Origin of the sequence: Pseudomonas sp. PA-6-3C, from assembly GCF_021605825.1 — a bacterium.
In the GTDB taxonomy this organism is placed as follows: Bacteria; Pseudomonadota; Gammaproteobacteria; order Pseudomonadales; family Pseudomonadaceae; genus Aquipseudomonas; species Aquipseudomonas edaphica.
The window spans coordinates 56,431-112,458 of record NZ_WKDV01000015.1 but is presented as its reverse complement, the minus strand read 5'-3'; the positions used below and the strand labels follow the sequence as shown (position 1 = coordinate 112,458).

Genomic DNA, 56,028 nt, shown 5'->3' with positions numbered 1-56,028 from the left:
GGGCATTTGATCCTGGCACTGGTGGCCGTGACCCTGGCCAGTGTGTCGCTGACCCTGCTCGGCGTGCTGGCGCTGCGGGTGTATGCCGAACACAACCTGCACCTGATCGCGCGCTCCATCAACTACACCGTGGAAGCTGCGGTGGTGTTCGATGACAGTGCCGCCGCCACCGAAGCGTTGAGCCTGATTGCATCGACTGAAGAAGTGGCCCAGGCCGAAGTCTTCGACGCCAACGGCAAGCTGCTGGCGCAATGGGTACGGCCCGAAACCGGCATGCTCTCCAAGGTCGAGCTGGCGGTGGCGCACACCCTGCTCGAACAGCCCATCAGCCAGCCGGTCCTGCATCAGGGCCAGCCCGTCGGCAGCATTCACTTGGTCGGCCATGGCGGCAGCCTGCTGCGCTTTTTGCTCAGTGGTCTGGCCGGGATTCTGATTTGTACCGCGCTCAGCGCCTGGGTTGCGTTGTACCTGGCGCGGCGTCTGTTGCAAGGCATCACCCAACCGCTGCAAAGCCTTGCCGCCGTGGCCCACGCCGCCCGCAGCGAGCGCGATTTCGACCGCCGCGTGCCACCGGCGCAGATCGCCGAACTCGACAGCCTCGGCAGCGACTTCAACGCCTTGCTCGGTGAGATGGAAGCCTGGCAAAGCCACCTGCAAAGTGAAAATGAAACCCTCGCCCACCAAGCCAGCCACGACAGCCTCACCGGCTTGCCCAACCGCGCGTTCTTCGAAGGCCGCCTGATTCGCGCACTGCGCAGCGCCGCCAAGATCAATGAGAAAGTGGCGGTGTTGTTCCTCGACAGCGACCGCTTCAAAGACATCAACGACAACTTTGGCCACGCCGCCGGCGATGCCGTGCTGGTCGCCGTCGCCGAACGCGTGCGTGCGCAGCTGCGTGAGGATGACCTGGTGGCGCGCCTGGGCGGTGATGAATTCGCGATCCTGCTGGCGCCGCTGCACAAGGCCGAGGATGCCCAGCGCATCGCCGACAAGATCATTGCCAGCATGGACAAACCAATCCCGTTGCCCGGCAATACCCAGGTGCTGACCTCCCTCAGTATCGGCATCGCCATCTACCCCGATCATGGCGCCACTCCCGGCACCCTGCTTAATGCCGCCGACGCGGCCATGTACCAAGCCAAGCGGCTGTCCCAGGGCGGCCAGCAAACGGCGGAGGCGGAGCCTACCGCTGCCAACGTTCAACACAGGAGTTGATCCCTTGTTCTCGAAAACGCGTGTTCTGTTTATCACTTTACTGGTTGCCTTCCTGGCCCTCGGCGGCTGCCAGACGCCGCCGCCCAAAGGCCTGACCCCGGCGCAAGTCGCGGTCCTCAAACAACAAGGCTTTGAACTCACCGACGAAGGCTGGGCCTTCGGGTTATCCGGCAAAGTGCTGTTCGGCAGCGACGTCGAAAGCCTCAACAAAGCCAGCACCGACATCGTCGAACGCATCGGCAAAGCCCTGACGGGCGCCGGTATCGACCGCGTGCGCGTAGACGGCCACACCGACGCCTCGGGCAAAGAAACCTACAACCAGCAACTGTCCCTGCGCCGCGCCAAAAGCGTGGGCAAGGTGCTGACCAGCGTGGGCATGAAAGAAGAAAACATCCAACTGCGCGGCCTGGGCAGCAGCGAACCGGTGGCGTCAAACACCACCGTGGCAGGCCGCACCGAGAACCGGCGCGTGTCGATCGTCGTGATTGCCGACTAAGCACCACACTCAGTTCCAAAGTGGCAATGCGGTCAACTGTGGGAGCTGGCTTGCCTGCGATGGCGGTATATCAGCAGTAGATAAGCTGCCTGACCCACCGCCATCGCAGGCAAGCCAGCTCCCACACTTTTTTGTCCGATCGTTCCCACGCTCCGCGTGGGAATGCATCCTGTGACGCTCCGCGTCACGACTCAAGAGCAGACGCAGAGCGTCCAAGGCGGCATTCGATCTGCGATCTAGCGTTTAGCCCGTTGGCGTCATTGCTTGTGTCAGGTCATCCACCACGGCTTTGCCCATCTCACACAGGTAATGCGCGGCCCATGCGTATTGCTCTACACCCACACTCATGACGAATCTTGATGGCTAAGCTGATGAGGTTTCGCTTTTTCGCAAGTGGTGGGCTTAGTTAAATGGGCGCTCTAACTAACCACCTTAAAGAATCTCGATGATCATAAAAGGCAGTAATTTCAGCCAAGAGGTGTGCAGCCATGCAACAGCCTTGGTTGATGAACTACAAGGCACACCCACTCAACTTCCGGACAAGAAGCCGATGTCTATCAGTAATGCTGAGGTACTCGCTCTGATTTATTCCGGGGCGGATGTAACAGTTGATTCGTCTATGTTCTCGGCGTTGCAGCGCGACAGTCAGGCAATAGCGGCTCGAGATTCGAAGCGCCGCGTAACGTTCTGGAATGCAGCGATGATTGATCAGTCAGAACGGTTAGCGCTGTCGAAAAATGCACCCATGGCTGTGCATTTCGATTTTTCTTGAGTGTTGTCTCGATACCTAGAATGAGCAAGTTATCAGACATGGCCTGCTAGACATTTGAAGTGTTTTTATCTCAAAAAGAAAAAGCCGAGCCCCATGGACAACTCCGATATCGCGATCACGCTGGTCTTGATCTCTGCCTTCATGCACGCCACCTGGAATGCTGTAGTCCGCGCCGGTAGCAGTCGTTTCATGACCTTGGCCATGGTTGATGGTACCGCTCTGGTGATCTGTCTGCTGGCCTTGCCATTTGTCAGAGTGCCGAGCCTGGAGGTTGGGGGCTATATCCTCGTCTCCGTGATGCTCAATACGGTCTATCGGCTATTCCTTATCAAGGCGTATGAAACGGGTGACTTTGGCCAGGTTTATCCCGTGATGCGTGGGGTACCGCCCGTATTGGTCGCGCTGTTTTCCTTCTTTCTGCTGCATGAGCAGTTGTCACTCCAGGCTTTGACCGGAGTGTTGCTGATTTGTGTGGGGATTATCAGCCTGACCTTTGTGCGCAGGATGACGGCGCAGATGTTCAAACCGATCCTGATGGCGGTGTGCGCCGGCGTGTTTATTGCGTCTTACACGGTGGTGGATGCCAAAGGTGTAAGAGCGAGTGAGACGGTAATGCAGTACATCATCTACCTGACAGTGTTCCAGAGTATTCCGATCCCTGTGCTGGCGTATTCCAAAGAGCGTTCAGCCTTGGCTCAAGCAATACGTGGGCATTGGCGAGTAGGCCTGTTAGGCGGTGTTTTTTACCTGGCGTCTTACGGATTGGTGTTGTTTGCGTTATCGCTGGATGCGGTCGCCAAGGTCTCAGCGCTGCGGGAAACCAGTGTTATTATCGGCGCCATTATTGCCGCGCTGTTCTTTCATGAACGGTTCGGTTGGCGACGGATGCTGTCGGCATTCGTCATTGTTTGCGGGATCATCTTGATCAAAGTGAGCACCTGATGGCCCAGCGTCCGCCTCCCACACCCATGCTTCAGGCGTTCGTCAGCGCAGCGCAAACGGGTAGTTTTGCGCGTGCTGCCTCTGAGCTCAACCTCACCGCCAGTGCCATCAGTCATCAAATTGCGGGCCTTGAGGAGTGGTGGGGCGTGCTGTTGTTTGAGCGGCACTCGCGCGGTGTGAAGCTGACGGCAGCGGGGCAGGCCTTATTGCCGGTAACCGACGGATTTTTCAAGGCGCTGGACGGGGTGCTGCATTCGCTCAACCCCGGTAAATCCCAGCCGTTGTACCTCTCATGCACCTCTTCCCTCTGTTCGACGTGGCTGATTCCCAGAATGCACGGCTCTCACACTGAGGCCTCGTTCAACATTGACCTGGTGTTGACCAGCGCTGACATGAGCGGCGCCAGCCTGGAGGCTCATCAATACGATGTCGCGGTGGTGATGGGGTACGGCGACTACCCGGATCATCATGTTGAACTGCTGATGCGCGACGCGGTGTTCCCCGTTTGTTCGCCGGAGTTTCTGCGGTTGAAGGGTGATATTGCACAGGAAGATGTCGCCCGGTACCCGCTGATCCATCGGGTGGACGATCAGGTGTGTCCGGGGTGGGAAAGCTGGTTTGCATTTCAGGGGCTGGCGGCGCCGCCTTATCACCATGGGCCGCGATTTCCGGATTCGAGCCAGGCGATCAGTCTGGCGGTGAAGGGCACAGGGATTGCGCTGGGCAGAACTGCGTTGGTGTACGACCAATTGGAAGGCGGCACATTGGTTGCGCTGAATAGCCCAGTGATGATGTCGCCAGCGGCCTATTACATAATTTGCCGAAACGGACGACAGTCGGAGCCCGATATCGCTCGGTTAATTGTTTGGCTCAAGAGCACCGCGGGTGAGTTTTTGCGGGAAGTGCGGGCTCGGCATCCGCAAATAGCTGGGGCTGGTGCGGTTTAGAAGTGGAAGGAGCAAGCTTCCTCCCACATTCCGATCGTTCCCACGCTCCGCGTGGGAATGCATCCTGTGACGCTCCGCGTCACGACTTCAAGAGCAGACGCAGAGCGTCCAGGGCGGCATTCCCACGCAGAGCGTGGGAACGATCTGCGATCTAGCCTTTAGCTCGTAGGCGTCATCGCTTGCGTCAGGTCATCCACCACGGCTTTGCCCATCTCACACAGGTAGTGTGCGGCCCAGGCGTATTGTTCGCCGCGTACATCCATGGCGGCTTCCATGGCGAGTTTCTTGGAGTAAAACAGCAGGGTGGAGGCGTGTTCCAGGGCTTGCTCGATGGGCATGCCGGAGTTGACGCGGAACAGCGGTTTTTGGTTTTCGCCGTAGTCGCCGAAGGTGACGACGCCAAGGGTGGTGATGGATGAAAGGGGTGGATCGGGGACGATTTTGCTCATGATGATTGCTCTCTGCTGAAGTAGAGCCGCCACATCACATCGCTAAACATGAAGAGGGTGGCAGCTGTGTGCAGGTTAGCGATCCGGGCCAGAGCGCATCCCGGGTAGACTCGAAAGTCTCCCGCACACAGCCGCCATAAAACGCTAAAAGCTGACGAGAGCCAGCTGATACTGTTGGGGGCAGTGTCACGCCTGAAACCCGGATCGCTAAACCCGATCGCTGATGAGCAGCGAAGTCAGGAGGCTAGTGACCCAAACGGTAAGGCGCAATAGGGTAGAGAGTCTCTAGGAAACGTCCTGCAAATTAAAGCGAATCGTCGCTGATGGCCCTTTAATCCGCGAACCTCATCTCCCGCGTTTCCCCCATCAACAACCCCGCGTTCTGCTCCGTCACTTCCCTGATGTAATCCCACAACAGCGTAATCCGCTTCAGCTTCCGCAAATCCTCCCGGCAATACATCCAAAACTGCCGCGTTATCGCAATCTGCTCGCCCAGCACCGGCAACAACCGTGGATCCTGCGCCGCCAGAAAGCACGGCAAAATAGCCATCGACCGGCCCTGCTGCGCCGCCACGTACTGCGCGATCACGCTGGTACTGCGCAAACTCGCGCTGGCGCCGGGCACCACGTTTGCCAGGTACAACAGCTCCGAACTGAACGCCAGATCATCCACATAGCTGATAAATGGATGCTCGGCCAAATCTGCCGGTTTGCGGATCGGCGGGTGTTGGTCGAGGTAGTCCTGGGTCGCGTACAGCTGCAGCTTGTAGTCGCACAGTTTGCAGCACACATACGGCCCGTGTTCCGGGCGTTCCAGGGCGATCACTATGTCGGCTTCGCGCTTGGACAGGCTGATGAAGTGGGGCAGGGGCAAAATATCCACCGAGATTGCCGGGTAAGTGTCGACAAAGTGGCTGAGCTGCGGCGTGACAAAAAAGCTGCCGAAACCTTCGGTGCAGCCCATGCGCACATGCCCGGACAGCGCCACGCCAGAGCCGGACACCTGCTCGCAGGCCATGTGCAGCGTGCTTTCGATGGACTCCGCATACCCCAGCAAACGCTGGCCTTCGGTGGTGAGCACGAAGCCGTTGGTCCGGGATTTTTCGAACAGCAATGTGCCGAGCGACACTTCCAACGAACTGATGCGCCGCGACACGGTGGTGTAGTCCACCGCCAGGCGCTTGGCGGCGACGCTGGCCTTGCGGGTGCGGGCCACTTCGAGGAAAAACTTCAGGTCATCCCAGTTCAGGGAGCCTAGCGACGTGATGTTTTTTTGCATATTGGACCGGCTTTTATGTGCGTTCTTATTAGAGATTTGCACATCTATACTCCAAAAACAGTCCGAACGCCTCATTCTTCAAGGCGATAGGGGTGTGCTCTCAATAGATGGCGGATCGCGTTGGAGCTGTGATTGTGTCAGGCAAGGCGCGGGACGAAGAGGATGCTTCTGCCTCTTCAAGTCCCGCAACGCAGACTGGCGCGATCACAGCTCCAACCCGCAGGGCCAAGTCCCAAATGAAAGTGTTAGGGATGAACCGGATTTACGCTGGGACGCAGGCGCGACCGTCAGCTATTGAGAGCACACCCCAGGCCTTGGTTCTCTGCACAAATATAAGATTTGGAGACCACATGAACGCTTCTGCCGATATTTCCGTGCAACAGGTCAAGTTGCTGATCAAGGGTGAATGGGTCGAATCCAAGACCACCCACTGGCAAGACATCGTCAACCCGGCCACTCAAGAGGTGCTGGCCAAAGTCCCTTTCGCCACCGCCGATGAAGTCAACGCCGCCATCGACGCCGCGCATCAAGCTTTTCAAACCTGGAAGCTCACGCCGATCGGCGCACGCATGCGCATCATGCTCAAGCTGCAAGCCTTGATCCGCGAACATTCCAAGCGCATCGCCGTAGTCCTGAGCGCCGAGCAGGGTAAGACCATTGCCGACGCCGAAGGCGATATTTTCCGTGGCCTGGAAGTGGTTGAACACGCGTGCTCCATCGGCACCTTGCAGATGGGCGAATTCGCTGAAAACGTCGCCGGTGGCGTCGACACCTACACCCTGCGTCAGCCCATCGGCGTATGCGCAGGCATCACTCCGTTCAACTTCCCGGCGATGATTCCACTGTGGATGTTCCCGATGGCGATTGCCTGCGGTAACACTTTCGTGCTCAAACCGTCCGAACAAGACCCTCTGTCGACGATGCTGCTGGTAGAACTGGCGCTGGAAGCCGGTGTGCCGGCCGGCGTGCTCAACGTGGTGCACGGCGGCAAGGATGTGGTGGATGCGCTGTGCACCCATAAAGATATCAAGGCAGTTTCTTTCGTCGGTTCGACCGCCGTTGGTACCCACGTGTACGACCTGGCCGGCAAACACGGTAAGCGCGTGCAGTCGATGATGGGCGCCAAGAACCACGCCGTGGTGCTGCCGGACGCCAACCGCGAACACACCTTGAATGCGCTGGTCGGTGCCGGTTTCGGCGCGGCAGGCCAGCGTTGCATGGCCACCTCGGTGGTGGTGCTGGTGGGCGCGGCCAAGCAGTGGCTGCCGGATTTGAAAGCGCTGGCGCAAAAACTCAAGGTTAACGCTGGCAGTGAAGCGGGCACGGATGTCGGCCCGGTGATCTCCAAACGCGCCAAGGCGCGCATTCTGGAACTGATCGAAAGCGGCGTGAAAGAAGGCGCCAAGCTGGAGCTGGACGGCCGCGACATCAAGGTGCCGGGCTTCGAACACGGCAACTTCGTCGGCCCGACCCTGTTCTCGGGCGTGACCACTGACATGCAGATCTACACCCAGGAAATCTTCGGCCCGGTGCTGGTGGTGCTGGAAGTCGCCACGCTGGATGAGGCCATCGCGCTGGTCAACGCCAACCCGTTCGGCAACGGCACTGGCCTGTTCACCCAAAGCGGTGCGGCCGCGCGTAAGTTCCAGAGCGAAATCGATGTAGGCCAGGTCGGTATCAACATCCCGATTCCGGTGCCAGTGCCGTTCTTCAGCTTCACCGGTTCGCGCGGTTCCAAGCTCGGCGACCTCGGCCCGTACGGCAAGCAAGTGGTGCAGTTCTACACCCAGACCAAAACCGTCACCAGCCGCTGGTTCGACGACGACACGGTCAACGATGGCGTCAACACCACCATCAACCTGCGCTGATTTGGGGAGACGACCATGAAGATTGCATTTATCGGCTTGGGCAACATGGGCGCGCCCATGGCCCGCAACCTGATCAAGGCTGGCCATGCGCTGAACCTGTTTGATTTGAACCAGACAGTGCTCAAGGAGTTGGCCGAACTGGGCGGCACCATCAGCGACTCGCCGCGTGATGCGGCCAGCGGCGCGGAGCTGGTGATTACCATGCTGCCGGCCGCTGCCCATGTGCGTAGCGTGTGGCTGAATGACGATGGCGTGCTTGCTGGCATCGGCAAAGGCGTGCCGGCGGTGGATTGCAGCACCATCGACCCGCAAACCATTCGCGATGTGTCTGCCGCGGCGGCAAAACAAGGCGTGGTGGTGGCCGACGCACCCGTCTCCGGCGGCACGGGTGGCGCGCAAGCCGGGACGCTGACCTTCATGGTCGGCGCTACCCCGGAACTGTTCGCCACCCTGCAACCGGTGCTGGCGCAGATGGGCCGCAATATCGTGCATTGTGGCGATGTCGGCACCGGCCAGATCGCCAAGATCTGCAACAACCTGTTGCTCGGCATCAGCATGGTCGGCGTCAGCGAGGCCATGGCCCTGGGCGATGCGCTGGGCATCGACACGCAAGTGCTGGCCGGGATTATCAACAGCTCCACCGGGCGCTGCTGGAGTTCTGACACCTACAACCCGTGGCCGGGTGTGATTGAAACTGCGCCGTCGTCCCGTGGCTATACCGGTGGTTTCGGCGCCGACCTGATGCTCAAGGACCTGGGGCTGGCTACCGAAGCCGCACGCCAGGCCAAGCAACCGGTGATCCTCGGCGCCGTGGCCCAGCAGTTGTATCAATCAATGAGTCAGCGTGGGGAAGGGGGTAAAGACTTCTCGGCGATCATCAACAGCTATCGCAAACCCAAGTAGGGGCGTTTCCGAGAGCCCGCGTCGGGCGGGCTCTCGGGTTTTTGCCGGTTACCACAGTGGCTTTTCGTAGCTGACGATCAAGCGTGTTTCGTCTATATCGCTTTCAAAGTTGGAGCGCATCATTGCGTTGCGTAAGCGGACTTTGACGTTTTTCAGGGTCGGATTCTGGAAGGCATAGCTCACATCGATATCCCGTTCCCACTCACGCCCGTCCGAACGGCCCGGCCCTCGGTCGACGTTGCTGCCCGATGCATAGCGCGTGAACATGGAAAGGCCGGGAACGCCCAGCGCGGTGAAGTCGTAGTCGTAGCGTACTTGCCAGGATTTTTCATCCTTATTGGCGAAGTCGCTGTACTGCAGAAAATTCACCAGTGTGGGATAGCTTCCTCTTACAGCTGCGTGGCCTGTGTTGCCTGACATGGTTTGGTAGGCCCCACCCAATTTATGCGCCCCCCATGCGTAGGTCAGCATCGCACCCACTGCGGTGTTGTCGATGTTGGTTTGGCCGTTATCGAGAGAGCGCGTGTAACGCAATTCACTTTTCAGGCTTTGGTCCTCGGCAACTGCATAGGTATGTTGAAGGCTGCCCGCGTGCTGGGTGTAGAGGTTGTCCAGCGTGCTGTAGTAGTAGCTGGCGGTGAGTTGTTTGTTGACGGCGTAACTACCGCCTGCAAAGTCGAATGCATTCGATTGATTCTTCCCACGAACCACGATATTCCTGCGTGCGCCGGTGGCGACCGCCAACGCTTCATAGTTGGTTGAGTCGACCTGGTTGACGTGGGTAATTCTGCCCACGTCCAGCGTCAGGTCTTTGAGTTCCTGGGAGCGCAGGTGCGCGCCCTTGAAAAGCTGCGGCTGCAAGCGGCCGACGTTTTTTTCCAGTATCGGTAGCGCTGGTGGGGCCAGCGCACCGATTTTCAGCGTCGTTTGGGAAGCCCTGAATTTTGCCGTAAAAGCGGCTTCGCCATAGCTGTCTTCGGCTTTGCCGGATTGACGCACCGGCAATAAGCCGGAGCGGGTTCGGTCTGCACTTGAATCAAGCTTGAAGCCCGCCATGGCGAGGACATCGACGCCAACACCCACGGTGCCTTCGGTGTACCCGGACTCAATTTGCAACGCGAAACCTTGTGCCCATTCTTCGCGCTTGGACTGCGTGGCATTGGGCTCACGGTAGTCACGGTTGAAGTAAAAGTTCTTCAGCTCAAGCTTGCCGGTGCTGTCACTGATGAAGTCAGCGAGGGCAGAGGGTGCGAGAAAAACACAGATGTTTAACACACATACTTTGGTCAGGACGTTCAATTGGGCAGCCTGCGTGAGTGGGAAGACTCATCGCAGGGTGCTTTAAAGGGGCCGGACTCACGCTAGGGAAAAACTGAAGCAGGCCAAGGATTTATCTGATGCTGCTTATGCAAACACAAAATACTTACGCACGGTCTCGACCACTTCCCACGTGCCCTTCATACCGGGTTCCACCACAAAGATATCCCCAGCCCGCAAGTGAATCGGCTCCAGGCCTTCTGGTGTGATCACGCAGTAGCCTTCCTGGAAGTGGCAATATTCCCACTTTACGTATTCCACGTACCACTTGCCCGGCGTGCAGATCCAGGTGCCCATGATCTTGCTGCCGTCTTCGCTGGTGTAGGCGTTGAGGTTGACGGTGTGCGGGTCGCCCTCGAGCTTTTCCCATTTGCAGGCATCCAGGACAGGTAGCGGGTGGGTGTCACGCAGTACGGTGATGGGCTTGGACATGATGGCTCCGAGGCAGGGAAGGGAAAGATGAACCCTAAGGCCTTGGGCGTTGTGTCAGTGGTCTGAACTCGACATCGGGATGCCCAGAAGCGCAGCCGAATGCGATCTCTCAGACACTGTGCAGTCCATGTGGGAGCGGGCTTGCCCGCGATAGCGGAGTGTCAGGTACTGGAGATGCAGCTGTGCCGCCGTCATCGCGGGCAAGCCCGGCTCCCACAGGGAAAGGAGGCGCTCTTGAGTGATAGGTTTGTGCGGTAAAGCGCTATTCCCCCGCAGTAACTGCGAAAAATTTCCCGTGTTGCGCAGGAATTAGCAAGAAAATGCACGGCTGGCCCTCGTATCATTCACCCAAGAACGAGTGAGAGCCTTGCAATGAACCCTATAAAAACGTGGTGGGATATCAGCCCACCCTTGAGCACGGCGACGCCGACCTGGCCGGGCGATACGCCGTTCCAGGAAGAGCGCGTGTGGCAGTTTGGCCCGGAGTGCCCGGTGAATGTGGGGCGCGTGACGTTTTCGCCGCACACCGGTGCCCATGTGGACGCGCCGCTGCATTACAGCGCCGACGGTGCGCCGATCGGCGAGGTGTCGCTGGATGTGTACATGGGCCCGTGCCGGGTGTTGCATTGCCTGGGCAGCGGCGCGCTGGTGCAGCCGCATCAGTTGCAAGGGCGTGTGGATAACTTGCCTGAGCGTGTGCTACTGCGCACTTATCCACAAGCACCGCTGACCGAGTGGGACTCGAACTTCACCGCCATCGCACCACAAACCATTGAGCTGCTCGCCAGCCTGGGCGTGCGTCTGATCGGTATCGACACACCGTCCCTGGACCCGCAACAGTCCAAGACCATGGATTCGCACAACGCCGTGGCCCGCCATGGCATGGCGATTCTCGAAGGCATCGTGCTTGATGATGTACCGGAGGGCGACTATGAGTTGATCGCGCTGCCGTTGCGTTTTGCCAACCTGGACGCCAGCCCCGTCCGTGCCATTCTCCGCCCGCTCAAGGAGCCCACGCGATGAGCCAGTGTCCCTTTTCACCTGATTACCAGCCGCCGGAAGAATGGCATAACGCCGAACTGAATTTTTCCGAGTCCATGAGCTACGGCGACTACCTGGACCTGGGCAAAGTCCTCAGCGCCCAGCACCCGCTGTCGCCCGATCACAACGAAATGCTCTTTATCATCCAGCACCAGACTTCAGAGCTGTGGATGAAACTGATGCTCCACGAACTCAAGGCCGCCCGCGAGCACGTGCGCCTGGGCGAGTTGCCGCCGGCATTCAAGATGCTGGCGCGAGTGTCACGGATCTTCGATCAACTGGTGCATGCCTGGGCCGTGCTGGCGACCATGACGCCGTCGGAGTACAAGGCGATTCGCCCGTTTCTGGGGCAGTCGTCGGGGTTCCAGTCGTTCCAGTACCGTGAGATCGAATTTATCCTTGGCAATAAAAGCGCAGCGCTGTTGCGGCCGCACGCGCATCGGCCAGAATTGTTGAACGAGTTGAAAGTGGCGATTGCCACGCCGTCGCTGTACGACGAGGCGATTAATCTGATGGTTAAAGCCGGGTTGGCGATTGACCCCAAGCGCGCCGAACGCGACCCGACGGCGGCCACGGTTCACGATGAGTCCGTGGAGGCGGCGTGGCGCGAGGTGTATCGCGACCCGAGTCGGTATTGGGATTTGTATCAGTTGGCCGAGAAGTTTATCGACCTGGAAGACTCATTCCGCCAGTGGCGCTTTCGGCATGTGACCACGGTGGAGCGCATCATTGGCTTCCAGCCCGGCACCGGTGGCACGGAAGGCGTGGGTTATTTGCGCAAGATGCTCGACACCGTGCTGTTCCCCGAACTGTGGCGAGTGCGTTCCACGCTCTAAACAAAAAGCCCCGGAATCCCGGGGCTGATCGTTCCCACGCTCTGCGTGGGAATGCCGCTTTGGACGCTCTGCGTCCGCTTCATGTGGGAGCTGGCTTGCCTGCGATAGCGGTCTGTCAGCCAGCTCATCCACTGACTGACCCACCGCCATCGCGGGCAAGCCCGGCTCCCACAGGGATCACCGTGCGTTCACTACCGCGTTGCTTTTTCTAATCCGCAACCGATAAGCAATGTAGATAATCCCCACCCAAACCGGCATCGCATACACCGAGTTGTTAATCCCCGGAATCGCCAGCATCACGCTGATGATCATCACCATGAACGCCAGGCACAGGTAGTTGCTGAACGGGAACCAGAAGGTCTTGAACGACGGCGTCACGCCTTGCTCGCCCATGGCCTTGCGGAACTTGATGTGGGTGAGGCTGATCAGTGCCCAGTTGATCATCAGCGAGGCAACCACCAGCGCAAACAGCAGTTCCAGCGCACTGTGCGGCGCGACGTAGTTGACCACCACGCACAGCATCGTCACCAGCGCCGAAATGGCCAGGGCGCGAATCGGCACGCCTTGTTTGTTGAGTTTCATCAGCGCTTTGGGCGCATCGCCTTGCTCGGCCAGGCCGAACAGCATGCGGCTGTTGCAGTACACGCCGCTGTTGTACACCGACAGCGCCGCGGTCAGCACCACGAAGTTGAGGATGTGTGCGGCGGTGTCGTTACCGATCAGCGAGAAGATCTGTACAAACGGGCTGCCGCTGTAGGCATCGCCCGACGCGCCGAGTGTTTGCAGCAGTTGGTCCCACGGGTACAGCGACAGCAGCACGGTCAGCGCGCCGACGTAGAAAATCAGGATGCGGTAGACCACCTGGTTGATCGCCTTGGGGATCACTTTGCGCGGCTCGCTGGCCTCGGCTGCGGTGATACCCACCAGCTCCAGGCCGCCGAACGAGAACATGATGAACGCCATCGACATCAACAGCCCCATGCCGCCATTGGGGAAGAACCCGCCGTGGCTCCACAGGTTGCTCACCGAGGCTTGCGGGCCACCGGTGCCGCTGAACAGCAGGTAACAACCGAGCACGATCATGCCGACAATCGCCACCACCTTGATGATCGCGAACCAGAACTCGGCTTCACCGAAGAACTTCACGTTGAGGGTGTTGATCAGGTTGACCGCGACAAAGAACACCAGCGCGCTGACCCAGGTCGGAATCTCCGGCCACCAGAACTGGATGTATTTGCCCACGGCTGTCAGTTCGGCCATGCCCACCAGCACGTAGAGCACCCAGTAGTTCCAGCCCGCGAGGAAACCTGCGTAACCGCCCCAGTATTTGTGGGCGAAGTGGCTGAAGGAGCCGGCCACCGGCTCTTCGACGATCATCTCGCCAAGCTGGCGCATGATCAGGAACGCGATGAAACCGGCAATCGCGTAGCCCAGGATCATGGACGGCCCCGCCGACTTGAGCACCCCGGCCGAGCCAAGGAACAACCCTGTGCCAATCGCCCCTCCCAAGGCGATCAGCTGAATGTGCCGGTTCTTCAGGCCACGCTTGAGGCCCACCGGGTTAACCATGTCATCCGCCATTAACATTCCCTTCTACTTGTTTTTCTTGAGGGTGAGTGCACGCCGCATCAGCCCCTCAGAACTGCTGAGGGTCAGATATTACTCTGCGTAAACTTTTCGTAATACAGCTGAACGCCATCAAGTGTCTGATCCGCCAGCCATTGTTGGATGGATTCGACCATTGGAGGGGGGCCGCATACGTACATATCGGCCGAACTGTCCCGCAATTCGGCCAGGTCGAAATGTTCGGTGAGGTAACCGCGTTTGCCAGGCCACTCGGGTGACGGGTCGCTGAGCACTTCGGTGTAGCGAAAGCCGGGGATTGTCGAGGTGTAGGCTTCGATGCGTTGTGCTTCGCACAAGTCCTCGGCCCCGCGCACGCCGTAATACAAGTGGACCGGCTGGTTGCAGCCGTTGGCAGCCAGCTCATCGAGCATACCCAGCAAGGCCGACAAGCCAGTGCCGCCGGCCACCAGTATCAGCGGCCGGGTGACATGCCTGAGGTAGAAGGCACCCAATGGCGCCTCCATCAGCACTTGATCACCGACCTGGCAGCGCTCGCGCAGGTAGTTGCTCATGACACCATCGGGCAGCAGGCGCACCAGAAACTGCAGTTGATTACCCGGCCGGTTGGCGAAGGAGTACGAACGCCAACTGTCGGTGCCGGGCACCGCCAGGCGGGCGTATTGGCCGGGCAGGAAGTCCAGCGGGTTGTCCAGGGTCACCTGCAAAATCGCGGTGCTGGCCGACACCTGCTGCACTTCGCTGACCTTGCCGCGCACGTGTACCGGCCCCGGCGCGTTGCACAGGCTTGAATCAAAATCGAAGTAGAACGTAGCGTCGGACTGCACCCGCGTCTGGCAACTGAGCATCTTGCGTTGCTTGAGGTCGAGGCTGGAGAGGGCTTCGTCGTCGACATAATCCTGGGTGTAATCGCCGGACTCGCAACGACCCTGGCAGGTGCCGCACACGCCTTCGCGGCAATCGAGCGGGATCTTGATGCCGTTGCGCAATGCCGCATCCAGCAGGATTTCATTCGCGCCTACCGGGAAAAACAGGGTCTTGCCGTCGGCAAAACTGAAGGCCACTTTGTGATTCATCCGCATAACTCCGCGTATCTGATTTTTGTGGCTGACCCGTGAGCTTTTGTGGCGACCGGGCTTGTTGTGGCGAGCGGGCTTGCCCCGCGTTGGGCTGCGAAGCAGCCCCAATAAAGTCACCGCATTTATCCAGTCAAACCGCAGTGCCTGAATTAGGGCCGCTTCGCGCCCCAACGCGGGGCAAGCCCGCTCGCCACAGGACGGTGCTTGTCACAAAAGTTCTCTGCTACAAGTGATAGAAATCCAGCACCGAGTTGATGGTGTCGTTGAGCAACAGTGCGTGCTTGCGGGTGATCAGCCAGCTGTCGCCATCCGGCTTGAGGTGGTAAGTGGCAGGCCCGTAAAACTGCTCTGAGGTGGCCAGGCGATAGAACAGCGTGTGCCAGTTCAGCTTCACCTCCAGCGTGCCGTCTGCCTGCTCGGCGATCCGCACGTTATTGATCAAGTGCAAGGTGCGCGGCATCGGCGTGGCCGACGCGGCCTTGCCGGTGCGCAAACGGAACACGCGGTCTTCCAGGCCCGAACGGTTGGCGTAGTAGATCAGCGACATTTCGCGTTTGGGGTCGCGGGTGTACACGTGCTCCGAGTCCCATTGCGGCAAGTGAAACTCGCTCTGCGGGTCGAACAGCTGCACATAGGCGTCCCAGTCCTGGGCGTCGCACAGTTCGGATTTGCGATAGAAAAATTGCTCGATCCGGTACTGCAATTGGGCATCCATCACTTCACCTCCCGCAGTGTCAGCGCTTGCTGGTCCAGGCCTTTGAGCAGAAATTGCTGCCAGTTACGGTGCTGGTTCACATACAGGCCTTCGTGGGTGAATTCGGTGCCGGTCATGGCCGGTTGAATGCCGATGGCTTTGCTGTTCGGCGTAGGGCCGGTTTCCCAGCGATGGCTGCCCCGTGAGATATCGCTCCAGCGCTCCAGGCGGCCCTGGAAACCGCGCTGGGCTTCGCGAAACTCCACCAGATCATCCGGCGTGCCCATGCCCGATACGTTGAAGAAATCCTCAAACTGGCGAATGCGGTTTTCGCGGTCGGCATCCGACTCGTTTTTCACGCCCAGGCACTGGCTGATGATCTCCGTCTTGTTCCACGCCACCGGGCGGATGATGCGCAGCTGCGAGCTGATCTGGTCGAGAAAGAACAGGCTCGGGTAGATGTTCAGGTTGCGCAGGCGGTGCATCATCCACTCGGCTTTCTGCTGGCCGTGTTCTTCCACCAGGCGCGGCATGATGGTGGCGTAGCCCGAGCGCACGCTGGGGTTGGGCATGTCGCTGAACAGCACGCTGTGGCCGTTGTTGAAGGCGAACCAGCCGTCATCGGTATTCGCGTCGCCGGCGCCGAGTTTGCTGTAGTCCAGTGTGCTGGCGGACGCGCTGCCGTTTTCGGTATTCACCTGCTGACGATGCTGCACCGTGGCCACGTAGTTGTAGTGCACGGTGCTGACGTGATAACCGTCCAGGCCGTTTTCGTTTTGCAGTTTCCAGTTGCCGTCGTAGGTGTAGGCGGATTTGCCCGGCAACACTTCCAGCTCACCGGTGGCCGACTGCGCGACCATCATGTCGAAGAACACTTTGGCGTCACCGAGGAAGTCTTCCAGGCTGTCGGTGCCTTGCACGTTGAGGCTGATGAACACAAAGCCCTTGTAGCTTTCGATACGGGCTTTTTTCAGGCCGCGTGTGGCTTTGTCGAAACCTTCCGGGTACTCGCCCGGCGCCTTGACCTTCACCAGCCGGCCGTCGCTCTTGTAGCACCAGGCGTGGAACGGGCAGGTAAAGGTCGATTGGTTGCCCTTGCCGACGCGGGTCAGTGTGGTGCCACGATGCTGGCAGGCGTTGATCAGCGCATTGAGTTGGCCTTCGCCGTCGCGGGTGATGATCATCGGCTGGCGCCCGGCGCGCATGGTCACGAAGTCGTGGTTATTGGCCAGTTCGCTTTCGTGGCAGGCGTAGATCCAGTTTTTTTCGAAGATCAGTTCCATCTCCAGGTCGAACAGTTCGGGCTCGGTGAACATGTCGCGGGCGATGCGAAACACTTCATCCACCGGCCGAAAGTCCAGGCAACCTTCGATAAACGTTTTCCACTGCTCGACGCTTCTTGCACCACTCATGGGAGGCACCTTTTTAGATAGGGGCTAATCGGTGGGGTATTAGAGGCAGTGGGGCAGGGCGCGGGCTATCCGCTTAATGGGTGAAGGCAGGCCGCAAAATTGGGCAGCAAATACCCAGTTCAGTGCGCCCAGGTGACGCCATGCGCTACTGTCATACCAAGGGAAGGTCGCAAATGCCTGCGGCTTATCCACATAGTCGACGCTTGCTATCCACCCGGTTGCATTCAGGCGGGCGTGGCGTAGAACTTGCTGTCGATTGCCAACGACGCGCCGCCAGAGCGCGCAACCGCCTAACCGCCGTGGGTGCCCCTGATGAGTAGCCATACACGCGAAATCCATATTCAACGCTTCGACCTGGAGGGCGCCTGCAGCTGGATGTCCGGCATCTGCGGGCCGCACCGCCTGGCGACAAGCACGCCCGAGCGCCTGCGTTTTCACCACAGCGCCAATGTGTTCAAGTCCCGCGCCACCACCTTGGGCGTGATCGAGTACGGCACCGATGTGACCATTGATATCGAAGACGCCGAGCACTTCAGCAGCTACAGCCTGAGCCTGCCGTTGGTGGGCGAGCAGGAATTGAGCAAGAACGGCGAGCGCCTGAGTTCCAACCGTGACCAAGGCGTGATTTTGTCGCCTAACGAGCATCAGGTGCTGGCGATTTCCGGTGATTGTCGCAAGTTGCAGGTGGTGATTACGCGGGCGGCGATGAGTGAGTCGCTGGAAGGGTTGCTGCAACGGCCGATTGAAGCGCCACTGCGGTTTGAGTCGGTGATGGATGCGGTGGACGGTGCTTCGGCATCGTGGTGGCGCATGGCGCGCTACTTTATTGCGGAGCTTGAGTGCAGCAGCGAGTTGTATGAGCAGGCGGCGTTTACGCGGGATCTGGAAAGCTCGTTGATCAAGGGTTTGATCCTGGCCCAGCCGAACAACTATTCAGAAGAATTGCGCGACGTGCTCGGCGTGAAGCTGCCGCATTACCTGATTCGGGCGCGGCAATACATCCACGACAACGCCCGCGAGGCGATCCATTTGGAAGACCTGGAAGCGGCTGCGGGTGTGTCGCGGTTCAAGCTGTTCGATGCGTTTCGTAAATACTTTGCGCTGTCGCCGATGGCGTATTTGAAGAAGTACCGACTGGGTGTCGTGCGCCAGGAAATCCTCGAGCATGGTTCAATTCGCACCATCTCCGAGATCGCGCTGGGCTGGGGCTTTACCCACTTGGGTCGGTTTTCGGCGGAGTACCGCAAACTCTTCGATGAATCCCCCAGCCAAACCCTGCAGCGCAAACGCCTGCGCAGTCTCTGAACTGTATGAAGATCAAACTGTGGGAGCAGGCAAGCCAGCTCCCACAGGGGAATTGCGGTGTTTGGAGGGTTTCAGATCAACTCTTCAACCAACTGCAAACAATGACTCAGCCCTGGCGACTGATCATTCACTCGCCTGCTCAGGATAATCGGCGAGGTCGCAGTGGCTTCCACAATCGGCGTGTAGCCGATATCCGCCCGGTGCAACACCTGCACCGAGGCCGGCACCAGCGTCACGCCCATTCCCGCGCCCACCAGCCCGATGGCCGTCTGCAACTCGTTGGTCCACTGCACCACCTTGAGGCTCAAGCCATGGGCGTCGAACAGCGCGATCACATGGTCGGCATAGCTGGGGCGCGGGTTGCCGGGGTAGAGCACAAACGGCTCTGCGGCCAATTGCGCGAGGGTGGCGGGCGCGCCCAGCAGCGAGTGGCCGGCGGGCAATACGGCCACCAGTCGATCTTCCACCAGCACGCGCTGGACGATGGCCGGGTCGTCGATGCGAATGCGCCCGAAACCCACATCAATGCGCCCGGCCTTGAGCGCCTCGACTTGCTGCAGGGTGGTCATCTCCGACAAGCCCAATTCCAGCTCCAGCGCCTCATGGTTGCGCAGCCGCCGTATCAACTCCGGCAGCACGCCATACAGGGTCGATGGCGCAAAGCCGATGCCCAGCCAGGTCTTTTCGCCCTGGCCGATGCGCCGCGTGGTATCGCAAACCTTGGCCAGTTGTTCCAGCAGCACATTGGCGTGCTCATAGAAAAATCGCCCGGCTTCGGTCAGCCGCAACGGGCGGCCGCGTTCCAGCAACATCACGCCCAGTTCATCTTCCAGTTGCTGGATCTGCCGGCTCAATGGCGGCTGGGCGATGTGCAGGCGTTCGGCTGCGCGGGTGAAGTTGAGGGTTTCACCCAGCACCTGGAAATAGCGAAGATGACGCAGTTCCATGACGGTTCCTTTTATACCTTGAGGGTATCGTGCGAGACCCATTCTATATTGGAAGCCTTTAAAGATACGGCACAGAATCGGCTCAAATCTATAAAGAACCCAACGGGTATAGCCATGCCGATTTGCGCCATCGAGTCGATCGAGACCATCATCGTCGACCTTCCCACCATTCGCCCGCACAAGTTGGCGATGCACACCATGCAAAACCAGACGTTGGTGATCATCCGCCTGCGCTGCGCCGACGGCATTGAAGGCATCGGTGAGTCCACCACCATCGGCGGTTTGAGCTACGGCAACGAAAGCCCGGACAGCATCAAGGTCAACATCGACCGTCACTTCGCGCCGCTGCTGATTGGCCAGGACGCGAGCAATATCAACGCGGCCATGTTGCGCCTGGAGCGCAGCATTCGCGGTAATACCTTTGCCAAATCCGGCATCGAAAGCGCCTTGCTCGATGCACTGGGCAAACGCCTGAACCTGCCGGTGAGCGAACTGCTCGGCGGGCGTGTACGTGACGCCTTGCCGGTGGCCTGGACCTTGGCCAGCGGCAACACCGAACAGGACATCGCCGAGGCCGAAAAGATGCTCGACCTGCGCCGTCATCGCCTCTTCAAGTTGAAGATCGGCGCTGGAGAGGTCAATCGCGACCTGGCCCATGTGATCGCGATCAAAAAAGCCCTGGGCGAGCGTGCCAGTGTGCGTGTCGACGTCAACCAGGCCTGGGACGAAGCCGTGGCCCTGCGCGCCTGCAAGGTGCTGGGCGATAACGGCATTGACCTGATCGAGCAGCCGATTTCGCGCAATAACCGTGGCGGCATGGCCCGGCTCAACCTGTCGAGCCCGGCGCCGATCATGGCCGATGAATCCATTGAATGTGTCGAAGACGCCTTCAACCTGGCCCGCGAAGGCGCGGCTTCGGTGTTCGCGCTCAAGATAGCCAAAAACGGCGGCCCACGGGCGGTGTTGCGCACCGCCGCGATTGCCGAGGCGGCGGGCATCGGCTTGTACGGCGGCACCATGCTCGAAGGCGGCATCGGCACAATGGCGTCGGCGCATGCCTTTCTCACGCTGAACACGCTGGCGTGGGGCACCGAACTGTTCGGCCCACTGCTGCTCACCGAAGACATCCTCACCGAGCCGCCGGTGTACCGCGATTTCGAGCTGCATGTCTCCACCGCACCGGGCCTGGGCCTGGCCATTGATGAAGAACGCTTGGCGTTCTTGCGTCGTGACAAACACTAAGAGGCGCCTGCCATGTTGTTCCACGTAAAAATGACCGTGAACCTGCCGCTGGACATGAACCCCGAGCGCGCCGCCACCCTCAAGGCCGAGGAGAAAGCCCTGGCGCAGCGCCTGCAACAGGAGGGCAAATGGCGCCACTTGTGGCGAATCGCCGGGCATTACGCCAACTACAGCGTATTCGACGTCGACAGCGTGCAAGACCTGCACGACCTGCTGATGCAACTGCCGCTTTTCCCCTACATGGCCATCGAAGTGAACGCCCTGTGCCGCCACCCTTCGTCGATCCATGAGGACGACCGTTGAGCCTGCTTTGCACCCAATAATTACAAGATGAGGATTGCACCATGTCCATCCGACTGTCCCAGACTGCCCATGCCCAGGCGTTTCTCGAAGAAGCCAGCGGCAACCATAACGACGGCGGCAACCCGCGCACCAAGGCGCTGATCTACCGGATCCTGCGCGATACGGTAAACATCATCGAAGACCTGGAAGTGACCCCGGAAGAGTTCTGGAAGGCGGTCAATTACCTCAATGAATTGGGTAAAAATCAGGAGGCGGGTTTGCTGGCTGCCGGCTTGGGCCTGGAGCATTACCTGGACTTGCTGATGGACGCTGCGGACGAAGAGGCCGGCAAATCCGGCGGTACGCCACGCACCATCGAAGGCCCGCTGTACGTGGCCGGCGCGCCGCTGAGCCAATACGAAGCGCGGCTGGACGATGGCAAGGACGACGCAGTGCCGCTGTTTATGCGCGGGCAAGTGCGCGACACCGACGGCAAGCCGTTGGCGGGTGCGATTGTGGATGTGTGGCAGGCCAACACGGGTGGCACCTATTCGTGGTTTGACCCAACGCAATCGGAGTTCAACCTGCGTCGGCGCATTGAGACCGATGCCCAGGGCAACTACCGGTTCCGCAGCATCGTGCCGTCGGGCTACGGTTGCCCGCCGACCGGGCCGACTCAGCAGTTGCTCGACCAGTTGGGTCGCCACGGGCAGCGGCCGGCGCATATTCACTTCTTCATCTCGGCACCGGGGCATCGGCACCTGACCACGCAGATCAACCTGTCGGACGACCCGTACCTGCATGATGATTTTGCCTACGCGACGCGCGATGAGTTGATCGCCGAGATTCGCTTTAGTGACGATCAGCAATTGGCGCGCGAGTTTGGGGTGCAAGGGCGGTTTGCGCAGATTGATTTTGACTTTGAGTTGCAACTGGCAGACGCGCCGGTAGAGCAAAAACGCATGCAGCGCGTTCGCGCCCTCGAAGACTGATTAACCGCGGTCAAAAAAATGTGGGAGCTGGCTTGTTGTGGCGAGCAAGCTTGCTTGCGCTGGGGTGCGAAGCGCCCCCAAAAAGCCGGCTCCAGCTGCGCTGTCGTACGGGAGCAAGCTCCCTCGCCACAACAAGCCAGCTCCCACAGGTTTTGTAGTGTTGCGGTTATTTGCGCACCACCAGATCCAACACCTCATCCCGGTCCTTGATCTTCTGCAACACAATCTCCGAACGAATATCCATCACCCCGGCCGTGCGGTTCAGGTGGTTCACGATAAAGTCGGAAAAGTGCTTGAGGTTGCGCGCCTGCACACGCAACACATAGTTGCTTGCACCCGTAATCACATAGGCACTGGCCACCTCCGGCCACCCCTGCACCTTCTTGATAAACGTCTCGTGCCAGTCCTCCACATCCTGGCGCAACGACAGGTGCACGATGGCCTCAAGCTCAATCCCCAGCTGCTCGGCATTCAACACGGCGCGGTAGCCGCTGATGATTCCTTCGCTCTCCAGCAGGCGCAAACGGCGCAGGCAGGCGGAGGGCGACAGGGCGACTTTTTCCGCCAGTTCCTGGTTGCTGATGCGGCCATCCTGTTGCAAAAAATGCAGGAGGCGCAGGTCGGTGGCGTCGAGAATCATGGTTAGAATAAATCCGCGTATTTGGGGGTTAAATTCGAATTTCCTACAGCTTAATTAGCCTGTTACCCACCACTTTGCACGAAAATTCTCTAAAACTTCGTTCATTATTTGGTCCATCTTCACTTATAAAAAATCAGGACAACCCATGACCAACCGAAGCCACTGCCAAGCCCTCGATGCCCAGGACCCGCTGGCGCCACTGCGTCAGCAGTTTGCCTTGCCTGCGGGCGTGATCTACCTCGATGGCAACTCTCTGGGCGCCCGCCCGGTGGCGGCGATGGCGCGCGCCCAGCAGGTGATTGCCGAGGAGTGGGGCAATGGCTTGATTCGCAGCTGGAACAGCGCCGGTTGGGCGGATTTGTCCCAACGCCTGGGCAACCGCCTGGCGCCGCTGATCGGCGCGCGTGACGGTGAAGTGGTGATTACCGATACCACCTCGATCAACCTGTTCAAGGTGCTCAGCGCTGCCTTGAGCGTGCAGCGCCAACGCGAGCCTGCGCGCAAGGTGATTGTCAGCGAAGCGAGTAACTTTCCCACCGATTTGTACATCGCCGAAGGCCTGACCGAGTTGTTGCAACAGGGCTATTCCCTGCGGTTGGTCAACAGCCCGGACGAGCTGCCCCAAGCCATCGACCATGACGTGGCGGTGGTGATGCTTACCCACGTCAATTACAAGACCGGCTACATGTACGACATGCAGGCGCTCACCGCCTTGAGCCACGAATGTGGCGCGCTGAGCATCTGGGACCTGGCGCATTCGGCGGGCGCGGTGCCCATCGACCTGAACAAGGCCGGTGCCGATTATGCGATTGGCTGCACCTACAAATACCTGAATGGCGGGCCGGGCTCGCAGGCGTTTGTGTGGGTCAACCCGGCCTTGGTGGATGTGGTGCGCCAGCCGCTATCGGGTTGGTTTGGCCACACGCGTCAGTTCGCCATGGAAGCTCAGTACGCGCCAAGCGCCGGTATCGCGCGCTACCTGTGCGGCACACAACCGATCACGTCGTTGGCAATGGTCGAATGCGGCCTGGAGATTTTTGCCCAGACCGACATGGCCAGCCTGCGCAGCAAATCCCTGGCCTTGACCGACCTGTTTATCGCGCTGGTCGAAGCCCGTTGCGCCGCCCACGGCCTGGAGCTGATTACGCCGCGTGAGCATGCCCGGCGCGGAAGCCACGTGAGTTTCGAACACCCTGAAGGTTATGCGGTGATCCAGGCCTTGATCGCCCGTGGCGTGATCGGCGATTACCGCGAGCCGCGCATCATGCGCTTTGGGTTTACGCCGTTGTACACAAGCTTTACCGAGGTATTTGATGCTGTAGAGATTCTGGGCGAAATCCTCGATAACTCCACTTGGGACCAGCCGCAATTCAAAGTGCGCAACAGCGTCACTTAAGTACAACACGAATCAAAATGTGGGAGCTGGCTTGTTGTGGCGAGCAAGCTTGCTTGCGCTGGGGTGCGAAGCGCCCCCAAAAAGCCGGCTCCAGCTGCGCTGTCGAACGGGAGCAAGCTCCCTCGCCACAGCAAGCCAGCTCCCACAAGGTTCAGCGCCAGCCATAACAATCACAATAATAAAGGGGCACACCACGTGACCACGCCAGACAACGGCTTTGCAGAGATCACCCATCGCGAACTGGGCCTGAGGCGCCAGCTCACTTCCGGCCAGATGAGCATGATCGCCATCGGTGGCGCCATCGGCACGGGGCTGTTCATGGGCAGCGCCTACGCCATCGGTTATGCCGGGCCGAGTGTGCTGGTGAGTTACGCCATCGGTGCGTTGATCACCTTGCTGTTGATGGGCTGCCTGGCGGAGATGACCGTGGCGCACTCCACCTCGGGCTCGTTCGGTGCCTACGCCGAGTTCTACATCAGCCCGCTGGCCGGCTTTCTGGTGCGTTATGCCTACTGGGCGGCGATTGTGCTGGCAGTGGGCGCCGAGGTCACGGCGGTGGCGATGTACATGAAGTACTGGTTCGCCAACGTGCCGGAGTGGGTGTGGATCGTGTCGTTTTCCAGTGTGCTGATCCTGCTCAATGCCATCAGCGTAAAGACCTTCGGCAACTTCGAATACTGGTTCTCGACCATCAAGATCACCGCAATCGTCGGCTTCATCATCCTCGCGGTGTACGTGGTGTTCGGCTCCGGTAATCCTGATTATGGCGTGCAGAACTACACGGCCCACGACGGGTTTTTCCCCCATGGGCTGAGCGGCATGTGGATCGCAGTGATCGTGTCGATCTTCAGCTATCTGAGCGTAGAGATGATCGCCGTGGCCGCCGGTGAAGCCGCCGACCCGGAGCAAGCGGTGAAGAAGGCCTTTCGCGCCACCATCGTGCGGTTGGTGGTGTTCTACCTGCTGACCCTGGCATTGATGCTCGCCATCGTGCCGTGGAACCAGGCCGGCCAGACCCAGAGCCCGTTTGTTACGGTAATGCAGACCATTGGTATTCCCGGTGCCACCGGGGTGATGAATTTCGTGATCCTGATCGCCGCGTTGTCGGCGATGAACAGCCAGCTCTACATCACCACACGCATGATGTTCAGCCTGTCGCGTGCAGGTTTTGCGCCCAAGTCCATGGGCGCCTTGAGCAAGAGCGGCATTCCGCTGAACGCGTTGCTGCTGTCCAGCTCCGGCATTGCCCTGGCGACCTTGTTGAACGTGGTGTACCCGGAAAGCTCGTTCACCTTGATGATGGCGATTTCGATGTTTGGCGCGATCTTCACCTGGTTCATGATCTTCCTCACGCACCTGTTTTTTCGCCGTTATCGCAAGCGTCATGGCGGGCCGAAGCTGTCGTTCCAGCTGCGCCTGTTTCCCTACAGCACACTGCTGGGCCTGGTGCTGATGGGGGCGGTGATGATCACCACGTACTTCACCGAGGCCTTCAAGATGACGCTGGTGTTTGGCGTGCCATTCCTGATGATCCTGTCAGCGGTGTATTACGGGTTTTTCCGCAAGGGCAGGGCCAGGGCGTCGAACAAGGCTTTGGCGTAACCGGGCAATTGCTCGAAGGAGCGGGCGCATAACAGTAGTTTGCGACAGGCCCAGTCTTCGCTTAATGGCTGGGCTTTAATGCGCTTTTCTGTCGGCCAACGTTCCAATGCGGCCTGAGGCACGATGCCCAGGCCGGCGCCGCCGGCGACCATGCGGATCAACCCATCAAAACCCTCGGCGCGAATGCGTGTTTGCAGGCGAAAGCCTGCGTGCAATGCCTGTTCTTCCAGGTATACCGAAAGCGCGCTGTTGGCGGTCAGGCCTACATAATCGTATTGCAGGCTGTCGATGAAGTTCGCCGTCGCCAACGGATGATCGAGGGGCATGATCAGCACCAGCGGGTCATCGCGAAACGGCAGGGTCTGCAAGCCGTGGGTGTCCACCGCATCGGAGATAATCCCCAGGTCTGCTGTGCCCTGGCGCAAGGCTTGGGTAATGCGCAGGCTGGGCAACTCCTGCAAGTCGATATCGAGGTTGGGGTGTTGGCGCAAAAAGTCCGCCAGCAGTTCCGGCAGGTATTCGCTCAGGGCGGTGGTGTTGCACAGCAGGCGCACCTGGCCTTTGATGCCCTGGGCGTATTCGGCCAGGTCCTGTTGCAGGTGCTCGGCCTGTTGCAACAGCAGGCGGGCGTGGCGGGCCAGGGCTTTGCCTGCGGGTGTTGGCGTGACGCCACGGCGGCCGCGTTCAAGAAACTCGATGCCCAATGACGCTTCCATCGCACGGATACGCGCGCTGGCCGCCGCCAGGGATAAATGGCTGCGCGCCGCGCCGGCAGTGATGTTGCCGGTGTCGAGGGTGTGCAGGTAGAGGCGCAGGTCGATCAGGTCAAAGTGCATGGCTGAGGTTTCTCGAGTGACTTCACTGGCCTTATCGCAGACAAGCCAGCTCCCACATTTTGCTTTGTGAACACAGTCCAATGTGGGAGCTGGCTTGCCTGCGATAGCTATTTAAGCCTCACGCAAAACAAGAGGCTACCTCAGTATATGGCGAATTTTCGACCTCAACGAAATCCTGCAAAATCGCCTCATGACTACCTTCCTCGCGTTCTACCAAAACCTCGGCCCGGCCTTGACCCTGCTGGTGATCGGAACCTTCCTGCTGGCCGGCACCGTCAAGGGCGTGATCGGCCTGGGCCTGCCCACCGTCGCCATGGGTATGCTCGGCCTGGCTATGCTCCCGGCGCAGGCTGCGGCATTGCTGATCATCCCTTCAACAGTCACCAACCTTTGGCAACTGGCGTTCGGTGGCCACTTGAGCGCCTTGCTCAAGCGCCTGTGGCCAATGCTGCTGCTGATTTTTCTCGGCACCGGGCTTGGCACGTTGTGGCTGGGCACGGACGGCGGGCATTGGGTGGTTCGCGCGCTGGGTGGCGCCTTGCTGGTGTATGCGTTAAGTGGCTTGTTTTTGCCGACCTTCAAGGTGAAACCTAAAACCGAGCGCTGGCTTGGCCCGTTGTGCGGTCTGGTCACCGGCCTTATCACTTCGGCGACGGGCGTGTTCGTGATTCCGGCCGTGCCCTATCTGCAAGCCCTGGGTTTGAACCGCGATCAATTGGTGCAGGCGCTGGGGCTGGCGTTCACCGCTTCCACGTTGGCGTTGGCCGCAGCGCTGACCTGGCGTGGCACCCTGGGCGGTGGCGAAGTCAGCGCCTCGCTGTTGGCGCTGATACCCGCGTTGTTGGGGATGTGGCTGGGCCAGGTGTTGCGCCAGCGCATCAGCGCGGTGCTGTTCAAACGGGTGTTTTTCGTCGGCATGGCGCTGTTGGGGGGCCATCTACTGATCAGCGGCTGAGTGGCTGTTCACGGTGTAAGCTGTCGCGAACCGATTGAGAGGACACCCCGTGAAAGCCCGATCCGATGAGCTACAGATCTTCGTCAGCGTGATTGAGTGCGGCTCGATTTCGGCAGCCGCGGAGCAGGTCGGGCAGACGCCGTCGGCCGTCAGCCGCACCTTGTCGCGCCTGGAAGCCAAGCTCGACACCACGCTGATCAACCGCACCACGCGGCGCATGGACCTGACCGAGGAGGGCAAGTACTTTTTCGAGCAGGCCAAGCTGATCCTGGCGCAGATGGACGAGCTGGAAGAGCGCCTGTCGTCGCGCCAGAAGAACCCCGCCGGGCGTCTGCGCATCAATGCGGCCGTGCCGTTCATGCTGCATGGGATCGTGCCCTACATTGCCGAGTTTCGCAGCCTCTACCCGGATATCCAGCTGGAGCTGAACAGTGACGACCTGATCATCGACCTGCTGGAGCAGAGCACCGACATTGCCATCCGCATCGGTGCCCTGGCCGACTCGACCCTGCATGCGCGCTCGTTGGGTTGTACGCCGCTGCATATCCTCGCCAGCCCCGACTACCTCAAGCAGTTCGGCACGCCGAAGACGGTGGCCGAGTTGGTCGACCATACGCTGCTGGGCTTCACCCAGACCGAAACCCTCAACCACTGGCCGCTGCGCCACGTGGAAGGCGACCGCTGGCTGATCCAGCCAAGCATTGCCGCCTCCAGCGGCGAAACCGTGCGCCAACTGGCGCTGGAAGGCCAGGGCATTTGCTGCCTGTCGAACTTCATGACCAACGCCGACATCGATGCCGGGCGCCTGGTACCGGTGCTGGAAGCCTTCAACAGCGGCTATCGCCAGCCGATCCACGCGGTGTTCTACCGTAACTCGCAGTTGGCGCTGCGCATCCAGTGCTTCCTGGATTTCATTCAAACCAAGCTTGCGCGGTATGCCTGCTGATTCGTGACCTGTGCGCAAGATTGAATTGGGCAGCATGGGCTTATTCGGCAGGAATGAGTCCTTGATACTGGGCCTATCACTTACCCAGTCAGGAGCAACCTCCATGAACGTATTCGTCACCGGCGCAGCAGGGTTTATCGGCGGCTCCATCGCCACCGGCCTGGTCAAGGCCGGCCACACGGTCACCGGCCTGGTGCGCAGCGCCGAGCAAGCGGCTGAAATGACCGCCCTGGGCATCACGCCCGTGATCGGCACGCTGGATGACGCCGCCGTGTTGAGCGCACAGGCTTCTAAAGCTGATGCGGTGATCAATGCCGCGAGCAGCGACCATCGCGCTGCCGTGGAAACCTTGCTGGCCGCCTTGAAAGGTTCAAACAAGCCGTTCCTGCACACCAGCGGTTCGAGCATTGTCGGTGATGCTTCGGGCGGTAAATCCAGCGATGTCATCTACGTTGAAGACAACCTGCCGGAGCCGACCGTCGACAAGGCCGCGCGCGTGGCCATCGACAACCTGATCCTGGCGGCGGCCAAAGAGGGCGTGAACTCGGCGGTGATCTGCAATACCTTGATCTACGGCCACAGCCTGGGCGTGAAGCGTGACAGCGTGCAGTTGCCACGACTGCTCAAGCAAGCGCGCAAAAGTGGTGTGGTACGGCATGTGGGCACTGGCCAGAACATCTGGTCCAACGTGCATATTGAAGATGTGGTAGCCCTGTATCTGCTGGCGCTGACCAAGAACGTCCCGGGCACGTTCTACTTTGTGGAAAGCAGCGAAGCGGCGTTTGTCGACATGACCACCGCGATTGCCCAAGCCCTGAACCTGGGCGAGCCGCAGGATTGGCCATTGGCTGAGGCTGAGGCTGAGTGGGGCTATGAAATGGCCAACTATGGCCTGGGTTCCAACAGCCGGGTGCGTGGCAAACATGCGCGTGAGTTGCTGGGCTGGGCGCCGACGCGCACGTCGGTGGTGGAGTGGATTCGCAACGAGATGGTGTGATGTTCGCTTAGTACCGCGGCGTTGCCATCGCAGGCAAGCCAGCTCCCACACTTGAATGTATTCGCAATTCAAAATGTGGGAGCTGGCTTGCCTGCGATGAAGGCGACTCGGTTCATGTGTTGTTACACATTACTGGCCCCACCGACCGCAATTCCGTACCATCCCCCGCCATATCCCTCGCTACTCCCTGGTACCTCATGAACCTCACCCGTCTGCGCGCCGATGCCCTGGCTGGCCTCACCACGTCTTTCGCACTGCTGCCCGAATGCATCGCCTTTGCCCTGGTGGCTCACCTCAACCCGCTGATGGGCCTCTACGGCGCCTTTATCATCTGCACGCTCACGGCCTTGTTCGGCGGCCGGCCGGGCATGGTCTCGGGCGCCGCGGGTTCGATGGCGGTGGTGATCGTGGCGCTGGTGGTGCAACACGGCGTGGAATATTTGCTCGCGACCGTGCTGCTGGGCGGGCTGATCATGGTTGCGTTCGGCCTGCTACGCCTGGGCAAACTGGTGCGCATGGTGCCGCACTCGGTGATGCTCGGGTTCGTCAACGGCCTGGCGATCATCATTGCGCTGGCGCAGCTGGAGCATTTCAAAAGCGGTGAAACCTGGCTGAGCGGCACGCCGTTGTATGTGATGAGCGGGCTGGTGGTGGCAACCATGGCGATTGTTTACCTGCTGCCACGCCTGACCCGCGCCGTGCCGCCCGCGCTGGTGGCGATTTTGGGCGTCGGCCTGGCTGTTTACCTGCTTGGCCTGCCAACCCGCACGTTGGGCGACATGGCCCACATCGCCGGCGGCCTGCCAACCTTCGCGTTGCCGCAAATCCCGTGGACCCTGGAAACCCTCGGCATCATTGCGCCTTACGCGTTCCTGATGGCGATGGTCGGCCTGCTGGAAACCCTGCTGACCCTGAACCTCACCGACGAAATCACCGAAACCCGTGGCTACCCCGACCGCGAAAGCGTGGCCCTGGGCGCGGCGAATATGGTCTCGGGCCTGTTTGGCGGCATGGGCGGTTGCGCGATGATCGGGCAAACCGTGATCAACTTGAGCTCTGGCGGGCGCGGGCGTTTCTCCGGGGTGTTCGCCGGGGTGATGATCCTGTTGTTTATTCTGTTTTTGTCGCCGCTGATTGAGCGTATTCCGCTCGCGGCTTTGGTCGGCGTGATGTTCGTGGTGTCCCAGCAGACCTTTGCCTGGGCGTCGCTGCGGGTGATCAACAAGGTGCCGGTCAACGACGTGTTGGTGATTATTGCGGTAACGGTGATTACCGTGTTCACCGACCTGGCGACCGCCGTGCTCTGCGGTATCGTGATTGCGGCGCTGAACTTCGCCTGGCAACAGGCCCGTGAGTTGTATGCCGATGAGCATCTGGAAGCTGACGGCAGCAAGCTGTATCGCCTGCACGGCACGCTGTTCTTTGCCTCGACCACGCCATTTTTGAACCAGTTCGACCCGGCCAACGACCCGGCCCAGGTGACGCTCGATTGTCGTCACCTGAGCTTTGTCGACTATTCAGCGACTGCAGCGCTGATGACTTTGCGCGAGCGCTACACCAAGGCCGGCAAGCAATTGCGCGTGCTGCATTTGTCGGAGCGCTGCAAGAAGCTGCTCAAGCGCGCCCGCGTGCATCACGACTGATTACAGCGGCAGCATATTTTCCAGTTCCTGGGCGCGGGTGCGGGTCATGTCCAGCATGCAGCCGATGCCATTGACCTGATCGATGGTGCCACCAGTCGCTGAGCCGATGAAGCCGCAGTTGGCGTCTCGGTACTTGATCCACAGGCGCTGTACGTCCTGCAGTTGCTGCTTCTGTTTGCCTTCCTGAAGCGCAAGGACGTCTTTGTAGGCCTTGTTCAGGCGCGCGTCCTGGATCTTGGCTTCGGTGGCGTTGCAGCTGACCATGTCCGCCGTGGTGTTGGCGCCATCCAGGCATTTTTTCAACGCCGGGCTGTCATCGGCCCAAGCGCTGCCGCAAAAGGCCAGCAGCAGTGCGCTGGCGGCGAAAGGAACAAGCAGGGTCTTGCGCTTCATTGTTGGTTTTCCTGGTTGTGGATAGGCCTGTCATCTGAGACTCGGCCCTGGCAACTGAGTTTCCGCACGCAAAAAACTTCATGTAAGAACACCCCCCGGATTTTCATCGGCTGGCGTTGGGCATGTCCCAAAGCGACAGCGCTTATCTGTGGGCGAAAATTACTTTCATAAAAATTGAAAATTACACCCGGTAATGATTTATGAGTTTCACAACCAATTCGACGTGACCCTTTCCAAGGAGTACCGCATGGCCGCACCACTGGGCTTTGGGCTGTTGGCATACGCTGCCATCGCCATCATTGCATTGATCGTGCTGATTGCACGCTACCGACTCAACCCGTTTATCGTCATCACGTTGGTGTCTATCGGCCTGGCCTTGATGGCCGGCATGCCGGCCGACACGATCATGGGCTCGTACGAGGCGGGCGTCGGCAAGACCCTTGGGCATATCGCCCTGGTGGTGGCGTTGGGCACCATGCTTGGCAAGATGATGGCCGAATCCGGCGGTGCCGAGCAGGTGGCGCGCACGCTGATCAACCGTTTCGGCGAGCGCAACGCGCATTGGGCGATGGTGTGTATTGCGTTCCTGGTGGGGCTGCCGCTGTTTTTCGAGGTCGGTTTTGTGTTGCTGGTGCCGATCGCCTTTACCGTGGCGCGGCGTGTGGGCGTGTCGATCCTGATGGTCGGCTTGCCGATGGTCGCCGGTCTGTCGGTGGTACACGCGCTGGTGCCGCCACACCCGGCGGCGATGATGGCGGTGCTGGCGTATAACGCCTCGGTGGGGCAGACCGTGCTGTATGCGATTCTGATCGGCATTCCTACGGCGATCATCGCCGGTCCCGTGTACGCCAAGTTCATCGTGCCGCGTATCCACCTGCCGGCGGAAAACCCGCTGGAACGCCAGTTTATCGAGCGCGAGCCGCGTACCCGCTTGCCAAGTTTCGCCCTGACCATGGGCACCATCCTGCTGCCGGTGGTGCTGATGATGATTGGCGGTTGGGCCAACGTGATTTCAACGCCGGGCACTGGCTTCAACCAATTCCTGCTGTTTATCGGCAACTCGGTGATCGCGCTGCTGGTCGCCACGCTGGTGAGCTTCTGGACCCTGGGTCTGGCCCAGGGCTTCAATCGCGAATCGATCCTCAAGTTCACCAATGAATGCCTGGCGCCGACCGCCAGCATCACCTTGCTGGTGGGCGCAGGCGGCGGTTTGAACCGCATCCTGGTGGACGCGGGCGTGACCAATGAGATTCTTGGTCTGGCGCATGCCTTCCACCTGTCGCCGCTGGTGATGGGCTGGTTGTTTGCCGCATTGATGCGCATCGCTACCGGCTCGGCCACCGTGGCCATGACCACGGCCTCCGGTGTGGTCGCGCCCGTCGCCATGGGCCTGGGTTATCCACACCCTGAATTGTTGGTGCTGGCGACCGGTGCGGGTTCGGTGATCTTTTCCCACGTCAACGACGGCGGCTTCTGGCTGATCAAGGAATACTTCAATATGACGGTGATCCAGACCTTCAAGACCTGGACCGTGCTGGAGACTTTGATTTCGGTGGTCGCGTTTGGTCTGACTTACGGCCTTTCTCTTGTTTTATAAGCCCCATTGTGTAACCCGGAGCCGCCATGGACATCCTCTACCAGATCCGCGCCCGTCAGGATTCGTTCAGCGCCGGTGAAGGCCGTATCGCCAAGCTGATGCTCGATGACGTGGGCTTTGCCGCGTCGGCCAGCCTGGAAGCGTTGTCGCAACGGGCCGAGGTCAGCACGGCAACTTTGTCGCGTTTTGCTCGCAGTGTCGGTTGCCGCGATTTACGTGATTTGCGCCTGCAATTGGCCCAGGCCAGTGGCGTGGGCAGTCGTTTTCTGGACCCGGCCGGGTTGCCGGAGCAGTCGGCCTTTCACCGGCAGATTCTGGGGGATATCGAAGCGACGTTGCGTCAGCACCTGTCGGGGTTTAACCAGGCCAGTTTTGTTGATGCGGTCAGCCTGTTGGGCAAGGCGCGGATGATTCACGCGTTTGGCATGGGCGGCCCATCGAGCCTGTGCAGTGACGAATTGCAGGTGCGCCTGGTACGCCTGGGCTACCCGATTGCCGCCAGCCATGACCCGGTGATGATGCGGGTCACGGCGGCCACTTTAGGCCCGGAGCAGGCGCTGATCGTGTGCTCGCTCACCGGGCTGACGCCAGAACTGTTGGACGTCGTGAAGCTTGCGCGTAGCTACGATGCCCCCATCATCGCCATCACCCTGGCCGACTCACCCCTGGCCGAATTGGCGGATGTATTACTGCCGCTGCAACCGGCCGAAACCAGTTTTATCTACAAGCCCACCGCGGCGCGCTACGGCATGCTGTTGGCCATCGACCTGCTCGCCACCGAACTGGCGCTGGCCCTGCCGGACGACAACCAGGAACGCCTGCGCCGGATCAAGCTGGCCCTCGACGATTATCGCGGCGGTCCTGACAGCCTGCCGCTTGGAGACTGATATGAAGTACGACACGCTGATCCGCCAGGCGCTGATCATTGATGGCAGCAACACGCCGGGCTATGTCGCCGATGTGGGGCTGCGCGCCGGGCGCATCGAGACGATCGGCGACTTGTCGAGCGCAACCGGCGAGCATGAAGTCGACGCCAGTGGCCGCGTGTTGGCGCCGGGTTTTATCGACGTGCACACCCACGATGACACGGTGGTGATCCGCCACCCGCAGATGCTGCCCAAGCTCAGCCAGGGCGTGACCACAGTGATTGTCGGCAACTGCGGCATCAGCGCATCGCCGGTGAGTTTACGTAGCGACCCACCGGACCCGATGAACCTGCTGGGGGCGCGTGAGGCATTCGCTTATCCACGTTTTGCCGACTATCGTGCTGCCGTGGAAAGTGCTCATCCGGCAGTCAACGTTGCCGCTTTGATCGGCCACACCGCCTTGCGCAGCAACCATATGGACGACCTGCACCGCACCGCCACGCCCAGTGAAATTGCCGCCATGCGTGTGCAGTTGCAGGAGAGTCTGCAGGCGGGTGCCCTCGGTTTATCCACAGGCCTGGCCTACGCCAGCGCGTTTAATGCCGAGACCGATGAAGTGCTGCAGCTCAGTGAAGAACTCACGGCGTTTGGTGCGGTGTACACCACGCATTTGCGCAGCGAATTCGAACCGGTACTGGAGGCGATGGACGAGGCGTTTGTGATTGGCCGACATGCGCAGGCACCGGTGATCATTTCCCACCTCAAGTGCGCCGGTGCGGGCAATTGGGGGCGCAGTCCGCAACTGTTGGCATCGTTGGAATTGGCAGCGCAAACCCATCCGGTCGGGTGTGATTGCTATCCCTATGCCGCCAGCTCGTCGACGCTGGATTTGAAGCAGGTCACCGACGCGTTTCGTATCACTATTACCTGGTCAACACCGCACCCGGAGGTCGGCGGGCGCGACTTGCAGGACATCGCGGCGCAGTGGGAGGTTTCGCTGATGGATGCGGCACGTCGCCTGCAACCGGCAGGGGCCGTGTACTACGGGATGGATGAGGCGGATGTACGGCGTATTCTTGCGCATCCGTTGTCGATGGTGGGTTCGGATGGTTTGCCGGAAGACCCGTTTCCCCATCCACGTTTGTGGGGCGCATTTCCACGGGTGCTGGGGCTCTTCAGCCGGGATGTGGGGTTGTTTCCACTGCACACGGCGGTGCACAAGATGACCGGGTTGTCGGCGGCGCGTTTTGGGCTGGCCGAGCGTGGAGAAATTCGTGAAGGGCACTGGGCCGACCTGGTGTTGTTCGACCCGTTGCGCGTGCGTGATGTGGCGGATTTCAAAGAACCGCAACGCGCTGCCGAGGGGATTGATGGCGTGTGGGTCAATGGCGTGCTGAGCTATAGCGATGGGCAGGCCAATGGGCAACGGCCGGGGCTGTTCCTCGCGCGCAATGGGGATTTGCGTGGCGGGTTTTCGTCCCTATAGTGGGTGCCTTCATACACGGAGCAGTTGCCATGCACTTAGGAAAAGTCACCCCGATTTTGCGGATCTTCGACGAGGCCAAGGCGTTGGAGTTCTACGTCGACTTCCTGGGGTTCAAGGTTGACTGGCAGCACCGTTTCGAGGCGAATTTCCCGTTGTATCTGCAAGTGTCGCTGGGCGAGTGCGTGCTGCATTTTTCCGAGCACCATGGCGATGCTTCGCCGGGCTCGGCGGTGCGGATTCAGGCGCAAGGCGTGGACGGCTACCAGCAGCAGTTGCTGGCCAAGGACTACCGGTATGCCAAGCCTGGGGTTGAAGAAACGCCTTGGGGCTCGCGGGAGATGAGCATCAAGGACCCGTTTGGGAATCGACTGGTGTTTGTTGAGGAAGGCGAGGGCTGAGAGCCAAGGGACTCAAGGCAAGCCGAGTATGTCCAAGTTTGCCTGTGGCGAGGGAGCTTGCTCCCGTTGGGCTGCGCAGCAGCCCCAAGGCATTCACTGCGCTCCGGATGTCAAATCTCGATCAACTTCAGTAGGGGCCGCTGCGCGACCCAGCGGGAGCAAGCTCCCTCGCCACAGAGTTTGTGCGTAGTCAGCGTTGGGTTTTTACACCCGGAAATGACTGACCATCTGCTGCAACTGGCTGCCCAAACGCGCCAGTTCCACGCTCGATTTAGCCGTCTCATCGCTCGCAGTAGCCGTTTGCTCCGACACATCGCGCACGTTCACAATGCTGCGGCTGATCTCTTCAGCCACGGCGCTCTGCTGCTCGGCGGCCGCTGCAATCTGCTGGTTCATCGACTGGATATTCGACACGGTACGCGTGATGTTCTCCAGCGACACACCGGCCTTGCGCGTCAGCTCGACGCTGCTGTCGGTGAGGCTGCGGCTGTTATTCATCACCGTGGCCACTTGCTGGGTGCCGTTCTGCAAACCGGCGACCAGGCCTTCGATTTCTTCGGTGGATTTTTGTGTGCGCTGGGCCAGGCCGCGCACTTCGTCAGCCACCACGGCAAAACCACGACCGGCTTCACCGGCACGCGCCGCTTCAATCGCCGCGTTGAGCGCCAACAGGTTGGTCTGCTCGGCCACGGCCTTGATCACGTCCATCACGCTGCCGATCTTGTTGCTCTCTTGTTGCAGGTGCGTCATGGCGTCGGTGGAGCGCGCCACTTCGGCGGCCAGGCGTTCGATCTGGGCGATGGCCTCGGCCACTACTTTGTCGCCGGCGCGGGCTTGGCCATCGGCATCGGCGGCGGCCAGCGACGCTTGCTCGGCGTTGCGCGCGACTTCCTGCACGGTGGCGGTCATCTCATGCATCGCGGTGGCGACTTGATCGGTTTCGATTTTCTGGCTGTTCACGCCGGCACTGGTCTGCTCGGTCACGGCCGAGAGTTCTTCGGCTGCGCTGGCGATCTGGGTTACGCCGTCACGAATGCCGCTGATCAGCTCGCGCAGGGTAGTGCCCATGCGCTGGATACCTTGCTGTAATACGCCGAGTTCATCGCGGCGGGTCACCTGGATGTTGTGGCTCAGGTCACCGGAAGCGATGCGTTCCACCACGGCCAGGGTGTCCTGGATCGGGCGGGTGATCTGGCGGGTAATGACCAGCGCCGCGATGATGCCGACCAGCAACGCCAGCAAGGTGCTGATCAATTGCAGGCTGCGGGCCTGGGTGCTTTCGGCGTCGCGGCGATCGAGCTGGATGTCGTACAGCTTGTCGCTGATGGTGACGATATCGGCACCCTGGGTGGTCATTTCGGCGCGCGCAGTGACGATGTTGGCGTTGGCAGCCTTGTAGCTCTGTACGGCGCTGCGATAGGCACCGAGTGCGGTTTCCAGCGACGTCAGTGCGCTTTGTTGGCTGGTGCCAAACGCGGCGCTGAGGCTTTTCAAACCGGCGATGGCTTTTTCGATTTGTGCAGCGGCGCGGGCTTCGGTTTCTGCGCTGGGGGAGTTGGTGTAGCCGCGCACTTCATAGCGCGCCAGGTGGAACTCTTCCTTGGCGTGCGTCACGGCCTGGTACTGGGTGAAGCGTTCCGGGCTGTCGGGCGCTTGCTGCACGCCGGTCTCCAGTGCGTCGATCTGCCCGTTGGCGATATCGGCCTTGTCGCCCATCACTTGGCGCGCGGCATTGCCGTTACGGTAGGCCTCACGCATTTTGTTCAGCGACTGCTGGTAAGCCGTGATGACGGCTTTCTGCTCGGTGAGCAGCTTGCGGTTTTCCGGGCTCTTGAAGCTGTCCAGCAGTTTCTGTTGCTGGGCGGCGAAGGCGTCGAGGCTGGTCTGGACGTTCTGTGCCACGGCTTCGTCGCCATTGGCGAGCATGTATTGCAGGCGCACGATGCGCAGCTTGGTCAGGGACGCGTTGAGCTGGGTGATGTCGCTCATCCAGTTGCTACGGTCAATCAAGCCGCCCAGGCTGGTCCAGCCGGTCAGGGCCAGGATCGAGGTGAGGACCAGCACCAGGCCAAAGCCCAGGCCGAGTTTGAGGTTGACGCTGATGTTGCCGAACCAGCTATTCATCGAATGCTCCGCAAGAATGATGTGTGTCTGCTGGACGGTGTTGTTGTTTGAGCCAGCCAAAGTTTGTACGGGGGTATCGGCGGCAGGCGATGATTCTGAAATACATTTCTTACGGGTGCGACGAAGGGTCGCTGTTGCCTGGCAGCAACGGCGGCCCCGCAGGCTCTCAGCAGGCTCCCAGCTGGCTTATAGTGCGGTAGCGGGCACCACGGTGAGTCTGAGGCAAGACGCGGCACCCGCGCTCAGGTGCACAGTGTTGCGTGCCACCCTTGAATGGTGGGCCTGGCCAGAAGGCTCACCACTGTTGGGGTTCACGTCAAACCTGGGGAAGTTGCTGCTGGCGATATCCAGGCGAAGTCGATGGCCGCGCTTGAACAGGTTGCAGGTGGCGAAGGGCTCGATCGTGACCTTTACCCGTTTGCCCGGTGTCAGTGCCGTCGGCTGCTCCCAGGAGTCTCGATAGCGACAACGGCGGATGCCGTCGGTGATGTTCATCGCAAAACCATCGGGGTAGTCGGCACTGGGCGGGTACAGGTCGATCAGCTTGGCGGTGAAGTCAGTGTCGGGTGCATCGCTGTCTATCCATAACTCGATCTGTACATCACCTGCGACAATCAAGTCTTCAATGAGCGGCTCGGTAAGGAAGCTCAGCACATCTTTGCGCTCGCTCAGAGGGCGGTTGTCGCCACGGGTGCCGAAGAAGTCGGCACGCTCACGTTGGTCGAAAGCGCCGCCCACGAAGATGGGGGCGCCGGAGGTCAGCGCACCGCCGAGGGTCGGGACCGGACAGGCCGGGTCGGCGAGGTAGCTCAAGCACGCGTCGGTTGCGTCTGGTGCAGTGCCGCTCAGTTGCCCTTGAGCCGTCAAGTAGAGCGTCTGCACCCGGCTGCCTGGCAGCGGCCATTGCGTCGATTGCAACCAGCGTCCGCCGTGTTGCAGTCGGCCGTCAGGGTCACGTTGGCCGCTGCCGCCCCCCATCAGAAATACCTGCACGCTGGCCTTGGGCGCGTGAGGCGAGGGTTTGAGCGATTGTTCGAACCACGCCAGGCGACAGCTCAGCCAGTTCTGATCGACCTGGCCATCGAATGCTGCCTGCGGCCCGAACTCGACGTCGCCGCTGTGGCTGATATTGCGGTCACCGTGCAGCCATGGCCCCATCACCAGCCGCTGGTGGGCCGAGGTGTTTTGCCTGAAGGCGCTGTAGTTGGCCAGGGTGGAGCTGACATAGGCGTCATACCAACTGGACATGAACAACACTGGAATGTCGGGCAGTTGCCGATAGTAGCCCTCGGCATAGATGCCGGACGTGCGCCAATACTCACTGAATGTGCCCTTGGCCCACTGCTCCAGCACGTAGGCCTCGTATTCCGGCACATGGCGCAAAGGTGACTGGCCGGGTTGCCAGGGCATCCGCGTAAACCAATGATGGATATCTTCCTGCTCCAGTGCTTGGCGAACCTGTGGATCGGCCAAGGCTGCTGGGCTTTCCTTGGCCTGGCGAAAGGCCCAGGTGGCCTGCTTGAGTTCGAACGCGCCACCCTGGCGAATCCCGCACTGATAGGCGTTGGCGAAGCCGCCGCTGTCGAGCACCATGCTGCTCAAGCCCGGTGGGTGCAGACAGGCCATCGCCAGTTGGGTATGCGCGGCGTAAGACAGGCCCATGCTGCCGATCTTGCCGTTGCACCACGGCTGGCGGACGATCCAGGCAAGCGTGTCGAAACCGTCCTCGCCCTCAGCGGTGTATTTGGTAAACACGCCTTCAGAGGCATAGCGGCCCCGGCAGTCCTGAAAGATTGCGACAAAGCCTTGGTCGGTAAAGCGTGCCGCCATCTGTTCTCGAGAGATGTGCTGGCCGTCGAGTTGTTTTTCCGAGCGAGAGGGTTTGCTCTTGTCGTAGGGCGTGCGTTCAATGACCACCGGGAAAGGGCCGCAGCTGCCTGTCGGCAAATAGATATCGGTGGCCAGGTGGATGCCGTCGCGCATCGGGATCATGTGGTTGTGCAGGGTTTGCATGGGGAAAACACTCATTGACTCAGTACCCGCTCGTGACCGCGATAGCCAGCAACACCATCGCCAGTACGGCGTAGATCAGAAACAGCGGCAGGATGTAGCGCGCCCATTGGCCCCAACCGACATTGGCGGTGGCCAGCAACACCAGCAGGCCACTGGAGGTTGGGGTGATCATGTTGGTCAGGCCATTGCCCATCAGAAACGCGAATACAGTGGTCTGCGGGCTGACGCCGGAGAGTTGGCCCAGCGGGCCGAAGATCGGCATGGTCACCGCCGCCTGGCCCGAGGTGGACGGGATCAACACGTCCAGCCCCAGTTGTGCGAAGAACATGCCGTAGGCCGACACAATCGGGCCGTGGTCGCCTACCAGGTTGGCCAGGGTGTGGACGATGGTGTCGAGCACTTGGCCGGTACTGAGGATGATTTCCACGGCGGTGGCCAGGCCGATCAGCACGCCGGCAATCAGCACCTTCTTCATGCCATCGACAAAGGCACTGGCGGCGACACTCGCACCTAGCCCGGCAATCACACTGAACGCCACCGTCAGCAACAGGTAAAACGCCGACAGCTCATGGTACTTCCAGCCCCAGCGGTTGGAGGCGTAGACCAGAAAACCGATGCCGCTCAGCAGCACAGTCAGGTTGATCAAGTGGCGCGTGGGCAAGGGTTTATGTTCGAACGTAATCTGCGCTGTCGCATCAAAACCGTGCTTGCGGATACTCCACAGCACGAAGGCAATCCCCACCAGCAGAAAGCTGCAGTAAGCCAGTACGCGCATGCTTAAACCGCTGAATATCGGCAGCCCGACCATCGGCTGAGCGACGGACAGCGCCACGGGATTAGAGATTGAGGCGAGGTAGCCGATCTTCACCGAGATCGCGACGATAGCCAGCCCGATCAGGTTCGACAGCCCCAGCCGGTTGGCCATGGCGACCATCAGCGGCACGATCAGAATAAACTCCTTGGCCAGGCCCATGAACGTGCTGCCCGCCGAGAACACCAGCATCAGGCTCGGCACCAGCACGTAGATGTTGCCGCGGGTCAGGCCCAGTAAACGCTCCAGTCCGGCGTCGATCACCCCGGCCTTGTTCAGTACGCCAAACATGCCGCCGATGAACAGCACCATGAAGATCAGCGCTGCACGTTTCTCGATGCCTTGGGGGATGGCCATGAAACCTTCGACCAGTGACACCGGGCGGGCCACGGTATCGCCAGCCTTGCGTGGCTCCAGCGCGAACAATTGGCCCAGGCTGTCGTGTTTCTCCAGCACCTGATAAGAGCCGGGCACTACCAGCCCGTTCTGGCGCTCGAACTTGCCCGAGTTCACCGCATAGGTGAAGGCCACGGCGAGCAAGACGATGCTCAGCAGGATGATGGCCGGATTGATCTGTTTGCGTTGCGTGGGTTTTTCCACCGCCGCCGCTGTGGAGAAATTCTGTGATTCGCTCATGCTGGCTGCCCCGGCGTTTGCCGTTGTTGTTATGGGGGAGTGACGCGTGTGGAGCGGACACTAGGGCAAAGTTTTGGCGGCGACAACGTTATGCGCAGGGTGGGTCGGGCTATGCGTTTTGTGCGTTCAAGCGCTGCTTGAGATGCTCGGCAAACGCTGTGACCACCTGTGGGCGTGGCTCATTGGCGCGATAGGCCAGGCCGAAAGTGTAAGGCAGTGCAGGGCGAAAAGGCCGGGTCACGATCGGCAGGTGCAGGAAGTGGCTGGCGAGCAAACCGTTGACGATCGACACCCCCAGGCCTTCGGCGACAAAGCTGCATGCCGCGCCTACCGAATGCACTTCGACCCGCACTTGCGGCGTGAGGTTGGCAGCGCGAAACACCTGGTTCAACTCAGCCCGTAAAGCCCGTTGTCGGCCGAGCATCACCAACGGCACATTGCGCAAGTGCTGCACCTCGATACAGGCGTGGCGAGTCAGTGGGTGGTCGGCGGGCATCACGCACACGCCTTCGGTTTGCAGCACGGGCTCGATGTCGAAGTCGGGAATTTCCGTTGGCAGGCGCACAAAACCCAGGTCGGCGGACCGGTCGAGTACGGCGCGCTCGATCATGTCGTAAGAGCCGGTCAGCAACTCGACCACGATGTCGTCATGGCTCTTGAGAAACTCCGCGACGATCCGTGGCAAAAGCTCTTGGGTCATGCTGGTGGGCACCCCGACCTTGAGCAGGCTTTTGCGCGAGCGGCCCACGCGCATTTCGTCTGCCAGGCGTTGGATACGCTGCATGCCGTCTACCAGGCCGGCGACTTCGGTCAGTAACTCTTCCGCTTCTGCGGTGGCCATCAGGCGACCTTTTTTGCGCAGAAACAATACGAAACCCAACGCCTCCTCCAGCTGACTCAACAGGCGGCTGACGGCCGATTGCGACAGGCCCATGCGTGTTGCTGCGCCGATGGTCGAACCGGTGGACATGATCGCCTTGAAGGCTTCGAGCTGCTTGAGATTCACCGTGATTTTCCTGTCGGTTGCGAGGGGCTGGCGGTGCTTTGCGCATAGCCTGATGCGCATCTCGCATAACGTTGTGGGGCTTTCGACGAGCCGTTAGTGTCCGCTCCAACGCGAGGTGCCGTCCAGTGTGTCGCGCGGTGGAACTGCCCATAAAAAAACGACAATAAGGCATAGAGGAAACAGCGATGCATAAACTTTTCAATCGAGGAAAATTGGCCTCGGCGTGCCTGCTGGCAGGTGTGTCGCCTGTACTCCTGGCCCAGGGGTTCTGGGAGGATTCAAAGGCTCGCCTGACCTTGCGTAATTTCTACTTCAACGACGATTACCGCGACGGCGGCGAGGATCGCAAAGAGTGGGCGCAAGGTTTTTTACTCAACCTGCAGTCAGGCTATACCGAAGGCACGCTAGGGTTTGGTCTGGACGCGTTGGGGTTGGCGGGGCTGCGGCTCGACTCCAGCCCGACTCACGCCGGCACGGGTTTATTGCCGGTGCATGACGATGGCCATGCCGCCAGTGAATTCTCCAGCCTGGGCGTCACCGCAAAGATGCGCTGGGGCGATGCCGTGGTGAAAACCGGCACCTTGCTGCCGAAGATTCCAGTGCTGGTGCATAACGACGGACGCCTGCTGCCGCAGACTTTTCAAGGCACTCAGGTGGAGTACAGCGGTATTCGCAACCTGTACCTGCATGCCGGGCATCTGGATAAATTCAAGCAGCGAAACTCCACCGACAGCGTGGCTATTTATCCCCAGGGCTACAGCGGCAAACAGGGCAGCGATTTCGATTTTGCCGGCGCCTCTTATGCCTTCACGCCGCAGCTCAGTGGCACTTGGTATTACGGCGAAATGCGTGAGTTCTATCGTCAGCAGTTTTTTGGCCTTGTGCATAAACAGCCGGTGGGTAACGGCACGCTGACCAGTGATTTGCGTTATTTCATCAGCAGCGATGCGGGTGAGGCGCGCAACGGCAAAGTGGACAGCGACATGTTCAGCGGGTTGTTCACCTATCGCCTGGGCGCACAGGCGCTGGGCGTCGGTTATCAGAAGGTCAACGGCGACACTGCGCTGCCTTATGCCAGTGTCTCGACGGTGTATTCCTTCACTAACGCCGGTGTGGGCAAGTTCATCCAGGCCGGTGAGCAAACCTGGATGCTGCGCTACGACTATGATTTTGAAGCCGTGCTGCCGGGCCTGAGTTTCATGACCCGCTATTACAAAGGGCGCAACGGTGATTACAGAGGGCGTGAGGCGCGGGAGTGGGAGTCGGACACTAACCTGCGCTATGTCATCCAGAACGGTACCGTCAAAGGCTTGGGTGTGGAGTTGCGCAAAGCGACCTATCGTTCCACCTACGCCAGCGACCGCGATAACTATCGGCTTTATCTGACCTACGACCTGGCGCTTTGGTAGTGGGGCAGGGGGCTGATCAGAGGCGGGGCTTGTGTGCTAGTCTGCGGGCCCTTTTAGTTTTGGATGGCGCGGGAAACCGTGCTGTCCTACAGCGGAGCCTCTTCATGTCCGAAGTTAATCTGTCCACCGACGAAACCCGCGTCAGCTACGGTATCGGCCGTCAGTTGGGCGACCAACTGCGCGACAACCCGCCACCGGGCGTGAGCATCGACGCCATCCTGGCCGGCCTGACCGACGCGTTCGACGGCAAAGCAAGCCGCGTTGACCAAGAGCAAATGGCGGCGAGCTTCAAAGTGATCCGTGAAATCATGCAAGCCGAAGCGGCTGCCAAGGCAGAAGCAGCTGCTGGCGCTGGCCTGGCGTTCCTGGCTGAAAACGCCAAGCGTGATGGCATCACCACCCTGGCTTCCGGCCTGCAATTTGAAGTGCTGACTGCAGGTGACGGCGCCAAGCCGACCCGTGAAGACCAAGTGCGTACTCACTACCACGGCACCCTGATCGACGGCACTGTGTTCGACAGCTCCTACGAGCGCGGCCAGCCTGCAGAATTCCCGGTTGGCGGCGTGATCGCCGGCTGGACCGAAGCCCTGCAACTGATGAATGCCGGCAGCAAATGGCGTCTGTACGTGCCGAGCGAACTGGCTTACGGCGCTCAAGGCGTTGGCAGCATTCCGCCGCACAGCGTTCTGGTGTTCGACGTTGAGTTGCTCGACGTTCTGTAAGACCTGTTGATGGTTGCGCCGGGTCCTATGTGGGAGCCGGGATTGATGTGGCGAGCAAGCTTGCTTGCGCTGGGGTGCGAAGCGCCCCTAAAGGCCTGCGACTGCTGCGCAGCCGAGCGGGAGCAAGCTCCCTCGCCACAACAGATCCAGCTCCCACATAGAGCCGGTGCATTCAGGTTTTGCGCGGTGGTTCATGGATGGAACTTGCCATTGAGCTCTGTCGCCGGGCGCAACGCTCGGGCATAGCAGAACAGAAACAGATTACGCACCACCTCCTTCAGCACCCCAGGTTCACTGGAACTCAGGCCGTTGACGTCCAGGTCGCCTTGATCCTGCAGTTCATTCAGCGCTTCTTCTTCCAGCACCGCACAGACTTCGCCGGTTTCCCGATGCAGGATCCGCAGGTATGGGTGTGGGCGGTCCAGCCAGGCATCTATCAAATAAGTCATGGTCGTTCTCCTTGATGGGTTTCAATGAGAATAATTCTTATTCGTGGAATAGCAAGTGCCTATTGGCGGTTTCCTGGTTTTTCTGTGTGGATGTTGAGGCAGGTCAGCGCAGAGGGCAAAACGCCATCCCGCGGCTGGCGCGGGATGGAAGCAGCAGGTTCAGACTTTGCGCACGAACTCGGACTTGAGTTTCATCGGGCCGATACCGTCGATCTTGCAATCGATATCGTGATCGCCGTCGCACAGGCGGATGTTCTTGACCTTGGTGCCGACCTTGACCACCAGGGACGTGCCCTTGACCTTGAGGTCCTTGATCACGGTGATGGTGTCGCCGTCTTGCAGGACATTGCCCACAGAGTCTTTCTTCACGGTTTCGTCGCCCGCCACTTCGGCCTCGCCATTGGCGGACCACTCATGGGCGCATTCCGGGCAGATCAGCTGGGCGCCGTCTTCGTAGGTGTACTCGGAATTGCATTTCGGGCAGGGTGGCAACGTGCTCACTAAAGCTCCTTGAAAGTCAGGATGGCTAAAAGTCGCACATTATATAGGGTTTATTGCAGGTTGGGGTGGGCGCCTCGGAACCTTGTGGGAGCCGGGCTTGCCCGCGATGCAGGCACCGCGGTGTGTCAGCTATACCGAGGTGATGCTATCGCAGGCAAGCCAGCTCCCACACAAGCCAGCTCCCACACAAGCCTGCGCTCGCAGATATTGCTCAGTGCGTGCGGGCTACCGCAAACTCACTCAGCTCAACCAGGGCATCCCGGTACTCGCTGGGTGGCAGGGCTTCCAGGCACTGGATGGCACGGGCCGCATAGTCACGCGCCAACTGCGCGGTGTACTCCAGGGAACCCGAGGCTTCTACCGCTGCACGGATAGCTTCGAGGTCTTCAATCCCGCCTTTCTGGATCGCCTTGCGCACCAGAGCGGCCTGTTCCGGCGTGCCTTCGCGCATGGTGTAGATCAACGGCAAGGTCGGCTTGCCCTCGGCCAGGTCGTCACCGACGTTCTTGCCCAGGGTTTCGGCGTCGCCACGGTAGTCGAGCAGGTCGTCCACCAGTTGGAACGCCACGCCCAGGTGATCACCAAAGGTGCGCAGGGCTTCGGCCTGTTCGGTCGTTGCGCCACACAGGACGGCGGCGCTGTGGGTCGAGGCTTCGAAGAGCATCGCGGTTTTGCCGCGAATCACTTCCATGTAGGTTTCTTCAGTGGTGCTGGCGTCGCGGACCTTGGACAGCTGCAGTACTTCGCCTTCGGCGATGATGCGCGTGGCTTGTGAAAGAATCTTCATCACCGGCATCGAGCCCAGTTCGACCATCATTTCAAACGAGCGCGAATACAGGAAGTCGCCCACCAATACGCTGGGGGCATTGCCCCACATCGCATTGGCCGTCTCGCGGCCACGGCGCATGCCGGACATGTCGACCACGTCGTCATGCAGCAGGGTCGCGGTGTGCAGGAATTCGATGGTCGCGGCCAGCAGGCGCAGGTCATCGCCTTCGCGGCCCAGAGCCTTGCCACACAGCAACACTAATAAAGGTCGCAGGCGTTTACCGCCCGCCGACGTAATGTAGTCGCCAATTTTGGAGACCAGCGGCACTTTAGACGTGAGCTGCTGCTTGATGATGCCGTCGACGGCGCTAAAATCGTCCGCGACCGCGCGGTAGAAAGCTTGGGGTTGCATCAGCGACAGTCGCTCCAGAAGGGTTGCGCGGCATGCTAGGACCCTGACCCGGCAGTGTCAAGGCGCGATAGACGGCCCCTTGCATCACCCATTTACCTTGCGTACAATCGCGCACCCTGAACTTCCTGGGCAGCACCTGCCTTACGCAATTGCATTCGGGACGTCCATCCCATGCAGCCATGCCAGCCAATACCTTTTCTTATAAAGCGCTGGGTGAGCAGGATTATCGGAGAAATACCATGTCGTACGCAGTAATTGTTACTGGTGGCAAGCAATACAAGGTCGCCCCAGGTGAATACCTGAAGATCGAAAAACTGGAAGTCGCTACTGGCGAATCCGTTACCTTTGATCGCGTTCTGTTGGTCGCTAATGGCGATGACGTGAACATCGGCGCTCCAGTTGTTGCTGGCGCTACCGTTGTGGCTGAAGTGATCTCCCAAGGTCGTCACGATAAAGTCCGCATCATCAAGTTCCGTCGTCGTAAGCACCACATGAAGCGTATGGGCCACCGCCAGTGGTACACCGAGATCAAAATCACCGGTATTCAGGCTTAATTTCAGCCTAATTCCTCACTAGGAGAATTGACTCATGGCACACAAAAAAGCTGGTGGTAGTACCCGTAACGGTCGCGACTCAGAAGCCAAACGCCTTGGCGTTAAGATGTATGGCGGCCAGAAAATCATTCCGGGCAACATCATCGTGCGTCAGCGCGGCACCCAATTCCACGCCGGTTACGGTGTTGGCATGGGTAAAGATCACACCCTCTTCGCTAAAATCGAAGGCGTGATCAAGTTTGAAGTAAAAGGCGCGTTCAACCGCCGTTACGTGAGCGTTGTCGCCGCTTAATTGCGCGATCGCTGGAAAAGCCCTGTCTCGCGACGGGGCTTTTTCGTTTGTGGAGTGAGTCTCTTGCAAAGCTGTTTGTGATGGGCTCAGGCGCTGGATGTGCGGTCGTTTTCTGAGGTCGCTGCGCTCATTTTTGCAAGAGTCTTATGTCTTGGTTTCTTAAGCTCGTCCGTGCGACGAGAGGCGTTTTGTTATGAAGTTCGTTGATGAAGTTTCCATCCGAGTAAAAGCAGGCGACGGCGGTAACGGTTGCATGAGTTTCCGTCGCGAAAAGTTCATCGAAAACGGTGGTCCAAACGGCGGTGACGGCGGTGACGGCGGTTCCATCTACATGATGGCCGACGAAAACCTCAACACCCTGGTCGACTACCGTTACACCCGGCACTTCGATGCCGAGCGTGGCTCCAACGGCGGCAGCACCGACTGCACCGGTAAAAAAGGCGAAGACCTGGTACTGCGCGTACCGGTCGGCACCACGATCATCGATTCCGCGACCCAGGAAGTGATTGGCGACCTGACCAAGGCCGGCCAGAAGCTGATGGTTGTGCAGGGCGGCTGGCACGGTCTGGGTAACACCCGATTCAAGTCCAGTACCAACCGCGCGCCACGCCAGACCACGCCGGGCAAGCCGGGCGAGCAGCGTGACCTGAAGCTGGAGATGAAAGTACTGGCGGACGTGGGCCTGTTGGGCTTGCCGAACGCCGGTAAAAGTACCTTCATCCGCTCGGTCTCGGCCGCCAAGCCGAAAGTCGCCGATTACCCGTTCACCACCCTGGTGCCAAACCTGGGCGTGGTCAGCGTAGACCGCTGGAAAAGCTTCGTGATCGCCGACATTCCTGGCTTGATCGAAGGTGCTTCCGACGGTGCAGGCCTGGGGATTCGCTTCCTCAAGCACTTGTCGCGCACCCGTTTGCTGTTGCATCTCGTCGACATGGCGCCGCTGGATGACACCAGCGCACCAGACGCCGCCGAAGTGATCGTCAGCGAGCTGACCAAGTTCAGCCCGGCCCTGGCCGAGCGTGACCGCTGGCTGGTACTGAACAAGTGCGACCAGATCCTCGAAGAAGAGCACGAAGAACGCGTCAAGGAGATCGTTGATCGCCTGGAGTGGGAAGGCCCGGTCTACGTGATCTCGGCCATCGCCAAAGAAGGCACCGAGCGCCTGACCCGCGACATCATGCGCTACCTCGAAGACCGCGCCGACCGCCTGGCGGCCGACCCGGTATTCAAGGCAGAACTGGCAGAACTCGACCAGCAGATCGAAGACGAAGCCCGCGCCCAGTTGCAAGCTCTGGACGACCAGCGTGCCCTGCGCCGCAGCGGCGTGAAGTCGGTCCATGACATCGGCGACGACGATTGGGACGAAGAAGACGTGGATGATGAAGACGGTCCGGAAATCATTTACGTGCGCGACTGATAGGTTGCGATAAACTCAAACGCCGCTCCCAGGAGCGGCGTTTTGGTATCCGGGTATAACGTTATGGGCCGCGCTGGGTCGCGGGGCCCTCAATCTAAGGTTGAAGATGATGCGGAGCAAAGTGACAGGTGCGCAGCGCTGGGTCGTAAAGATCGGAAGTGCGCTGCTGACGGCGGATGGCAAAGGTCTGGATCGCGCAGCGATGAGCGTCTGGGTCGAGCAGATGGTGGCCTTGCATGAGGCCGGTGTCGAGTTGGTGTTGGTCTCGTCCGGGGCCGTTGCCGCCGGGATGAGCCGCCTCGGCTGGACCGCGCGACCCAGCGCGATGCACGAACTGCAAGCCGCCGCCGCCATCGGCCAGATGGGCTTGGTGCAAGCCTGGGAATCCAGCTTTGCCGAGCATGGCCGCCATACAGCGCAGATCCTGCTGACCCACGACGACCTGTCCGACCGCAAACGTTACCTCAACGCTCGCAGCACCCTGCGCGCACTGGTTGAGCTCAAGGTCATCCCGGTAATCAACGAGAACGACACGGTGGTCACCGACGAAATCCGCTTCGGCGACAACGATACCCTGGCCGCGCTGGTCGCCAACCTGGTGGAAGCCGACCTGCTGGTGATCCTCACCGACCGCGACGGCATGTTTGACGCCGACCCGCGTAACAACCCCGACGCCCAGCTTATTTATGAGGCGCGCGCCGATGACCCGGCGCTGGACGCCGTGGCCGGCAGTGTCGGCGGTGCATTGGGCCGTGGCGGCATGCAGACCAAACTGCGTGCGGCGCGTCTGGCCGCACGTTCCGGCGCGCACACCATCATCGTCGGTGGGCGCCTGGAGCGTGTGCTGGATCGCCTCAAGGCCGGTGAGCGCATCGGTACGCTGCTGTCGCCGGAACGCGGCATGCTCGCGGCGCGCAAACAATGGCTGGCCGGTCATCTGCAAACCCGTGGCACGCTGGTTCTGGACGACGGTGCTGTGTCAGCCTTGTCCCAGGGCAACAAGAGCCTGCTGCCGGTCGGCGTCAAGTTGGTGCAGGGCAGCTTCCGCCGTGGCGAGATGGTGGTGTGTGTGGCGCCCGATGGTCGCGAGATCGCCCGTGGCCTGGCCAACTACAGCGCCCTTGAAGCACAGAAGATTATTGGACAATCGTCCGACGCGATTGTCGGACTCTTGGGTTACATGGCCGAACCGGAACTGGTTCACCGCGATAACCTGATCCTGGTCTGAATAAAGGAAATACACGATGCGTGTCATGAAAGGATTACTCGGCCTGCTGCTGGCCATGCCGTTGCTGGCCTCGGCCGAAGAAATCGGCCAGGTGTCGACGGTGTTCAAGTTTGTCGGCCCCAACGACCGTATTGTGGTCGAGGCGTTTGATGACCCCAAGGTCGACGGCGTGACCTGCTACCTGTCGCGTGCCAAGACCGGCGGCGTCAAAGGCGGCCTGGGCCTGGCCGAAGACCGCGCTGAAGCGTCGATTGCCTGCCGTCAGGTTGGCCCGATTCACTTCAAGGGCGAGCTCAAGGATGGCGACGAGGTGTTCAAGGAGCGCACCTCGCTGGTGTTCAAGACCATGCAGGTGGTGCGCTTCCTCGACAAGAAGCGCAATACCTTGGTGTACCTGGTCTACAGCGACCGTCTGATCGAAGGCAGCCCGCAGAATGCGGTCACCGCGATTCCGATTTTGCCCTGGCCGACCGCGCAGTAACCGGCGGGCGAGTTTTTCAATCGGCGTCTATGATTGCAGGCTTGTGGTCTGTAATCTCGAACAGCCGCAACGCGAAGAACATGGGATATCTGGAGTTCGTCATGAGTGCTTTCCACGACCTGAAACTCAAAGCTTTGGACGGACAAGAGCTGGCGCTGGCGCCCTTCAAGGGGCAAGTGGTGCTGGTGGTCAACGTGGCCTCCAAATGTGGCTTGACCCCGCAATACGCCGCCCTGGAAAACCTTTACCAGCAGTATAAGGGCCAAGGATTTACCGTTCTCGGCCTGCCGTGCAACCAGTTTGCAGGCCAGGAACCGGGCTCCGAGGAAGAAATCCAGGCGTTCTGCAGCCTGAACTACGGCGTGACCTTTCCGTTGGGCAGCAAGCTTGACGTCAATGGTCACGATCGCCATCAGCTGTATCGCTTGCTGGCGGGCGAGGGCGCTGAGTTTCCTGGGGATATCACCTGGAATTTCGAGAAGTTCCTGCTCGGCAAGGATGGGCGAGTACTGGCGCGATTCTCGCCGCGCACGGCGCCGGATGATCCGACGATCGTACAGGCCATCGAAAAAGCCCTGAGCTGAATCGTTCCTGCACTGTGGCGAGGGAGCTTGCTCCCGCTGGGCTGCGCAGCAGCCCTAAACCCTCATCACTTTTACCCCTTAATCACCCAGATCAATAGTGCTACCCAGCACGCTGCGCGGCCCATATTATCCACATCATAAATCCCTCTTATGTGGAGTGCTCCCATGCCCGTCCAGGCTTTGTTCAAACCTTTCCAGCTCGGTGCACTGCAACTGTCCACCCGTGTGGTCATGGCGCCGATGACGCGTTCGTTCTCGCCGGGTGGCGTACCCAATTCCAAAGTCATCGAGTACTACCGCCGCCGCGCCGCTGCGGGCGTGGGCCTGATCATCACCGAAGGCACGGTGGTCGGCCATCAGGCCTCCAATGGCTACCCGAACGTCCCGCACTTTTATGGTGAGGCCGCGTTGGCCGGCTGGAAGAAGGTGGTGGACGCGGTACACGCCGAAGGCGGCAAGATCGTCCCGCAGCTGTGGCACGTGGGCAGCGTGCGCCGTTTCGGCACCGAGCCTGACGCCAGCGTGCCGGCCTACGGCCCGATGGAGAAACTCAAGGACGGCAACGTCGTCGTCCATGGCATGACCCAACAAGACATCAAGGACGTGATCAACGCCTTCGCCCAGGCCGCCAAGGATGCCCAGCGCATCGGCATGGATGGCGTGGAGATCCACGGCGCCCACGGCTATCTGGTCGATCAGTTCTTCTGGGAGGGCAGCAACCAGCGCACTGACGAATACGGCGGCAGCCTGGCCAACCGTTCGCGTTTTGCCATTGAATTGATCCAGGCCACCCGCGCCGCCGTCGGCCCGGACTTCCCGATCATCTTGCGCTTCTCTCAATGGAAGCAGCAGGACTACACCGCACGCCTGGTGCAAACCCCCGAGGCGCTGGGTGAGTTTCTTAAGCCGTTATCCGACGCCGGTGTGGACATTTTCCACTGCTCCACGCGTCGGTTCTGGGAACCGGAATTCGAAGGCTCCGACCTCAACCTGGCCGGCTGGACCCGCCAGCTCACCGGCAAGCCGACCATCACTGTCGGTAGTGTGGGTCTGGACGGCGAGTTCCTGCAGTTCATGGTCAACACCGACAAGGTCGCCCAACCGGCCAGCCTGGAAAAGCTGCTGGAACGTCTGAACAACGACGAGTTTGATCTGGTCGCGGTGGGCCGTGCCCTGCTGGTGGACCCGGATTGGGCCGTGAAGGTGCGCGAAGGTCGTGAGGGCGACATTCTGCCGTTCAGTCGTGAGGCGTTAACCAGCCTGGTGTAGCGTCTGCTCCGACGCCATCGCGGGCAAGCCCGGCTCCCACAGGAAAATGCGTTCCAATGTGGGAGCCGGGCTTGCCTGCGATAGCGATCTAACGGCCAACACAGGCATCAGATCAACCGCGACTGCCCTGCAATCACTGTCCGCTCGCCGCACACCCCGCGCAATTGGCGCTCAAACTGTTCGATAATCGCCGGCCAGCCCTGGCGGCTCGCATGCTGACGAGCATTCAAGCGCATGCGGCGCAAACTCTCCGCATCTTCCAGCAGCCAATTGGCAGCGTCACAAAACGCGCCCTCATCCCCTGGCATCGCCAGCACGCCGTTGTAGCCATGGCGAATATGCTGGGTGGCGGCCGCCTGGTCGTAAGCCACCACACCCAGGCCGGAGGCCATGGCTTCCAGCACCACATTGCCGAAAGTTTCGGTCAGGCTGGGGAACAGGAACACATCGCCGGACGCGTAATGCCGTGCCAGTTCTTCGCCGCGCAAGGTGCCGCAGAACACCGCCTCGGGCAGTTCCTTTTCCAGCGTCGCCCGTTGCGGGCCGTCGCCGACGATGATCAGTTTCATCTGGCGCAGTGGGTAGGTGTCCTGCAAGGTTTCAAAGCAGCGCTTGAGCAGCCCCAGGTTTTTTTCCTGTGCCAGTCGGCCTACATGCAGTACGGCGATTTGATCGTTATTCAGCGCCCAGCTTTCACGCAACGCGTTATCGCGTTTGGCGGGGTGGAACAACTGGCTGTCGACGCCGCGTGACAACATGCCCAGGCGCTCGAAGTGGCGACGTTCCAACTCCAGGCGCTGGCTCGCGCTGGGCACCAGGGTCAGGGTCGAGCGGTTGTGAAACCAGCGCAAGTAATGGGTCACCATGCGGCTGAGCAGGCTCAAGCCATATTGATTGGAGTACTGCTGGAAGTTGGTGTGAAACCCGCTGACCACGCTGATCCCCAGGCGCCGCGCCGCACGTAGCGCCGACAGCCCCAGCGGCCCCTCAGTGGCGATGTACAGCACGTCCGGGCGCTGGCGTGTCCAGCGCCGCAGCAACTTGTGCATCGACGACTGGCCCCATTGCAGCCCCGGGTACCCCGGCAGTGGCCAGCCGCGACACAGCAGCAACCCATCGTCGCTGGGCCGGCTTTGATCGATGCCCTGGCGGGGGCGCACCAACTCGACCTGATGGCCGCGCGCGCGCAAACCCTCGCACAGGCGGCCAAGGGTATTGGCCACCCCATTGATCTCCGGCGGGAAGGTTTCGGTAATCAGGGTGATGTGGAGCGAGGCTGTCGTCATGACCCACAGTGTCACCGTGGGCCATGTCGTCATTGTGACTCTATGATGATGGATTTATGACTTGGCTATCGCCTGCCGTGCCATCGCCTCGGCCCCTTGCTCACGCACCCAGAACAGCGTAGCCCCGGCCACGGCCGCCGGCATCATCAGCAGGTTGACCACCGGCACCAGCAGCACCAGATAAACAATGCCGCCAAAACTCATGCTTTGCCAGCGCTTCTGGCGCAGCCAGGCGAGCATTTCGTTCCAGCCCAGCTTGTGGTTGTCCGCCGGGTAGTCGATGTACTGGATCGCCATCATCCACACGCCGAACAGCAGCCACAGCGGCGCGGCGATCAGGTTGACCACCGGAATGAACGACAGGATAAACAGGCCGATGGCCCGTGGCAGGAAGTAACCCAGTTTGCGCATTTCCCGCGCCAGGGTGCGCGGGACCATGGCCATCAACTCGCCCCAGCTGAAGGCCGGGAAGTCATCGGTGCCGCGCACCACCACCTCCACTTTCTCCGAGAGAAAACCGTTAAACGGCGCAGCGATGATATTGGCGAGCATGGTGAAGGTGAAAAACACCATCAACACCACCAGCACCACAAACAAGGGCCACAGGATGTAGCTGAGGAAACTCAGCCAGCCAGGCAGCGTCGGCATCAAAGTGTCGACCCACAGGCTGAACTGATGGCCGGCGAAATAGATCAAGCCGACGAACAGCACCAGGTTGATCGCCAACGGCAGCAGCACAAACAGGCGCAGGCCAGGGCTCAACACCAGTTTGAGGCCTTCACGCAGGTATTGCGGGCCAGAAAGAGCAGGGGCAGGCATGGAGAACTCCGAGCAAGAAGACGAACGCGCCGACCTTACCGGCTTTGCTTCTTCGGCGAAAGCGGCGACATCAGCGGTAACATCTAGGCAACCAGGGTGTCGATTAATCGCGGCGACTGCATAGAGACCACCTATGAGCTGGATTGTTATTCCGTATTTCCTTAATCTTGCCCCCCTCTATACGCTGCACCCATTATTTTCAGGGCCTGCGAGTTCAAGCCTTCCCCAAGTGCTTCGCGGTCCTTTTTTATTCCAGCTGCCTTGTGGTCCGGGCGGTCGATAGGAGTGAGTCATGTCTGATACCCGTCATTCGCGAGTGATTATTCTCGGTTCCGGCCCTGCCGGTTACAGCGCTGCCGTCTACGCTGCCCGGGCCAACCTCAAGCCGCTGCTGATTACCGGCATGCAGGCAGGTGGTCAGTTGACCACCACCACGGAAGTCGACAACTGGCCGGGCGACGTCCACGGCCTGACCGGCCCGGTGCTGATGGAGCGTATGAAAGAGCACGCTGAGCGCTTTGAAACCGAGATCGTGTTCGACCACATCAACCAAGTCGACTTCTCGAAAAAGCCTTACAGCCTGACCGGCGACAGCGGTGTCTATACCTGTGACGCGCTGATCATCGCTACCGGCGCCAGCGCCCGTTACCTGGGCCTGCCATCGGAAGAAGCGTTCATGGGCAAAGGCGTCTCCGCCTGCGCGACCTGCGACGGTTTCTTCTACCGCAACAAGCCGGTCGCTGTGGTCGGTGGCGGCAACACCGCCGTGGAAGAAGCGCTGTACCTGGCCAACATTGCCAGCACCGTGACCCTGGTTCACCGCCGCGAGACCTTCCGCGCCGAGAAGATCCTGATCGACAAACTGCACGCCCGTGTGGCTGAAGGCAAGATCATCCTCAAGCTCAACGCCACCCTGGATGAAGTCCTGGGCGACAACATGGGCGTGACCGGTGCTCGCCTGAAAAACAACGACGGCAGCTTCGACGAGCTGAAAGTCGACGGCGTGTTCATCGCCATCGGCCACACCCCGAACACCTCGCTGTTCGAAGGCGTGCTCGAAGCCAAAGATGGCTACCTGGTTGTGCAAGGCGGCCGTGAAGGCAACGCCACTGCGACCAACATCGAAGGCATCTTTGCCGCCGGTGACGTGGCTGACCACGTGTACCGCCAGGCCATCACCTCGGCCGGCGCCGGTTGCATGGCGGCCTTGGACGCTGAGCGTTACCTCGACGGTTTGAAGGACGCTGCGTTCTAAACCCGTTGAAATGAAAAAACCGGCTGAGAGGCCGGTTTTTTTATGCGCACGATTCAAGCCGCACCACAGTGCTGATGTGCCAACCCGATTCAATGTGGGAGCTGGCTTGCCTGCGATGGCGGTGTGTCAGTCAACACCGCCATCGCAGGCAAGCCAGCTCCCACCTTAAACCGGGGTGGCAGATTGAATCAGCGGCGGGTCAG

54 protein-coding genes and 3 pseudogenes (2 of these 57 cut by a window edge) are annotated in these 56,028 nt (G+C 60.2%); 33 read left to right on the top strand and 24 right to left on the bottom strand.

The annotated features are described in order from the left end of the window. Both GIW48_RS12870 and GIW48_RS12865 read left to right on the top strand, forming a co-directional pair. Nucleotides 1-1,215, top strand: partial view of a diguanylate cyclase domain-containing protein gene (locus GIW48_RS12870; protein ID WP_017137979.1) — the 3' portion only. 48 nt of this gene lie to the left of the window's left edge; the window shows 1,215 of its 1,263 coding nt (coding positions 49-1,263); the start codon falls outside the window, past its left edge; the stop codon is at nt 1,213-1,215. Between the two features lie 4 nt (nt 1,216-1,219). Next, nucleotides 1,220-1,711, top strand: a complete 492-nt coding sequence (locus GIW48_RS12865) for an OmpA family protein (protein WP_017137978.1) — start codon at nt 1,220-1,222, stop codon at nt 1,709-1,711. A gap of 243 nt (nt 1,712-1,954) precedes the next feature. On the opposite strand, the pseudogene GIW48_RS12860 reads toward GIW48_RS12865, so the two are convergent. Beyond that, a pseudogene (locus GIW48_RS12860) lies at nt 1,955-2,059 on the bottom strand (DUF3077 domain-containing protein); the annotation flags it as partial. Between the two features lie 97 nt (nt 2,060-2,156). Here GIW48_RS12860 and GIW48_RS12855 point away from each other — a divergent pair. The 3 genes from GIW48_RS12855 (at nt 2,157) to GIW48_RS12845 (ending at nt 4,372) form a co-directional block, all read left to right on the top strand. Then, the gene (locus GIW48_RS12855; protein ID WP_017137977.1) at nt 2,157-2,483 is read left to right on the top strand and encodes a hypothetical protein; all 327 of its coding nucleotides are present in this window, start codon (nt 2,157-2,159) and stop codon (nt 2,481-2,483) included. A gap of 93 nt (nt 2,484-2,576) precedes the next feature. Continuing rightward, the gene (locus GIW48_RS12850) at nt 2,577-3,425 is read left to right on the top strand and encodes an EamA family transporter (RefSeq protein WP_186618043.1); all 849 of its coding nucleotides are present in this window, start codon (nt 2,577-2,579) and stop codon (nt 3,423-3,425) included. Beyond that, nucleotides 3,425-4,372, top strand: a complete 948-nt coding sequence (locus GIW48_RS12845; RefSeq protein ID WP_236460476.1) for a LysR substrate-binding domain-containing protein — start codon at nt 3,425-3,427, stop codon at nt 4,370-4,372. Before GIW48_RS12850 ends, GIW48_RS12845 begins: the two co-directional genes overlap by 1 nt. Before the next feature lie 158 nt (nt 4,373-4,530). Here GIW48_RS12845 and GIW48_RS12840 read toward each other — a convergent pair whose 3' ends face one another. Together GIW48_RS12840 and GIW48_RS12835 are read right to left on the bottom strand one after the other, a co-directional pair. Beyond that, nucleotides 4,531-4,821: a DUF3077 domain-containing protein gene (locus tag GIW48_RS12840; protein ID WP_017137974.1), complete on the bottom strand. Its 291-nt coding sequence runs from the start codon at nt 4,819-4,821 to the stop codon at nt 4,531-4,533. A gap of 331 nt (nt 4,822-5,152) precedes the next feature. After that, the gene (locus GIW48_RS12835) at nt 5,153-6,100 is read right to left on the bottom strand and encodes a LysR family transcriptional regulator (protein ID WP_017137973.1); all 948 of its coding nucleotides are present in this window, start codon (nt 6,098-6,100) and stop codon (nt 5,153-5,155) included. Nucleotides 6,101-6,450: 350 nt separating this feature from the next. On the opposite strand from GIW48_RS12835, the gene GIW48_RS12830 reads away from it, so the two are divergent. Next, a complete protein-coding gene (locus GIW48_RS12830; protein WP_099549421.1) occupies nt 6,451-7,968 on the top strand; it encodes a CoA-acylating methylmalonate-semialdehyde dehydrogenase in 1,518 nt (505 codons plus the stop codon). Nucleotides 7,969-7,983: 15 nt separating this feature from the next. Then, nucleotides 7,984-8,871, top strand: a complete 888-nt coding sequence (mmsB, locus tag GIW48_RS12825; protein WP_186618048.1) for a 3-hydroxyisobutyrate dehydrogenase — start codon at nt 7,984-7,986, stop codon at nt 8,869-8,871. 48 nt (nt 8,872-8,919) lie between these two features. Here the strand turns inward: mmsB and GIW48_RS12820 are convergent, their stop codons facing one another. Both GIW48_RS12820 and GIW48_RS12815 read right to left on the bottom strand, forming a co-directional pair. Then, nucleotides 8,920-10,170: an OprD family porin gene (locus GIW48_RS12820; protein WP_177034586.1), complete on the bottom strand. Its 1,251-nt coding sequence runs from the start codon at nt 10,168-10,170 to the stop codon at nt 8,920-8,922. Between the two features lie 105 nt (nt 10,171-10,275). Beyond that, complete coding sequence (locus GIW48_RS12815; RefSeq protein WP_010566207.1) at nt 10,276-10,620, bottom strand: cupin domain-containing protein; 345 nt, start codon at nt 10,618-10,620, stop codon at nt 10,276-10,278. Nucleotides 10,621-10,992: 372 nt separating this feature from the next. Between GIW48_RS12815 and kynB the strand changes: the two genes are divergently transcribed. Further along, nucleotides 10,993-11,643: an arylformamidase gene (kynB, locus tag GIW48_RS12810; protein WP_017137969.1), complete on the top strand. Its 651-nt coding sequence runs from the start codon at nt 10,993-10,995 to the stop codon at nt 11,641-11,643. After that, entirely contained in the window at nt 11,640-12,497 is an 858-nt protein-coding gene (gene kynA, locus GIW48_RS12805) for a tryptophan 2,3-dioxygenase (RefSeq protein ID WP_017137968.1), read from the top strand. The genes kynB and kynA overlap by 4 nt, the downstream gene beginning before the upstream one ends. A gap of 177 nt (nt 12,498-12,674) precedes the next feature. Here the strand turns inward: kynA and GIW48_RS12800 are convergent, their stop codons facing one another. The 4 genes from GIW48_RS12800 to antA all read right to left on the bottom strand — a co-directional run bounded on the left by GIW48_RS12800 (nt 12,675) and on the right by antA (nt 17,266). Continuing rightward, nucleotides 12,675-14,078 carry an amino acid permease gene (locus GIW48_RS12800; protein WP_017137967.1) on the bottom strand — a complete coding sequence of 468 codons (1,404 nt, stop codon included), beginning with the start codon at nt 14,076-14,078 and terminating at the stop codon, nt 12,675-12,677. A 71-nt stretch (nt 14,079-14,149) separates the two neighbouring features. Continuing rightward, nucleotides 14,150-15,157, bottom strand: coding sequence for an anthranilate 1,2-dioxygenase electron transfer component AntC (antC, locus tag GIW48_RS12795; RefSeq protein WP_170040481.1), 1,008 nt, complete (start codon nt 15,155-15,157; stop codon nt 14,150-14,152). 226 nt (nt 15,158-15,383) lie between these two features. Beyond that, entirely contained in the window at nt 15,384-15,875 is a 492-nt protein-coding gene (antB, locus tag GIW48_RS12790; protein WP_056858366.1) for an anthranilate 1,2-dioxygenase small subunit, read from the bottom strand. Continuing rightward, nucleotides 15,875-17,266 carry an anthranilate 1,2-dioxygenase large subunit gene (gene antA / locus GIW48_RS12785; RefSeq protein ID WP_170040483.1) on the bottom strand — a complete coding sequence of 464 codons (1,392 nt, stop codon included), beginning with the start codon at nt 17,264-17,266 and terminating at the stop codon, nt 15,875-15,877. Before antA ends, antB begins: the two co-directional genes overlap by 1 nt. A 312-nt stretch (nt 17,267-17,578) precedes the next feature. Here antA and GIW48_RS12780 point away from each other — a divergent pair, with 312 nt between their 5' ends. Continuing rightward, nucleotides 17,579-18,571: an AraC family transcriptional regulator gene (locus GIW48_RS12780; RefSeq protein ID WP_017137963.1), complete on the top strand. Its 993-nt coding sequence runs from the start codon at nt 17,579-17,581 to the stop codon at nt 18,569-18,571. Between the two features lie 71 nt (nt 18,572-18,642). Here the strand turns inward: GIW48_RS12780 and GIW48_RS12775 are convergent, their stop codons facing one another. Continuing rightward, on the bottom strand, nt 18,643-19,518 hold the full coding sequence (locus GIW48_RS12775) for a LysR family transcriptional regulator (protein ID WP_017137962.1): 876 nt from the start codon (nt 19,516-19,518) through the stop codon (nt 18,643-18,645). A gap of 114 nt (nt 19,519-19,632) precedes the next feature. On the opposite strand from GIW48_RS12775, the gene GIW48_RS12770 reads away from it, so the two are divergent. Genes GIW48_RS12770 through catA form a run of 3 tightly spaced genes read left to right on the top strand, consistent with a single transcriptional unit; the run spans nt 19,633 to nt 22,034 of the window. After that, nucleotides 19,633-20,760, top strand: coding sequence for a muconate cycloisomerase family protein (locus tag GIW48_RS12770; RefSeq protein ID WP_236460475.1), 1,128 nt, complete (start codon nt 19,633-19,635; stop codon nt 20,758-20,760). Nucleotides 20,761-20,772: 12 nt separating this feature from the next. Continuing rightward, a complete protein-coding gene (gene catC, locus GIW48_RS12765; RefSeq protein WP_017137960.1) occupies nt 20,773-21,063 on the top strand; it encodes a muconolactone Delta-isomerase in 291 nt (96 codons plus the stop codon). 41 nt (nt 21,064-21,104) lie between these two features. After that, a complete protein-coding gene (catA, locus tag GIW48_RS12760) occupies nt 21,105-22,034 on the top strand; it encodes a catechol 1,2-dioxygenase (RefSeq protein ID WP_170040487.1) in 930 nt (309 codons plus the stop codon). Nucleotides 22,035-22,200: 166 nt separating this feature from the next. Here the strand turns inward: catA and GIW48_RS12755 are convergent, their stop codons facing one another. Then, on the bottom strand, nt 22,201-22,674 hold the full coding sequence (locus GIW48_RS12755; RefSeq protein ID WP_003176072.1) for an Lrp/AsnC family transcriptional regulator: 474 nt from the start codon (nt 22,672-22,674) through the stop codon (nt 22,201-22,203). A gap of 145 nt (nt 22,675-22,819) precedes the next feature. Here GIW48_RS12755 and kynU point away from each other — a divergent pair, with 145 nt between their 5' ends. Both kynU and GIW48_RS12745 read left to right on the top strand, forming a co-directional pair. Further along, on the top strand, nt 22,820-24,070 hold the full coding sequence (kynU, locus tag GIW48_RS12750; RefSeq protein ID WP_177034590.1) for a kynureninase: 1,251 nt from the start codon (nt 22,820-22,822) through the stop codon (nt 24,068-24,070). A 195-nt stretch (nt 24,071-24,265) separates the two neighbouring features. After that, the gene (locus GIW48_RS12745) at nt 24,266-25,672 is read left to right on the top strand and encodes an amino acid permease (RefSeq protein ID WP_017137956.1); all 1,407 of its coding nucleotides are present in this window, start codon (nt 24,266-24,268) and stop codon (nt 25,670-25,672) included. Here GIW48_RS12745 and GIW48_RS12740 read toward each other — a convergent pair. After that, entirely contained in the window at nt 25,618-26,508 is an 891-nt protein-coding gene (locus GIW48_RS12740) for a LysR substrate-binding domain-containing protein (protein ID WP_170040491.1), read from the bottom strand. The genes GIW48_RS12745 and GIW48_RS12740 overlap by 55 nt on opposite strands. 190 nt (nt 26,509-26,698) lie before the next feature. Here GIW48_RS12740 and GIW48_RS12735 point away from each other — a divergent pair, with 190 nt between their 5' ends. From GIW48_RS12735 to GIW48_RS12720, 4 genes are all read left to right on the top strand, one after another. Continuing rightward, nucleotides 26,699-27,463, top strand: a complete 765-nt coding sequence (locus tag GIW48_RS12735) for a sulfite exporter TauE/SafE family protein (protein WP_017137954.1) — start codon at nt 26,699-26,701, stop codon at nt 27,461-27,463. Between the two features lie 49 nt (nt 27,464-27,512). Next, nucleotides 27,513-28,409, top strand: coding sequence for a LysR family transcriptional regulator (locus tag GIW48_RS12730; RefSeq protein ID WP_017137953.1), 897 nt, complete (start codon nt 27,513-27,515; stop codon nt 28,407-28,409). Between the two features lie 103 nt (nt 28,410-28,512). Then, a complete protein-coding gene (locus tag GIW48_RS12725) occupies nt 28,513-29,406 on the top strand; it encodes an NAD-dependent epimerase/dehydratase family protein (RefSeq protein WP_099549433.1) in 894 nt (297 codons plus the stop codon). A gap of 197 nt (nt 29,407-29,603) precedes the next feature. Next, complete coding sequence (locus GIW48_RS12720) at nt 29,604-31,049, top strand: SulP family inorganic anion transporter (protein WP_186618056.1); 1,446 nt, start codon at nt 29,604-29,606, stop codon at nt 31,047-31,049. On the opposite strand, the gene GIW48_RS12715 is transcribed toward GIW48_RS12720, so the two are convergent. Then, on the bottom strand, nt 31,050-31,442 hold the full coding sequence (locus GIW48_RS12715) for a lysozyme inhibitor LprI family protein (protein ID WP_099549435.1): 393 nt from the start codon (nt 31,440-31,442) through the stop codon (nt 31,050-31,052). It lies immediately after the preceding gene. Between the two features lie 247 nt (nt 31,443-31,689). Between GIW48_RS12715 and GIW48_RS12710 the strand changes: the two genes are divergently transcribed. From GIW48_RS12710 to GIW48_RS12695, 4 genes are read left to right on the top strand one after another with little or no spacing between them, the layout of a single operon-like run. Continuing rightward, nucleotides 31,690-33,039 carry a GntT/GntP/DsdX family permease gene (locus GIW48_RS12710; RefSeq protein WP_225933009.1) on the top strand — a complete coding sequence of 450 codons (1,350 nt, stop codon included), beginning with the start codon at nt 31,690-31,692 and terminating at the stop codon, nt 33,037-33,039. A gap of 26 nt (nt 33,040-33,065) precedes the next feature. Next, a complete protein-coding gene (locus tag GIW48_RS12705) occupies nt 33,066-33,926 on the top strand; it encodes a MurR/RpiR family transcriptional regulator (RefSeq protein WP_017137948.1) in 861 nt (286 codons plus the stop codon). 1 nt (nt 33,927) lies between these two features. After that, a complete protein-coding gene (locus GIW48_RS12700) occupies nt 33,928-35,391 on the top strand; it encodes an N-acyl-D-amino-acid deacylase family protein (protein WP_236460474.1) in 1,464 nt (487 codons plus the stop codon). A 29-nt stretch (nt 35,392-35,420) separates the two neighbouring features. After that, nucleotides 35,421-35,789, top strand: a complete 369-nt coding sequence (locus GIW48_RS12695; RefSeq protein WP_236460472.1) for a glyoxalase superfamily protein — start codon at nt 35,421-35,423, stop codon at nt 35,787-35,789. Between the two features lie 204 nt (nt 35,790-35,993). On the opposite strand, the pseudogene GIW48_RS29870 reads toward GIW48_RS12695, so the two are convergent. The 5 genes and pseudogenes from GIW48_RS29870 to GIW48_RS12675 form a co-directional block, all read right to left on the bottom strand. Beyond that, a pseudogene (locus GIW48_RS29870) lies at nt 35,994-36,587 on the bottom strand (methyl-accepting chemotaxis protein); the annotation flags it as partial. Between the two features lie 309 nt (nt 36,588-36,896). Next, a pseudogene (locus GIW48_RS29865) lies at nt 36,897-37,913 on the bottom strand (methyl-accepting chemotaxis protein); the annotation flags it as partial. 186 nt (nt 37,914-38,099) lie between these two features. Continuing rightward, nucleotides 38,100-39,926 (bottom strand): CocE/NonD family hydrolase, encoded by a 1,827-nt coding sequence (locus tag GIW48_RS12685; protein ID WP_138451941.1) that lies wholly within the window; start codon nt 39,924-39,926, stop codon nt 38,100-38,102. A 19-nt stretch (nt 39,927-39,945) separates the two neighbouring features. Then, on the bottom strand, nt 39,946-41,373 hold the full coding sequence (locus GIW48_RS12680; protein WP_236447460.1) for a YfcC family protein: 1,428 nt from the start codon (nt 41,371-41,373) through the stop codon (nt 39,946-39,948). Between the two features lie 109 nt (nt 41,374-41,482). Further along, entirely contained in the window at nt 41,483-42,379 is an 897-nt protein-coding gene (locus GIW48_RS12675) for a LysR family transcriptional regulator (RefSeq protein ID WP_170040502.1), read from the bottom strand. Between the two features lie 185 nt (nt 42,380-42,564). Between GIW48_RS12675 and GIW48_RS12670 the strand changes: the two genes are divergently transcribed. Together GIW48_RS12670 and GIW48_RS12665 are read left to right on the top strand one after the other, a co-directional pair. Then, complete coding sequence (locus tag GIW48_RS12670; protein ID WP_170040504.1) at nt 42,565-43,788, top strand: OprD family porin; 1,224 nt, start codon at nt 42,565-42,567, stop codon at nt 43,786-43,788. 104 nt (nt 43,789-43,892) lie between these two features. Continuing rightward, entirely contained in the window at nt 43,893-44,510 is a 618-nt protein-coding gene (locus GIW48_RS12665; protein WP_017137944.1) for an FKBP-type peptidyl-prolyl cis-trans isomerase, read from the top strand. 191 nt (nt 44,511-44,701) lie between these two features. On the opposite strand, the gene GIW48_RS12660 is transcribed toward GIW48_RS12665, so the two are convergent. The 3 genes from GIW48_RS12660 to GIW48_RS12650 form a co-directional block, all read right to left on the bottom strand. Further along, nucleotides 44,702-44,959 carry a PA4570 family protein gene (locus tag GIW48_RS12660; RefSeq protein WP_003194088.1) on the bottom strand — a complete coding sequence of 86 codons (258 nt, stop codon included), beginning with the start codon at nt 44,957-44,959 and terminating at the stop codon, nt 44,702-44,704. A gap of 159 nt (nt 44,960-45,118) precedes the next feature. Then, a complete protein-coding gene (locus tag GIW48_RS12655) occupies nt 45,119-45,460 on the bottom strand; it encodes a zinc ribbon domain-containing protein YjdM (RefSeq protein ID WP_003230858.1) in 342 nt (113 codons plus the stop codon). Nucleotides 45,461-45,671: 211 nt separating this feature from the next. After that, the gene (locus GIW48_RS12650) at nt 45,672-46,640 is read right to left on the bottom strand and encodes a polyprenyl synthetase family protein (protein WP_099549439.1); all 969 of its coding nucleotides are present in this window, start codon (nt 46,638-46,640) and stop codon (nt 45,672-45,674) included. 239 nt (nt 46,641-46,879) lie between these two features. Between GIW48_RS12650 and rplU the strand changes: the two genes are divergently transcribed. The 7 genes from rplU (at nt 46,880) to GIW48_RS12615 (ending at nt 52,465) form a co-directional block, all read left to right on the top strand. Further along, complete coding sequence (gene rplU / locus GIW48_RS12645) at nt 46,880-47,194, top strand: 50S ribosomal protein L21 (protein WP_007950961.1); 315 nt, start codon at nt 46,880-46,882, stop codon at nt 47,192-47,194. Between the two features lie 34 nt (nt 47,195-47,228). Then, complete coding sequence (gene rpmA / locus GIW48_RS12640) at nt 47,229-47,486, top strand: 50S ribosomal protein L27 (RefSeq protein WP_003176049.1); 258 nt, start codon at nt 47,229-47,231, stop codon at nt 47,484-47,486. A 193-nt stretch (nt 47,487-47,679) separates the two neighbouring features. Beyond that, on the top strand, nt 47,680-48,903 hold the full coding sequence (gene cgtA, locus GIW48_RS12635) for an Obg family GTPase CgtA (protein WP_016976186.1): 1,224 nt from the start codon (nt 47,680-47,682) through the stop codon (nt 48,901-48,903). A gap of 109 nt (nt 48,904-49,012) precedes the next feature. Beyond that, a complete protein-coding gene (gene proB, locus GIW48_RS12630) occupies nt 49,013-50,131 on the top strand; it encodes a glutamate 5-kinase (protein WP_026013771.1) in 1,119 nt (372 codons plus the stop codon). A gap of 16 nt (nt 50,132-50,147) precedes the next feature. Next, a complete protein-coding gene (locus GIW48_RS12625) occupies nt 50,148-50,612 on the top strand; it encodes a CreA family protein (RefSeq protein ID WP_017137940.1) in 465 nt (154 codons plus the stop codon). A 101-nt stretch (nt 50,613-50,713) separates the two neighbouring features. Next, nucleotides 50,714-51,196 carry a glutathione peroxidase gene (locus GIW48_RS12620; RefSeq protein ID WP_236460470.1) on the top strand — a complete coding sequence of 161 codons (483 nt, stop codon included), beginning with the start codon at nt 50,714-50,716 and terminating at the stop codon, nt 51,194-51,196. A 165-nt stretch (nt 51,197-51,361) separates the two neighbouring features. Next, nucleotides 51,362-52,465 (top strand): NADH:flavin oxidoreductase, encoded by a 1,104-nt coding sequence (locus GIW48_RS12615; RefSeq protein ID WP_236460468.1) that lies wholly within the window; start codon nt 51,362-51,364, stop codon nt 52,463-52,465. Nucleotides 52,466-52,572: 107 nt separating this feature from the next. Here GIW48_RS12615 and GIW48_RS12610 read toward each other — a convergent pair whose 3' ends face one another. Further along, nucleotides 52,573-53,751 carry a glycosyltransferase family 4 protein gene (locus tag GIW48_RS12610; RefSeq protein ID WP_186618083.1) on the bottom strand — a complete coding sequence of 393 codons (1,179 nt, stop codon included), beginning with the start codon at nt 53,749-53,751 and terminating at the stop codon, nt 52,573-52,575. 54 nt (nt 53,752-53,805) lie between these two features. After that, nucleotides 53,806-54,570, bottom strand: coding sequence for a sulfate transporter CysZ (gene cysZ / locus GIW48_RS12605; RefSeq protein WP_017137936.1), 765 nt, complete (start codon nt 54,568-54,570; stop codon nt 53,806-53,808). Between the two features lie 292 nt (nt 54,571-54,862). On the opposite strand from cysZ, the gene trxB reads away from it, so the two are divergent. Continuing rightward, nucleotides 54,863-55,825 (top strand): thioredoxin-disulfide reductase, encoded by a 963-nt coding sequence (trxB, locus tag GIW48_RS12600; protein WP_017137935.1) that lies wholly within the window; start codon nt 54,863-54,865, stop codon nt 55,823-55,825. 188 nt (nt 55,826-56,013) lie between these two features. On the opposite strand, the gene GIW48_RS12595 is transcribed toward trxB, so the two are convergent. Next, nucleotides 56,014-56,028, bottom strand: partial view of a HopJ type III effector protein gene (locus tag GIW48_RS12595; RefSeq protein WP_236460466.1) — the 3' end only. It continues 324 nt past the right edge of the window; only the last 15 of its 339 coding nucleotides appear in the window; its start codon lies beyond the right edge, outside the window; it ends in the stop codon at nt 56,014-56,016.

Excerpts from the sequence above, each read along its gene's own strand:
- GIW48_RS12800 (WP_017137967.1), bottom strand. The coding sequence starts at position 14,078 with ATGGCGGATGACATGGTTAACCCGGTGGGCCTCAAGCGTGGCCTGAAG.
- GIW48_RS12615 (WP_236460468.1), top strand. The coding sequence starts at position 51,362 with ATGCCCGTCCAGGCTTTGTTCAAACCTTTCCAGCTCGGTGCACTGCAA.
- antA (WP_170040483.1), bottom strand. The coding sequence starts at position 17,266 with ATGAGTGGTGCAAGAAGCGTCGAGCAGTGGAAAACGTTTATCGAAGGT.
- GIW48_RS12780 (WP_017137963.1), top strand. The coding sequence starts at position 17,579 with ATGAGTAGCCATACACGCGAAATCCATATTCAACGCTTCGACCTGGAG.
- GIW48_RS12680 (WP_236447460.1), bottom strand. The coding sequence starts at position 41,373 with ATGAGCGAATCACAGAATTTCTCCACAGCGGCGGCGGTGGAAAAACCC.
- catA (WP_170040487.1), top strand. The coding sequence starts at position 21,105 with ATGTCCATCCGACTGTCCCAGACTGCCCATGCCCAGGCGTTTCTCGAA.
- rpmA (WP_003176049.1), top strand. The coding sequence starts at position 47,229 with ATGGCACACAAAAAAGCTGGTGGTAGTACCCGTAACGGTCGCGACTCA.
- GIW48_RS12735 (WP_017137954.1), top strand. The coding sequence starts at position 26,699 with ATGACTACCTTCCTCGCGTTCTACCAAAACCTCGGCCCGGCCTTGACC.
- GIW48_RS12620 (WP_236460470.1), top strand. The coding sequence starts at position 50,714 with ATGAGTGCTTTCCACGACCTGAAACTCAAAGCTTTGGACGGACAAGAG.
- GIW48_RS12845 (WP_236460476.1), top strand. The coding sequence starts at position 3,425 with ATGGCCCAGCGTCCGCCTCCCACACCCATGCTTCAGGCGTTCGTCAGC.
- GIW48_RS12695 (WP_236460472.1), top strand. The coding sequence starts at position 35,421 with ATGCACTTAGGAAAAGTCACCCCGATTTTGCGGATCTTCGACGAGGCC.
- catC (WP_017137960.1), top strand. The coding sequence starts at position 20,773 with ATGTTGTTCCACGTAAAAATGACCGTGAACCTGCCGCTGGACATGAAC.
- GIW48_RS12835 (WP_017137973.1), bottom strand. The coding sequence starts at position 6,100 with ATGCAAAAAAACATCACGTCGCTAGGCTCCCTGAACTGGGATGACCTG.
- GIW48_RS12720 (WP_186618056.1), top strand. The coding sequence starts at position 29,604 with ATGAACCTCACCCGTCTGCGCGCCGATGCCCTGGCTGGCCTCACCACG.
- GIW48_RS12770 (WP_236460475.1), top strand. The coding sequence starts at position 19,633 with ATGCCGATTTGCGCCATCGAGTCGATCGAGACCATCATCGTCGACCTT.
- GIW48_RS12700 (WP_236460474.1), top strand. The coding sequence starts at position 33,928 with ATGAAGTACGACACGCTGATCCGCCAGGCGCTGATCATTGATGGCAGC.
- GIW48_RS12755 (WP_003176072.1), bottom strand. The coding sequence starts at position 22,674 with ATGATTCTCGACGCCACCGACCTGCGCCTCCTGCATTTTTTGCAACAG.
- mmsB (WP_186618048.1), top strand. The coding sequence starts at position 7,984 with ATGAAGATTGCATTTATCGGCTTGGGCAACATGGGCGCGCCCATGGCC.
- kynA (WP_017137968.1), top strand. The coding sequence starts at position 11,640 with ATGAGCCAGTGTCCCTTTTCACCTGATTACCAGCCGCCGGAAGAATGG.
- GIW48_RS12650 (WP_099549439.1), bottom strand. The coding sequence starts at position 46,640 with ATGCAACCCCAAGCTTTCTACCGCGCGGTCGCGGACGATTTTAGCGCC.
- cgtA (WP_016976186.1), top strand. The coding sequence starts at position 47,680 with ATGAAGTTCGTTGATGAAGTTTCCATCCGAGTAAAAGCAGGCGACGGC.
- GIW48_RS12660 (WP_003194088.1), bottom strand. The coding sequence starts at position 44,959 with ATGACTTATTTGATAGATGCCTGGCTGGACCGCCCACACCCATACCTG.
- kynU (WP_177034590.1), top strand. The coding sequence starts at position 22,820 with ATGACCAACCGAAGCCACTGCCAAGCCCTCGATGCCCAGGACCCGCTG.
- kynB (WP_017137969.1), top strand. The coding sequence starts at position 10,993 with ATGAACCCTATAAAAACGTGGTGGGATATCAGCCCACCCTTGAGCACG.
- GIW48_RS12665 (WP_017137944.1), top strand. The coding sequence starts at position 43,893 with ATGTCCGAAGTTAATCTGTCCACCGACGAAACCCGCGTCAGCTACGGT.
- GIW48_RS12740 (WP_170040491.1), bottom strand. The coding sequence starts at position 26,508 with ATGCACTTTGACCTGATCGACCTGCGCCTCTACCTGCACACCCTCGAC.
- trxB (WP_017137935.1), top strand. The coding sequence starts at position 54,863 with ATGTCTGATACCCGTCATTCGCGAGTGATTATTCTCGGTTCCGGCCCT.
- GIW48_RS12710 (WP_225933009.1), top strand. The coding sequence starts at position 31,690 with ATGGCCGCACCACTGGGCTTTGGGCTGTTGGCATACGCTGCCATCGCC.
- GIW48_RS12685 (WP_138451941.1), bottom strand. The coding sequence starts at position 39,926 with ATGCAAACCCTGCACAACCACATGATCCCGATGCGCGACGGCATCCAC.
- GIW48_RS12775 (WP_017137962.1), bottom strand. The coding sequence starts at position 19,518 with ATGGAACTGCGTCATCTTCGCTATTTCCAGGTGCTGGGTGAAACCCTC.
- antC (WP_170040481.1), bottom strand. The coding sequence starts at position 15,157 with ATGAATCACAAAGTGGCCTTCAGTTTTGCCGACGGCAAGACCCTGTTT.
- GIW48_RS12815 (WP_010566207.1), bottom strand. The coding sequence starts at position 10,620 with ATGTCCAAGCCCATCACCGTACTGCGTGACACCCACCCGCTACCTGTC.
- GIW48_RS12850 (WP_186618043.1), top strand. The coding sequence starts at position 2,577 with ATGGACAACTCCGATATCGCGATCACGCTGGTCTTGATCTCTGCCTTC.
- cysZ (WP_017137936.1), bottom strand. The coding sequence starts at position 54,570 with ATGCCTGCCCCTGCTCTTTCTGGCCCGCAATACCTGCGTGAAGGCCTC.
- GIW48_RS12830 (WP_099549421.1), top strand. The coding sequence starts at position 6,451 with ATGAACGCTTCTGCCGATATTTCCGTGCAACAGGTCAAGTTGCTGATC.
- proB (WP_026013771.1), top strand. The coding sequence starts at position 49,013 with ATGCGGAGCAAAGTGACAGGTGCGCAGCGCTGGGTCGTAAAGATCGGA.
- GIW48_RS12715 (WP_099549435.1), bottom strand. The coding sequence starts at position 31,442 with ATGAAGCGCAAGACCCTGCTTGTTCCTTTCGCCGCCAGCGCACTGCTG.
- GIW48_RS12625 (WP_017137940.1), top strand. The coding sequence starts at position 50,148 with ATGCGTGTCATGAAAGGATTACTCGGCCTGCTGCTGGCCATGCCGTTG.
- GIW48_RS12670 (WP_170040504.1), top strand. The coding sequence starts at position 42,565 with ATGCATAAACTTTTCAATCGAGGAAAATTGGCCTCGGCGTGCCTGCTG.
- antB (WP_056858366.1), bottom strand. The coding sequence starts at position 15,875 with ATGGATGCCCAATTGCAGTACCGGATCGAGCAATTTTTCTATCGCAAA.
- rplU (WP_007950961.1), top strand. The coding sequence starts at position 46,880 with ATGTCGTACGCAGTAATTGTTACTGGTGGCAAGCAATACAAGGTCGCC.
- GIW48_RS12855 (WP_017137977.1), top strand. The coding sequence starts at position 2,157 with ATGATCATAAAAGGCAGTAATTTCAGCCAAGAGGTGTGCAGCCATGCA.
- GIW48_RS12725 (WP_099549433.1), top strand. The coding sequence starts at position 28,513 with ATGAACGTATTCGTCACCGGCGCAGCAGGGTTTATCGGCGGCTCCATC.
- GIW48_RS12610 (WP_186618083.1), bottom strand. The coding sequence starts at position 53,751 with ATGACGACAGCCTCGCTCCACATCACCCTGATTACCGAAACCTTCCCG.
- GIW48_RS12840 (WP_017137974.1), bottom strand. The coding sequence starts at position 4,821 with ATGAGCAAAATCGTCCCCGATCCACCCCTTTCATCCATCACCACCCTT.
- GIW48_RS12705 (WP_017137948.1), top strand. The coding sequence starts at position 33,066 with ATGGACATCCTCTACCAGATCCGCGCCCGTCAGGATTCGTTCAGCGCC.